General features: G+C 57.7%; 47 protein-coding genes and 1 pseudogene (1 of these 48 cut by a window edge). 18 read left to right on the forward strand and 30 right to left on the reverse strand.

Translation table 11 applies throughout. The features are described 5' to 3' along the window. The 3 genes from NMA52_RS02090 to NMA52_RS02100 all read left to right on the forward strand — a co-directional run. On the forward strand, nt 1-3,554 hold a 3,554-nt coding region (locus tag NMA52_RS02090; protein WP_254825975.1), incomplete at its 5' end, for a MopE-related protein. Nucleotides 3,555-3,737: 183 nt separating this feature from the next. Then, nucleotides 3,738-4,721: a YHYH protein gene (locus tag NMA52_RS02095; RefSeq protein ID WP_254825976.1), complete on the forward strand. Its 984-nt coding sequence runs from the start codon at nt 3,738-3,740 to the stop codon at nt 4,719-4,721. A 17-nt stretch (nt 4,722-4,738) separates the two neighbouring features. Further along, entirely contained in the window at nt 4,739-5,353 is a 615-nt protein-coding gene (locus NMA52_RS02100) for a hypothetical protein (protein WP_254825977.1), read from the forward strand. 350 nt (nt 5,354-5,703) lie between these two features. On the opposite strand, the gene NMA52_RS02105 is transcribed toward NMA52_RS02100, so the two are convergent. Next, entirely contained in the window at nt 5,704-6,360 is a 657-nt protein-coding gene (locus NMA52_RS02105) for a DUF1080 domain-containing protein (RefSeq protein ID WP_254825978.1), read from the reverse strand. Between the two features lie 291 nt (nt 6,361-6,651). Between NMA52_RS02105 and NMA52_RS02110 the strand changes: the two are divergent. The 7 genes and pseudogenes from NMA52_RS02110 to NMA52_RS02140 all read left to right on the forward strand — a co-directional run. Continuing rightward, nucleotides 6,652-7,076: pseudogene (locus NMA52_RS02110) on the forward strand (efflux RND transporter permease subunit); the annotation flags it as partial. Then, nucleotides 7,073-7,513 carry a hypothetical protein gene (locus tag NMA52_RS02115; protein ID WP_254825980.1) on the forward strand — a complete coding sequence of 147 codons (441 nt, stop codon included), beginning with the start codon at nt 7,073-7,075 and terminating at the stop codon, nt 7,511-7,513. The pseudogene NMA52_RS02110 and the gene NMA52_RS02115, both read left to right, overlap by 4 nt. Then, nucleotides 7,506-8,180, forward strand: a complete 675-nt coding sequence (locus NMA52_RS02120; RefSeq protein ID WP_254825981.1) for a TolC family protein — start codon at nt 7,506-7,508, stop codon at nt 8,178-8,180. Before NMA52_RS02115 ends, NMA52_RS02120 begins: the two co-directional genes overlap by 8 nt. Nucleotides 8,181-8,428: 248 nt before the next feature. Next, nucleotides 8,429-9,103 (forward strand): response regulator transcription factor, encoded by a 675-nt coding sequence (locus NMA52_RS02125; RefSeq protein WP_254825982.1) that lies wholly within the window; start codon nt 8,429-8,431, stop codon nt 9,101-9,103. Nucleotides 9,104-9,109: 6 nt separating this feature from the next. Further along, a complete protein-coding gene (locus NMA52_RS02130) occupies nt 9,110-10,372 on the forward strand; it encodes a HAMP domain-containing sensor histidine kinase (RefSeq protein ID WP_254825983.1) in 1,263 nt (420 codons plus the stop codon). A 64-nt stretch (nt 10,373-10,436) separates the two neighbouring features. Further along, complete coding sequence (locus tag NMA52_RS02135) at nt 10,437-11,243, forward strand: phosphatase PAP2 family protein (RefSeq protein WP_254825984.1); 807 nt, start codon at nt 10,437-10,439, stop codon at nt 11,241-11,243. Between the two features lie 10 nt (nt 11,244-11,253). Then, complete coding sequence (locus NMA52_RS02140) at nt 11,254-12,066, forward strand: phosphatase PAP2 family protein (RefSeq protein WP_254825985.1); 813 nt, start codon at nt 11,254-11,256, stop codon at nt 12,064-12,066. Nucleotides 12,067-12,353: 287 nt separating this feature from the next. Here NMA52_RS02140 and NMA52_RS02145 read toward each other — a convergent pair whose 3' ends face one another. The 8 genes from NMA52_RS02145 to NMA52_RS02180 all read right to left on the reverse strand — a co-directional run bounded on the left by NMA52_RS02145 (nt 12,354) and on the right by NMA52_RS02180 (nt 23,170). After that, complete coding sequence (locus NMA52_RS02145) at nt 12,354-12,818, reverse strand: PepSY-like domain-containing protein (RefSeq protein WP_254825986.1); 465 nt, start codon at nt 12,816-12,818, stop codon at nt 12,354-12,356. 139 nt (nt 12,819-12,957) lie between these two features. Further along, nucleotides 12,958-13,521 carry a phosphatase PAP2 family protein gene (locus NMA52_RS02150; RefSeq protein WP_254825987.1) on the reverse strand — a complete coding sequence of 188 codons (564 nt, stop codon included), beginning with the start codon at nt 13,519-13,521 and terminating at the stop codon, nt 12,958-12,960. A 138-nt stretch (nt 13,522-13,659) separates the two neighbouring features. Continuing rightward, nucleotides 13,660-14,238, reverse strand: a complete 579-nt coding sequence (locus tag NMA52_RS02155) for an HD domain-containing protein (RefSeq protein ID WP_254825988.1) — start codon at nt 14,236-14,238, stop codon at nt 13,660-13,662. 352 nt (nt 14,239-14,590) lie between these two features. Next, nucleotides 14,591-15,373: an START domain-containing protein gene (locus NMA52_RS02160; protein WP_254825989.1), complete on the reverse strand. Its 783-nt coding sequence runs from the start codon at nt 15,371-15,373 to the stop codon at nt 14,591-14,593. A gap of 61 nt (nt 15,374-15,434) precedes the next feature. Beyond that, nucleotides 15,435-18,443 (reverse strand): efflux RND transporter permease subunit, encoded by a 3,009-nt coding sequence (locus tag NMA52_RS02165; RefSeq protein ID WP_254825990.1) that lies wholly within the window; start codon nt 18,441-18,443, stop codon nt 15,435-15,437. Between the two features lie 3 nt (nt 18,444-18,446). Then, nucleotides 18,447-19,376 (reverse strand): efflux RND transporter periplasmic adaptor subunit, encoded by a 930-nt coding sequence (locus NMA52_RS02170; RefSeq protein ID WP_254825991.1) that lies wholly within the window; start codon nt 19,374-19,376, stop codon nt 18,447-18,449. 9 nt (nt 19,377-19,385) lie between these two features. After that, entirely contained in the window at nt 19,386-20,612 is a 1,227-nt protein-coding gene (locus NMA52_RS02175) for a TolC family protein (protein WP_254825992.1), read from the reverse strand. A gap of 152 nt (nt 20,613-20,764) precedes the next feature. Next, nucleotides 20,765-23,170, reverse strand: coding sequence for an outer membrane beta-barrel family protein (locus NMA52_RS02180; protein ID WP_254825993.1), 2,406 nt, complete (start codon nt 23,168-23,170; stop codon nt 20,765-20,767). Between the two features lie 184 nt (nt 23,171-23,354). Here NMA52_RS02180 and NMA52_RS02185 point away from each other — a divergent pair, with 184 nt between their 5' ends. Continuing rightward, on the forward strand, nt 23,355-24,977 hold the full coding sequence (locus NMA52_RS02185) for a glycosyltransferase family 39 protein (protein ID WP_254825994.1): 1,623 nt from the start codon (nt 23,355-23,357) through the stop codon (nt 24,975-24,977). A 63-nt stretch (nt 24,978-25,040) separates the two neighbouring features. Beyond that, nucleotides 25,041-25,454 (forward strand): response regulator transcription factor, encoded by a 414-nt coding sequence (locus NMA52_RS02190; RefSeq protein WP_254825995.1) that lies wholly within the window; start codon nt 25,041-25,043, stop codon nt 25,452-25,454. Nucleotides 25,455-26,463: 1,009 nt separating this feature from the next. Here NMA52_RS02190 and NMA52_RS02195 read toward each other — a convergent pair. From NMA52_RS02195 to NMA52_RS02215, 5 genes are all read right to left on the reverse strand, one after another. Then, nucleotides 26,464-27,576 (reverse strand): T9SS type A sorting domain-containing protein, encoded by a 1,113-nt coding sequence (locus NMA52_RS02195; RefSeq protein ID WP_254825996.1) that lies wholly within the window; start codon nt 27,574-27,576, stop codon nt 26,464-26,466. 30 nt (nt 27,577-27,606) lie between these two features. Beyond that, nucleotides 27,607-28,587: a viperin family antiviral radical SAM protein gene (locus tag NMA52_RS02200; protein ID WP_254825997.1), complete on the reverse strand. Its 981-nt coding sequence runs from the start codon at nt 28,585-28,587 to the stop codon at nt 27,607-27,609. 74 nt (nt 28,588-28,661) lie between these two features. Further along, entirely contained in the window at nt 28,662-30,428 is a 1,767-nt protein-coding gene (locus NMA52_RS02205; protein WP_254825998.1) for a restriction endonuclease, read from the reverse strand. A gap of 118 nt (nt 30,429-30,546) precedes the next feature. Further along, nucleotides 30,547-31,971 carry a reverse transcriptase domain-containing protein gene (locus NMA52_RS02210; protein ID WP_254825999.1) on the reverse strand — a complete coding sequence of 475 codons (1,425 nt, stop codon included), beginning with the start codon at nt 31,969-31,971 and terminating at the stop codon, nt 30,547-30,549. A gap of 582 nt (nt 31,972-32,553) precedes the next feature. Next, complete coding sequence (locus tag NMA52_RS02215) at nt 32,554-33,825, reverse strand: DNA methyltransferase (protein WP_256534078.1); 1,272 nt, start codon at nt 33,823-33,825, stop codon at nt 32,554-32,556. A gap of 116 nt (nt 33,826-33,941) precedes the next feature. On the opposite strand from NMA52_RS02215, the gene NMA52_RS02220 reads away from it, so the two are divergent. Beyond that, nucleotides 33,942-34,670 (forward strand): IS1 family transposase, encoded by a 729-nt coding sequence (locus NMA52_RS02220; RefSeq protein WP_254826001.1) that lies wholly within the window; start codon nt 33,942-33,944, stop codon nt 34,668-34,670. Here NMA52_RS02220 and NMA52_RS02225 read toward each other — a convergent pair. From NMA52_RS02225 to NMA52_RS02265, 9 genes are all read right to left on the reverse strand, one after another. Continuing rightward, nucleotides 34,661-35,647, reverse strand: coding sequence for a DNA methyltransferase (locus NMA52_RS02225; protein WP_254826002.1), 987 nt, complete (start codon nt 35,645-35,647; stop codon nt 34,661-34,663). The genes NMA52_RS02220 and NMA52_RS02225 overlap by 10 nt on opposite strands. 58 nt (nt 35,648-35,705) lie before the next feature. After that, nucleotides 35,706-36,752 (reverse strand): macro domain-containing protein, encoded by a 1,047-nt coding sequence (locus tag NMA52_RS02230; protein WP_254826003.1) that lies wholly within the window; start codon nt 36,750-36,752, stop codon nt 35,706-35,708. After that, complete coding sequence (locus NMA52_RS02235; protein WP_254826004.1) at nt 36,752-37,378, reverse strand: DUF4433 domain-containing protein; 627 nt, start codon at nt 37,376-37,378, stop codon at nt 36,752-36,754. Before NMA52_RS02235 ends, NMA52_RS02230 begins: the two co-directional genes overlap by 1 nt. A 4-nt stretch (nt 37,379-37,382) precedes the next feature. Beyond that, nucleotides 37,383-39,917 carry a DEAD/DEAH box helicase family protein gene (locus tag NMA52_RS02240; protein ID WP_254826005.1) on the reverse strand — a complete coding sequence of 845 codons (2,535 nt, stop codon included), beginning with the start codon at nt 39,915-39,917 and terminating at the stop codon, nt 37,383-37,385. A 405-nt stretch (nt 39,918-40,322) separates the two neighbouring features. Beyond that, nucleotides 40,323-41,417, reverse strand: coding sequence for a hypothetical protein (locus tag NMA52_RS02245; protein ID WP_254826006.1), 1,095 nt, complete (start codon nt 41,415-41,417; stop codon nt 40,323-40,325). Between the two features lie 709 nt (nt 41,418-42,126). Beyond that, a complete protein-coding gene (locus NMA52_RS02250; protein ID WP_254826007.1) occupies nt 42,127-43,290 on the reverse strand; it encodes a methylmalonyl-CoA mutase family protein in 1,164 nt (387 codons plus the stop codon). Between the two features lie 36 nt (nt 43,291-43,326). Then, nucleotides 43,327-44,619, reverse strand: coding sequence for a hypothetical protein (locus NMA52_RS02255; RefSeq protein ID WP_254826008.1), 1,293 nt, complete (start codon nt 44,617-44,619; stop codon nt 43,327-43,329). Then, the gene (locus NMA52_RS02260; protein ID WP_254826009.1) at nt 44,616-45,152 is read right to left on the reverse strand and encodes an RNA polymerase sigma factor; all 537 of its coding nucleotides are present in this window, start codon (nt 45,150-45,152) and stop codon (nt 44,616-44,618) included. Before NMA52_RS02260 ends, NMA52_RS02255 begins: the two co-directional genes overlap by 4 nt. Nucleotides 45,153-45,240: 88 nt before the next feature. Beyond that, nucleotides 45,241-46,635, reverse strand: coding sequence for a sulfatase-like hydrolase/transferase (locus tag NMA52_RS02265; protein ID WP_254826010.1), 1,395 nt, complete (start codon nt 46,633-46,635; stop codon nt 45,241-45,243). A gap of 62 nt (nt 46,636-46,697) precedes the next feature. Here NMA52_RS02265 and NMA52_RS02270 point away from each other — a divergent pair, with 62 nt between their 5' ends. Further along, nucleotides 46,698-48,440 carry a glycoside hydrolase family 9 protein gene (locus NMA52_RS02270; RefSeq protein WP_254826011.1) on the forward strand — a complete coding sequence of 581 codons (1,743 nt, stop codon included), beginning with the start codon at nt 46,698-46,700 and terminating at the stop codon, nt 48,438-48,440. 4 nt (nt 48,441-48,444) lie between these two features. On the opposite strand, the gene NMA52_RS02275 is transcribed toward NMA52_RS02270, so the two are convergent. Then, complete coding sequence (locus NMA52_RS02275) at nt 48,445-49,656, reverse strand: bifunctional alpha/beta hydrolase/OsmC family protein (protein WP_254826012.1); 1,212 nt, start codon at nt 49,654-49,656, stop codon at nt 48,445-48,447. Nucleotides 49,657-49,752: 96 nt separating this feature from the next. Between NMA52_RS02275 and NMA52_RS02280 the strand changes: the two genes are divergently transcribed. Further along, complete coding sequence (locus NMA52_RS02280) at nt 49,753-50,010, forward strand: hypothetical protein (protein ID WP_254826013.1); 258 nt, start codon at nt 49,753-49,755, stop codon at nt 50,008-50,010. Nucleotides 50,011-50,040: 30 nt separating this feature from the next. Here NMA52_RS02280 and NMA52_RS02285 read toward each other — a convergent pair whose 3' ends face one another. The 4 genes from NMA52_RS02285 to NMA52_RS02300 are packed head-to-tail and all read right to left on the reverse strand — an operon-like array spanning nt 50,041 to nt 53,775. Continuing rightward, a complete protein-coding gene (locus NMA52_RS02285) occupies nt 50,041-51,714 on the reverse strand; it encodes an FAD-dependent oxidoreductase (protein ID WP_254826014.1) in 1,674 nt (557 codons plus the stop codon). 37 nt (nt 51,715-51,751) lie between these two features. Further along, nucleotides 51,752-53,176: an ATP-binding protein gene (locus NMA52_RS02290; protein WP_254826015.1), complete on the reverse strand. Its 1,425-nt coding sequence runs from the start codon at nt 53,174-53,176 to the stop codon at nt 51,752-51,754. 39 nt (nt 53,177-53,215) lie between these two features. Beyond that, on the reverse strand, nt 53,216-53,569 hold the full coding sequence (locus tag NMA52_RS02295; RefSeq protein WP_254826016.1) for a type II toxin-antitoxin system PemK/MazF family toxin: 354 nt from the start codon (nt 53,567-53,569) through the stop codon (nt 53,216-53,218). Beyond that, the gene (locus NMA52_RS02300; RefSeq protein WP_254826017.1) at nt 53,566-53,775 is read right to left on the reverse strand and encodes a hypothetical protein; all 210 of its coding nucleotides are present in this window, start codon (nt 53,773-53,775) and stop codon (nt 53,566-53,568) included. Before NMA52_RS02300 ends, NMA52_RS02295 begins: the two co-directional genes overlap by 4 nt. Nucleotides 53,776-53,983: 208 nt before the next feature. Here NMA52_RS02300 and NMA52_RS02305 point away from each other — a divergent pair, with 208 nt between their 5' ends. The 3 genes from NMA52_RS02305 (at nt 53,984) to NMA52_RS02315 (ending at nt 56,531) form a co-directional block, all read left to right on the forward strand. Then, a complete protein-coding gene (locus NMA52_RS02305) occupies nt 53,984-54,334 on the forward strand; it encodes a hypothetical protein (protein ID WP_254826018.1) in 351 nt (116 codons plus the stop codon). Nucleotides 54,335-54,381: 47 nt separating this feature from the next. After that, nucleotides 54,382-54,990: a hypothetical protein gene (locus tag NMA52_RS02310; RefSeq protein WP_254826019.1), complete on the forward strand. Its 609-nt coding sequence runs from the start codon at nt 54,382-54,384 to the stop codon at nt 54,988-54,990. Between the two features lie 68 nt (nt 54,991-55,058). Continuing rightward, entirely contained in the window at nt 55,059-56,531 is a 1,473-nt protein-coding gene (locus tag NMA52_RS02315) for a helix-turn-helix domain-containing protein (protein ID WP_254826020.1), read from the forward strand. A gap of 2 nt (nt 56,532-56,533) precedes the next feature. Here the strand turns inward: NMA52_RS02315 and NMA52_RS02320 are convergent, their stop codons facing one another. Together NMA52_RS02320 and NMA52_RS02325 are read right to left on the reverse strand one after the other, a co-directional pair. Further along, nucleotides 56,534-57,496 carry a glycosyltransferase gene (locus tag NMA52_RS02320; RefSeq protein ID WP_254826021.1) on the reverse strand — a complete coding sequence of 321 codons (963 nt, stop codon included), beginning with the start codon at nt 57,494-57,496 and terminating at the stop codon, nt 56,534-56,536. A 29-nt stretch (nt 57,497-57,525) separates the two neighbouring features. Then, nucleotides 57,526-57,671, reverse strand: partial view of a TonB-dependent receptor domain-containing protein gene (locus NMA52_RS02325; RefSeq protein WP_254826022.1) — the final stretch only. 2,074 nt of this gene lie beyond the right edge of the window; only the last 146 of its 2,220 coding nucleotides appear in the window; the start codon falls outside the window, past its right edge; it ends in the stop codon at nt 57,526-57,528.

The following is a 57,671-nucleotide window of genomic DNA, read 5'->3' on the forward strand; positions in this document are numbered from 1 at the left end:
CCGATACCGATGGCGATACCTACGGCGATGCGGCTGCCACGATCACGGCCTGTACGGCTCCGGCCGGCTACGTAGACCAAGCCGGTGACTGTAACGACGCAGATCCTACCGTCTATCCCGGTGCCCCGGAACTCTGCGACGGAATTGACAACGACTGTAACGGCAGAGTGGACGATGGCGACGTCAACAGTACCTTCTACGCCGACACCGACGGCGACGGACTCGGAGACCCGAATAACACGACCCAGGACTGCTTCCTGCCTACGGGCTACGTCCTCAACGCCCTGGACTGTGACGATACCGATGCGAATATCGGCCAGGCCACTACGTTCTATGCCGATACCGACGGCGATACCTACGGCGATGCGGCTGCCACGATCACGGCCTGTACGGCTCCGGCCGGCTACGTAGACCAAGCCGGTGACTGTAACGACGCAGATCCTACCGTCTATCCCGGTGCTCCCGAACTCTGCGACGGAATTGACAACAACTGTGATGGTCAGGCCGACGAAGGGCTGAACTGCGGCAGTACCGCCACGGCCTTCTGGCTCGAAGCGGAGTGCGCGACCGTAGGCGCTGGCTGGTCGAGCATCGACTATGCAGGTGCCTCCAACGGCAGCTACGTGGTCTTTCCCGGAGGAGGAGATGCCGTAAATACCCCTCCGGCAGATCTGCCCGCTAACCGGATACGGTTTACGGTCACTAACGCGGAGGCCGGATCGTATAACCTGTTTGCCCGCATCGGTGCACCCTCGGGCAACAACGATTCCTACTGGGTACGGGTAAACGGCGGCAATTGGTACAAATGGTTCAGCGGCATGACCCGCACCACCGGTACCGGATTTGCCTGGAACGCCTATCCCGGTGGCAATCCGACCCTCGTGTCCGGTGTCAATACCATCGACTTTGCTTACCGCGAAGGCGGTACGCTGCTCGATAAGCTCTACCTCGCGAAAGCGGGTACCCTACCAACGGGTACGGGCAGTCCGGCTACCAATTGTGCAACCCCACCGGTCAACCAACCGCCCGTTGCTCAGGCCGGCGCTACGCCGACCTCGGGTACTTCGCCGCTCAACGTTCAGTTCAGCAGCACCGGATCCTTTGACCCCGATGGCACGATCGACACCTACTCCTGGACCTGGCCCGGGGGTTCCGCCAGCGGTGATAGTCCGACGGCTACCTTCGCCACCGGCACCTACGCCGTTACGCTGACGGTTACCGACAACCAGGGCGCCCAGGCTACGGACGTAGTGACCATCAACGCCACCGCGCCACCGGTTGCCGACAAGACCAGCTTCTGGCTGGAGGCGGAGTGCGCCGCCGTGGGCACTACCTGGTCTACCGTTACGAGCACCGCCGCCGCCAACGGGGAGTACGTCGTACTCACCAGCGGCGAAAGCAAGGCGGCCCCCCCGGCCGACGTCCCTGCTAACCGCGTACGCTTCACCGTGGCGGGAGCCAAGGCCGGCAGCTACCACCTCTTCGCCCGCATCGACGCGCCGACGGCCAACAACGATTCGTACTGGGTACGGGTCAACGGCGGAACCTGGTACCGCTGGTGGTCGGGCATGACCCTGGGCGCGGGCTTCCAGTGGAACCAGTACCCCGGCGGAATGCCGGCCCTGTCCGCGGGAACCAACACCATCGACTTCGCCTACCGGGAAGTCGGCACGCGCCTCGATAAGCTGCACCTGAACCTGACCGGCCTCCTGCCCTCCGGCGTAGGGGGACAGTCCACGAACTGTGACACTCCACCGGTCAACCAACCGCCCGTTGCTCGGGCCGGCGCTACGCCGACCTCGGGTACTTCGCCGCTCAACGTTCAGTTCAGCAGCACCGGATCCTTTGACCCCGACGGCACAATCGACACCTACGCCTGGGCCTGGCCCGGCGGCACCGCCAACGGTGATAGTCCGACGGCCACCTTCGCCACCGGCACCTATGCCGTTACGCTGACGGTGACCGACAACCAGGGCGCCCAGGCTACGGACGTAGTGACCATCAACGCCACCGCGCCACCGGTTGCCGACAAGACCAGCTTCTGGCTGGAGGCGGAGTGCGCCGCCGTGGGTAGTACCTGGTCTACCGTTACGAGCACCGCCGCCGCCAACGGGGAGTACGTCGTACTCACCAGCGGCGAAAGCAAGGCGGCCCCCCCGGCCGACGTGCCCGCTAACCGCGTACGCTTCACCGTAGCGGGAGCCAAGGCCGGCAGCTACCACCTCTTCGCCCGCATCGACGCGCCGACGGTCAACAACGATTCGTACTGGGTACGGGTCAACGGCGGATCCTGGTACCGCTGGTGGTCGGGCATGACCCTGGGCGCGGGCTTCCAGTGGAACCAGTACCCCGGCGGAATGCTGGCCCTGTCCGCGGGGACCAATACCATCGACTTCGCCTACCGGGAAGTCGGCACGCGCCTCGATAAGCTGCACCTGAACCTGACCGGCCTCCTGCCCACCGGCGTAGGGGAGCAGGCCACGAACTGTGATACCGCACCGCCGGACAGCGACGGAGACGGAATTGCCGATAGCGTGGACAACTGTCCGAACGTACCGAACCCCGACCAGAACCTCTTCCGGTTCTACGCCGACTTTGACGGCGACGGCTACGGCGATCCCAACGACTTCGAGGACGCCTGTACCCAACCCTTCGGCTACGTAACGAACCAGCTCGACAATTGCCCGTCCATCAATACCGACAACCTGAACGACAGCGACGGAGACGGTATCGGTGACGCATGTGACACGCCCGACGTTACCGACTTCTGGATGGAAGCCGAGTGCGCGACCGTAGGCAGTGGCTGGTCCGTCGTCACGAACACCGCCGCCTCCAACGGCGCCCACGTGAACTTTACCGGAGACCGCCGTACCGCCGCCCCGCCCGTGAACGAACCCGCCCAGGAAGTACGCTTCGACGTATCCCTGACGCAGGCCGGTACCTACCACCTCTACTTACGTCTGAGTGCACCCGACGAAAGTCGCAACTCCCTGTGGGTTCGCGTCGACCAGGGACCCTGGATGAAGATGTGGAAGACGATCGGCGGTGCCTCGCTCCTAACGAATGGCCTGGAATGGCGTAAGGCAAACGACGACGGAGTCGACCGCAGCTTCCCGCTCACCGCGGGCAACCATACGGTCACGGTCGCTAACCGCGAGCCGGGTACGCTACTCGACAAGGTACTGCTGACGACCACGGCCACGGTCCCGAGCGGCGTAGGTCTTGCTGCCAGCAACTGTGGACCGGCTGCGATCAACCTCCAGGCCGCCCCCACCTTCGCCAAGGAATCGACCGTGACGGTCGCTCCCGAACTGAGCCTGTATCCCAACCCCGTCGCCGATCGCCTCAACGTCCTTCTACAGAGTGACTTCCGGGGTACCGTCGACGTACTGCTAACCGACGCTACGGGACGTACCATTCGTACCCTGAATATCGACAAGCAGAGCGACGAGATGCAGCACTCGCTGCAGGCCGCCGGGCTTCCGGCCGGTGTCTACCGTCTGCGGGTGATCGAGGGCGACCGCCAGATCACTAAACCGTTCATGAAGTTGTAATTGCTTCGTCACCTTCCCCCCGGGGATCCCAAGGGGCCACGTCCGTACGACGTGGCCCCTTTTTTCGTGGGATACGAAGGGCGCGGACGCGGGAGCCGTGTATTGCAAAAAAAACCGAGCATCCGCGAAGGATAGAGCGGGCACCGGGGTCTAAGCGGTAAAATCCTTCACCCCATTCCCATAATGCCCCTACACCATCCTCTATTCACCACCCTCGGTGCGGTACTGCTACTCGCTACCCTCGGCGCCTGTGCCGAAGACGAAGACACCGCGCTGCCCATCGACGGCGACACGGTCGTTGTCGACGTCGATCCGACCAATTTCCTGGACGCCAGCCTCGCCGAATCCGTGACCATCGTGCCGTGTACGCTATCCGACGGCAGCTCCGCGGACTGCTACCAGATCGTCGCGGCCTCCGACCCCTCGGATCACCAGATGGGCCCCTGGTGCCCCGACCACATCTCCGACGGCGCCGAAGCCGGCGGCATCTGGCTCGAGGACGGCGAGGTCTATGACGTAGACGGCGCCTTCATCGAAAACCTGGCCGATTTCTACGACGACGATACCTGGCGTATGTACGATGATAACGGCGACATCTACGTCACCGAGACCGAGAATGACTGCGCCAATGCCGCCAACCCCAACGTCGGCGAGGAATACCGGAATTTCTGTGTGGAGTGCCTGCCCTCCTACATTACCGAGCTGACGCAGACCTACCTCATCCCGGTCACTCCGGTCCGGTTGTCCACGACCACTTCCTTCGGCGGTGGCGGTGGACCCGGCGGCGGCGGTCTATCCGTTCGCGGACTCGCCTTCAACGGCATTCGCTTTGACGCACCGGCTCCCACCGACGCTATTCTGAGCGCCTACACGCTGGCTCCCTTCGACGACGCCGGTGGCCACATCAACCTCAACGCGGGCTACCACTACCACGCCGCCACCGGCCAGACGACGGAGATCCCGCAAACCGACGGCCACGCCCCCATGATCGGATACGCCCTGGACGGCCACGGTCTCTACGCCCGCCTGGACGACAGCGGTGCCGAACCCACCGATCTGGACGCCTGCCGCGGTCACTACGACGATACCCGGGGCTACCACTACCACGTCGATGGTGCCGGGACCAATAACTTCATCAATTGCCTGGCCGGAGCCTACGCCCGGTAAACCCAAACTTCGAAACCATGAAACCATTCATTTTTCTGCTGGCCCTCCTGCTGACCGGAAGCCTCTCCGCACACCAGTCGGAAATTTCCACGACCATGCTCGTGGAAAGGGAGGCCGGTAGCTGGCAACTGTACGTCAATACTTCCCTGACCGCTTTCGAGTATGAAGTCCGGGAGCACTTCGGGGAGCATGCCTTCGCCACCCCCGGGGAGTTCCGCGAGCTGGTGCTACAACACCTCAGAAATACGATCTCGGTCACCTTCAACGGTAACGAGCCCGCGGTCCTGGCGGAGGGCCGCGTAGAACTGGGCCACGAAACGGGCGTCGTCTTCACGGTAACCGATCTGCCGGATGATGCGCGGGAAGTGCGCGTCGTGAATACGGCCTTTGCGGACATTCACCGCAACAAGAGCGCCCTGGTAATTCTGAAGCAGGGTAGCGGGAAGCAACAATTCGAGCTTACGGCCGACAACGACCACACGGCGGCCCTGGCCTTCGACGGCTACCGACTTAGTAAGGTCGCGCCCACCGAAGCTTCGGTATCGCCGCTGGCCCCCCTCCTGCTCGTTCTTGGAGTTCTTGCCGCATTCTTTTGGCTCGGCGTGAAGCGCGTGCGCCCGCAGGCCGGGTAGTTTCCCGCCGCCACTTCCCGTTGCTTTTCACTTGGCTGCGACCGTTGGAAGGGTACAGGGGGGCGGCGAAGGCAAACGGTGGGGGATCGGGTAGTCGGGGCCTGACCGGTCCGCTCCTGCGTCCCCGCAAGAAGAATTTAGCGAAAACGCGTATGCCGCAGGGCTGTATTATCTGCTCCGCGAACGGCAGATCAGCGATCGGCAGTGGGGGAGTAAAATCTGTTACCGGCGAGATCGTGTACTTCGTACCGGGGATTCCGCGCGCTCTAGTCCAGTGAGTACCCGCAGGCTCTGATCGGTGTCCGGTATCTCCCGCCCGATAGCCCCATCAGCCGGGGACGCCCGGGAACCTACTCCGGCAGTGGCTTGACCATGATGTCCTTGTAGTAGACCTTGCTGTCCGGATCGTGTCCCTGCAGGGCGAAGGTGCCGCTGGAGAGGACTTTATCCCGGGCGTCGGTCGACCGTTCCGGATTGGCGGGTTCGGTGTACTCCACGACGGTCTTATCGTTCAGTTTTACCGTGACCTTCTTGCCCCGTACGATGATGTGCTGGGTGTACCATTCGTTATCCTTCATGTGCACTTCCCGCACGTCGTCGTAGGCGTAGACGCTGCCCGTGCGCCGCCAGTCCGACTGCGAGTTGTTGACTTGCACCTCGTACCCTTTGTTGGGCCAGCCTTCTTCCTGGTAGGCGGTGTGGATAAAGATGCCCGAGTTGCTGCCGGGGGTCGTCATGACCTGGGCTTTGAATTCGAAGTTCTTGAAGTCGTGGTCCATGACCGGCCCTACGTAGAATAGGTGGGCGCGGGGTCCGTCGGTGACGATTCTGCCGTCGTCTACCCGAAAGGTGGCGGGGTTTTCGCTGGCTTTCCACCCGGTCAGGGACGTGCCGTCGAAGAGCGGAATCCATCCATCATCTTCAGTAGCGGCGGCGGTCGTGGATTTTGGGGTATTGCAGGCCGTGGCGGCAAAAAGCAGGAGGCAGCAGAATACGAGGTGTCTCATCAGGCTAAACGTTTGGTGCGATGTGGAAGGGAGGTAAGTTACCTACGCCTGGAAGTGTATTCGGTGGCGGGGGCGTGGAAAATTACACAATTTTGGTGGCCTGTCCGTAGGGGGTTTTGCTTAGCCAAATTAAGGGGACCAATCGCGCTGCTTGACTCCCAACTGTGTTGTTTATTATCTCTCGTTTTCAAGGTCGGCGCGGAGCATCCCTACCTTTGCTAATTCCCACGTAAGAAGTCGTACCGTACTGATGTAGTGAGCGAAGTTAACCGGTGGTAGGCTTACCAATGGGAAGCTTCGATCATCCTGCTCAACCTCTCCCTGGCGCTGATCGGGCGGGCTTCAGTATTTGGGTCACCTCGGGGATCCTCAGCATCCCGGCGGTCATCGGCTTCAACACCCTCTTTGGCATTGCCACCCGCAACGGCATCCTGCTCGTTTCTCACTACCTCGCCCTGCGGAAGAAAGGCAGACCCCTCTACGAGACGGTCCTGGAGGGCTCGGTGGACCGCCTGTCGCCCATTCTGATGACGGCCCTGACCGCCGGACTGACGCTGATTCCCCTGGCCATTGCGGGTGACCTGCCGGGGAATGAGATCCAAAGTCCCATGGCAAAGGTGATCCTGGGCGGGCTGCTCACCTCCACCCTGCTGAATATCCTGGTCGTACCGGTCGTCTACTACCTCATTAACGCCGGTAAGAAAACCGTCCGATGAAGCTCCGGATCAGCACGCTCCTGGAGCCCTTTCAGGCCCTCCATAACCGGACGTTCGCCCGGCTCTACGCGACACAGACCGTGAGCCTGCTCGGGGACGCGTTCACCTGGGTAGGTCTGGCCCTACCGGCCTACGCGACCGATCCGGACCGCTCGCCGGTCACTCTGGCCATGGCCCTGACCCTGCGGGTGCTGGCCTGCATCATCTTTACCTCCTTCACCGGGGTACTGGCTAACCGCGTACCGTGTAAGCGCATTCTCTACCTGACCCACCTTACCCGCACGGGCATCGTGGCGTGTTTGCCCTTAGTCACCGCGGAGTGGCAGATTTATCTACGGGTATTGCTGCTCAACGCATTCTTCACGCCGACCTACCGGGCCATCATCCCGCAGGGCGGCCTGCCCCTGGCCCAATCAATGACACCAACTAATGAATAAACTGATTATCCTAACGGGGTGGCTGGTGTGCCTGGCGCTGCCGGCCACCGCCCAATCCTCCCTTCAAACGGTACTGCAATCCGTAGAATCCAACAACCCCCGTCTGGCTACCGAGCGACAGTTCTGGGAGGTCCAGGCGCCGCGCGAGGCGATCGAACGGGTGTTTGAGGCCGCGGATCCCGAGCGAAAAACCTACGAACAGCAACGGCTGATTGCGGAAAAGCAACTGGAGGTCGCGCGGCTCTACCGCCTGCCCAGCTTTGAGGTGGGGTACCGCTACCAGGGCATCCTCGGCCAGCGGTTCAATGGGCTCCACGCCGGGGTCACCCTCCCGCTCTGGGAACAGAAGTACCGCACGGAAACGCGGCAGGCGCAGGTTCTGCTCGCGGATTTGGAGCTCGCCCGCTATGCTAACGCCCGCTACTATGAATTATGGGAGTTGTATGACCGCCGCGCCCTGCTCGGTCAGTCGCTGGACGAGTACCGCCGGGCCATCCAGTTGGTGGACAACGGCAGGCTGCTCGACAAGGCCCTCCGCCTCGGAGAGATCACTACTATGGAATACTTTCTGGAAACGAGCCTGTACCAAAATGCTTGCTTGCACTTTCTGCAATTGGAGTACGAGTACCATGAAGCAACCGCTGAACTGACGAAATACTTCCTTTAGGTTACCACAGGTAACTGACAGGACCTACGAATATCGCTTCTCTGCCAAGACTCGGAACCGTAGGTGTTTTCGGCGGCAAAACCTGCCGCATCATAGATTGCACTCTGTGTAGAAGTGTAAAAGTGATCGTGGGGGATAGGGGACTGAGGTTGAGTCAACCGTATTCCCCCCTTTGCGAAGACCATATCCAGATTACCTCCAGAATTAGTTTTCACCTTTGCCATCTACCACTAGGCCAAGGCACCACCATGAAAATCCTCCTCATCGAAGACGAGCCCGATCTCGCCAGTTCCATATCCAGCTACTTGAGTGCCGATGGGTATTTGGTCGAAACGGTACGAACACTGGCGGGAGCCTACGGTAAATCAGGAGTTTATGAATATGATTGCGTTCTGATCGATATCGGTCTTCCGGACGGGAGTGGCCTCGACCTCGTTGCCAGTCTCAAAAGAGAGCACCACAGAGCGGGTATCATCATCATTTCAGCTAAAGACAGCATTAATGACCGCATTAACGGTCTTGACTTGGGAGCAGATGACTACCTGCCAAAACCCTTCCACCTCGCCGAACTCAACGCCCGAATTCGGGCACTACAGCGGCGTAAGTCCTTCGATGGGCAGCGCATCATTGAGTTTGGAAAAATACTCGTAAACCCGGTGGAGCAAAGCGTGACGGTCGCCGGCAGCCTCGTGCGCCTTACCCGTTCGGAGTATAATCTGCTGCTTTACTTTTTAGCCAATCCCAATCGTGTGATCACTAAAGAGAGCGTCGCCGAACACCTCAGTGGTGACAACGCCGACCTGCTCGACCGCATCGACTTTATCTATAGCCACGTAAAGAACCTGCGCAAGAAATTAGTGGATGCCGGGGCGTCCGACTACATTCATAGCGTATACGGCGTCGGCTACAAATGGTCGCAATAGCTTAGCATGAAATTACTCCAACGAAGCAGCCGCTACTACCTGTTCTTCTCGCTATTGATTTTCGCGGTGATCGCCCTGGCACTGTTCTACGCCCTGCGCTACAGCCTTAACCACACCATCGATGAATTACTGGTAAATACACGCCAACCGCTGGCCCGCGAACTGTCGGCTCGTCCACTCAGTTCCCGGATGGAGATCATGGACGAGATCGTCGAACTGCAACCCATCTCCGTACTCACTAACCGGCAGACATTCCGGGATACCCTAATTGAAATCTACGACATTGAAGAAGCAGAGTTGGAGTTCGAACCCTACCGGAAGTACACCTACGATGCCCTGATCGACGACATACCCTACCGGATATCCATCAGCCTGAGTACGGTGGAGAATGAGGACATCATTCGCACCGTCCTGGTCGTCGTCATTGGTGGCTTACTCCTGTTCCTCCTGGCCATTAATTTGCTAAATCGTTACCTATCCATTCGGCTGTGGAAACCTTTCTACGGTACGGTAGCCGAGATCAAGGCGTTTTCCGCCCGCCAGTCCACCGCACCCGCGTTCCCGCCCTCCGAAACGGACGAGTTTGCCGACCTTAATCAGGAGCTTGAGCGGATGACCGATCAAATGCAACGGGAATACGATAGCCTGCGCCGCTTTACCGAGAACGCCAGCCATGAGATACAGACACCGCTGGCCATCATTCGTAATCATCTCGATATCCTTCTGCGGACACCCGATCGGCCGGAGCAGGATTACCGCAATCTGCAGCGTATTAGCGAAGCTGTATCGCGCCTCGGAAAGCTCAACCGAACGTTGCTATTACTGACCAAAATCGAGCATGACCAGTTTCCCGATGCGACTCACGTCGAGGTAAGCAATCTCCTGCGGGAAAAGCTAGAACAACTCACTTCCACGATAGCGGATAAAGGCATCACGGTAACCACCGATCTCGCACCCCTCACCATTTTCCTACCCCCCGCCCTGGCGGACGTACTACTGAATAATCTGCTGAGTAATGCCATTCGTCACAACCAAGTAGGCGGCATGGTCTTAATTACGTTAGGCGGGAAACAGTTAATAATCGAGAATACGGGGCCCACCAACCAACTAGCTGATCATAAGGTGTTCGATCGCTTTCGGAAGGATAGTACATTGGGAGATTCACTGGGGCTAGGCCTAGCCCTGGTAAAGGAAATCTGCGCCAGGTACGGCTACCGGATTCGGTACGAGCAACTCGAAAAATCGCACCGCGTCAGCCTGCAATTCTGACCTCCAATATTTCTCCAGTATCGGGCGGCAACTTTGTGTTCCACACAAATCTCCCCCCGCTTAAATGTTCGTATCCACTCCGGGTCGCGCCCGTCTATTTCCGCTGCTCGTTTTCCTGTGCATCGCGAGTATCGCGTCCGCCCAGCAGCGCGGCCCCTACTACCTGTCGCTCAAGCGTGACCTACTCTACGGAGGGGGCGCGGTGGGCAGCGTGGCTTTGGGGGAAGTTCTGCGTAGCCGTACTCCGGACATCGTGCTGGCCGACCTCAGGTTGGGTAGCATTCCGGGCTTCGATTTAGCGGCGACGCGCAACAGTTCCGAAAGTGCGCGCGTGGCGAGTGATGATGCGCTATACGCCTCGGCCGCCCTACCGTTGCTGCTGATGGCCGGACGTAGAAGTCGTAATGACGCCGGTAAATTATCTATTTTATTTGCCGAAACCATGGCCCTAAACATGGGACTGACCAGCATTGTCAAATCAAGCGCCAAGAGGCCCAGGCCCTATGTCTTTGATAAGAACCTGGATCCCGCAACGATAATAAGGAGTAACGATCGGGCTTCCTTTCTGTCCGGCCATACCAGCACCGCGGCGGCTGGTGGTTTCTTTTTCGCCCGTGCCTTTGCTGACTATTATCCCGACAGCAAACTCAAACCCTATGCCTGGGTACTCGGAGCTGGTCTGCCGGCCATGACCGGTTACCTGCGGATTCAGGCCGGGCAGCATTACCCCAGCGACGTCATTGCCGGCTATGCCCTGGGCGCGGTGATCGGGTACGCCGTACCAGCCCTGCACCGCAAACCAGCTGCACACAATAAGCTCACCCTGGCCCCCGCCGGAGCGGGTATCTACCTAAGCTACCGGTTTGATTAGTTTTAATCGCATGCCTACCGGTTCACGGTGGCCGTACCTTACGACCCTCGTAATCTTACTGCTCTTTCTATCGGGCCACTCCCTGCTGGCTCAGGATAGCCTGCGGGTACCCTACCGCCTATCTTGGGAAACCAACCTCACGGTGAGTGGTATGGCCGCCGGCTCGGTATTATTTGCCAATGAGTTACGCAATCGCGTTCCGGAAGTATTGCTGTCGGAGTTAAGACTCGGTCGTATTCCCCCCTTCGACCAGTTCGCGGTGGATTACAATTCGGAAAGTGCCCGTAAGGCCAGCAACCGTACGCGCGACGCGTCGACCTACCTTCCCCTCGCGCTCTTGTTGGGCAAGGGCCCCCGTCGGGACATCATTAAACTGGCACTGCTATACGGACAGACCGTAGCCCTACGCCGGGGCCTGACCAACATCGTCAAATATACCGTCCGCCGCCCCCGCCCTTACCTCCACGATCCGTCCCTGGCCCCGACCACGGTAGTGCGAAGCTATGATCGGGAGGCCTTCCTTTCCGGGCACACCAGCGGGTCGGCCGCCACCGCCTTTTTCTTCGGTCGGGTGTTCGCTGATTATTACCCCGACAGTAAGCTCAAGCCCTACATCTGGACGCTGTCGGCCAGTCTTCCGGCACTGACCGGTTACTTCCGTATTCGGGCCGGACAGCACTACCCCAGCGACGTGATTGCGGGCTACGTACTGGGGGCGGTCATCGGATACACGGTGCCGATACTCCACCGCATTCCAATCGGGCGAAACAACATGGTACTATCGCCTACGGGAACCGGCTTCTATCTGTCTTACCGCTTCTGAGGTATATGCGGGCGGGGACGCGGGTGCAATGTAAATGCAGTGAATTGCTATGATCAGGACACATCCACCATTCTCAGTCGGTCGCGATCATTGCCACCTGCTGATCGGAACGGGCGAAAAGCCCGACGGTATTGGTAATCAGTAATAGTGCCTTGCTTTACGGCGCTGCGCCGTTAGGCTCACTCAAAACCTTGCACCCGCGTCCCCGCCCCCAGTCGTACATGCTTTCATAAATGAAAAGGCCGGCCTCCGTATGGAAGCCGGCCCGGAAATAATCCCTCACTAGATCAATCCTCGTCTTTTTCATCTAGAGCGACGCGCTCTACAAAAGTGCCATCCTCCAGGAACAGCGCATCGAAGGCCATTTCGTCCTCTCCCTCGAGCTCCGTTTCATACACGGTACGGCCATCGGAATAAGTGATGCGGGCTGCCTCTTCGATCTCGTAGCCGGCAAAGTCTCGCTTAAGCGTTGCGAGGACGGTGGCCGGTAGCTGGCTTTTCTTAATTTCCTGCTCCGTTTCCAGCAACTCTCCACTCGTGGAATAGGTATCGCTGTATTCCTTTCCGTTCAGTTTGTACTCGGCTTCGTAGCCGTTAGCTTCCGTTTCCCACGCGACTTTTTTTGCCGTGGGGTGAAGGCTGGCAAAGCGTTGCTCTACTGCGGCCGGTACGCTGTCCTGGGCAACTGCTTGCCGGGGAGTACACGCGAGGAAGGCAAAGAGCGAAAGGCTCAAAATCAGTAGCTTATGCATAGTATTCGGTATTTAATGATTGTTAAATATCCCCGACGGGGTAGGGGAGTGCCCGCACGTACTGCTTGTATATCCGGGCTGTGGGGTAAAAGTCGGGGGGCAACTTGTAGACATACTGGAGACAGCCCGCCCTTGCGCGTCAGATGGGAATATCATTGCGTTTGCCAGATTTGTTGTACCAGACCAGTAAACCGATAAGTAGGCTGAGGCCAAGGAAAAACCCGGCCAGTACGTCCGTACCCCAGTGGACACCGAGGTATACCCGGGAAAAGGGGACGGTAAACACCAGTAGTAAGCTGAATGCGCCGATCCCGATACGCACCGGGGTAGGCCAGCTCCGCATCCGGTACATCAGGTAGGCTAAAAAGCCGAAGAAGACGGTATAAAAAGTAACGTGTCCACTGGGAAAGCTCTGGAATTGTGCCTCGTACACTACCCGCACCAGGTCCGCCGAGGGGCGCTGGCGGTTCATAATCAATTTCGCTGCGGCAATGACCGGCAGACTTCCCACGGTCGCCAGCATAAATAGGGCCTCGCGGCGGCGGCGCGTCAGCCAGAACCCCAGCGTGGCTACCGCGATACTGATGATGGCCCCTACGTTGCTGCCGAACCAGCTGATGCCTTTCATGAGTGCGTCGAGAACGGGCGATTGGTGCTCCTGTACTTCTTCGGAAAACTCTACGTCCATTAGCGAGGTGGGCAAAAGATAGACAAGCAACGTAAGTAGGAGATAACCGGCAAGCAGCGCCAACACGGTATGCAGCGCAAGCCGGTCGTCACGGTGTACATAGGTGGAGACTCGCGTCAATAGGGTACTGAGCATCAAAATTTACGTTTGTTTCTAAAAGCAGTATTTCTCCTTGCGCTGCTGTAGCGCGGTCTTCCCGTAGGGAGTGAAGTAGCGATGGTCACGCAGGAAATTTTCGTTTTCCGCATTCCATTCGTCATCGGAATACACTCTGCCCAGGGATCGCTTCCACTCCTCGCGCAGCAGGTCGCGGGATTGGGGATAAGTGGCGTGAGACAAATGGATCAGCTCGGCATCGCAGAGGATCTCCTGTAGCTTACCCCGCGGTCTTTGGGGCACATGGGTTGCGAGGATGCAACTGGTGACAATAGTGGTTTTGTCCTCAGGGTAATGTTCGCTGCGCAGAAAATCACGTGCCAACTGAGCGCTAACGGCTTCGTGACCGGCGTAGGTGCGTATGTGACCGAGGTCATGAAACCAGGCGGCCAGCATGAGGACTTCGGCTTCCTCACCGGATATCGCTTCTGCCCGGCCGATCAAAATTACCCCCTGCACGACGTCGATGGTATGGTGCAGATTATGGTAGAGCCGGTCGGCGGGTAGCTCGGTGATGAGCAGGCGAGCCACGTAGCGGCCGGCACGCTTAGTGATTTTAGTCGGTCGGTAGGGCATGACTTGCTATTGTGCCGGCTGTGACGTGATCCTTCCGGCAACTCCGTAACTTCCGAAGCGAATGAGTCGATCTATTCTGGCTACCACTGATGTCCAGGCTTTTCGCGGCAAGGTCGGGTGGGTAAACCGCTGCTCGATAAGCTCTACTTCCCGAGCCAGCTTGTTCCAGGCCGCCGGGGGTAATGCCGCGACACCCCGGTCGGCGATCGGCCGGAGAATGGGGGAGAGGTTTTGATTACGGGTAGGCATCGACGCGTTCTTCAGGATGAAATAAAGTGTAGAGTCGCGTCATGCAAGGGGGGGCTATCGGCTGGATCAACGCCCTAAAGGTCCGGTGGCTTATTGGAGGAAATTAGGAGCCCTCGGTAAGCAGAGCTTCCAGTTGTTGCATCGAGTGTAAGGGGCCGGTGGTAATACCCAGGTTAATCAACCAGGAGGGAATACTGCCCCCGATATCGGAACTCACCCGATAGTCGATGGTGGTCTCATCCGGCCCCGAAGTTGAGATTCGCCAGTAGGAGTGAAAATCCACCATCCGTACGTGATCGGCTACTTTAGGATAATTCCCGTTTGTCGCTGCGGACTCGGAAAGTATGTCCCCCGTACCCGGGTCGATCCAGCTTGTTGAATGGATCACGATGTCCCGGTCCACTACCGGCCAGGGCAGGTCAATGGAGGTGTAGTACACCATCTCGTCTTCGCTGAGCCGCTTCACCAGGGTAGCCTCATCGCATTTATAGACCCACTCTACGTAGCGGCTCACCTGGCCCAGCAAGGCCATGACTCGATCACGCGATACGGGGAAAGTGGCAAGTAGCCGCACTTCGTCCGTGGACCGGTCGGGTCGGGAGCGGCGGAACACGGTGATTCCGCCTTCTTCCCTGACCGGTGCCCAAACCTGATCTTCGGTGACTATACCGGACTGGGCATACGTGCGAGCACCACCCAGCGTTAGCAGGATCATAAATAACCAACTGATTCGGTGGTAGAGGTACAACAACAAGTTGCGGCACCGACCCCAGCGGGAAGGATGATTGTAACTCCGCTCGATGGTGCTCACCTCCTCGTCTAGCTGCTGCCACTGTTCGGGGGTGAGAAAGCAGGACCGCTCGTATTTCCAATCTTCGTGTTGCATATCCCAAAACTCCGGCCACTCTTTGTAGAAAGGCTGGAGAGACGGGTATCAGGGCCGTTTTCTATTCTTTCTCGATCAATTTTAGCAGTGACGGAAGTACGATCAGCAGTAGCGGCAGCGCCACCCCCAATCCACCAATCACCGCGATGGCCAGCGGCTGGTGCATCTGCGCACCGGTGCCCAGCGCCAGGGCCAGCGGTAGCAGCGCCATGATGGCGCCGATCGCCGTCATCAGCTTGGGCCGCATACGGGTGGAGATGGCGTAGACGATGGCCTCGTCGCGACCCTCCGTCAGGCGATTTTCGGCATACTGGAAGTAGGTGAAAATGGAGTTCTCCCCGATGATACCGATCACCATGATAATACCGACGTAGCTCCCCACATTCAGAGAGGTGCCGGTGAAGTAGAGGGCGGCCAGACTCCCCGCAGCTCCCAGTACGGCCAGAAGAACGATGAGCAGGGCCACGCCGAAGCGTTTGAACAGGAACAGGATCACGGTAAAGACCAACAAACTAGCCAGCACCAGGATTTGCAGCAATTCACTGAAGGCTTGCTTCTGCTGGGCGTACTCCCCGTTGTACTCGATGGTATAACCGGGAGGTAGTGAAATGTCGCGCGCCACCCCCGCCCGGATGTCCGCAAGGGTGCTGCCCAGGTCGCGCCCACTGAGGCGTGCCGATACCACACCCATGCTCTTCAGGTTTTCGCGGTTAATTTCCGCCGTGCCGGCCTCTACGGTTACCGATCCGAAGCGCTCTAGCGGAAGTAGCCGCCCCCGTGGCGTAAAGATGGTTGCCCCGCGTAGATCACTGACCGTGGTGCGGCTGCTGTTGGGGTAGATCATGCGAATGGGCGTGACCTGGTTCAGTTCCGGGATACCGCCCTCCAGCGTCCCCTCCAGCTGGGTCTGTAGTTGGAACTGAAAGTCGGCCGCGGAAAGTCCGTATCCTTCCAGCAGAGCAATGTCGGGGTCGATGGTCACCGATGGTCCGGCGATCAGGATGCCGTCGAACACGTCGGCCGTGCCGCGCACTCCCTCGACTACCGCAGCTACCCGGCGCGACAGCTCGTCCAGTACCCGTTGCTCGCTACCGAACACCTTGATCTCGATGGGCTGTACGCTGGTCATCAGGTCGCCTAGCATATCGGTGATGACCTGCCCGAAGTCCACGGTCAGTGCGGGCAGAATTGCCTCTACCCGTTGCCGAATCTGGCTGCTTACCGCATCAGTGGATAATTTGCGGCTTTTGGATAGCTGGATCAGGTAATCCCCCCGGTTCGGCTCGGTAATAAAAAAGCCCATTTGGGTACCCGTGCGCCGCGAGTAAGAAACGACGGTTGGAATACTGTCCAGTATTCGATCCACCTGCCGTAGCATGAGGTCGGTCGCCTCCAGGGAAGTGCCGGGCGGAGAGTTGTAATCCAGTACGATGGAGCCTTCATCCAGCTCCGGCAGAAATCCCGAGGGCAGACGCGGGGCGACTAGGTAGATCACTACGCCCAACAAGACCACCGCGAGGATACTGAAGAAGGGGTAGCGGATCACCGTTTTAACCCAGTGCTTCTCCCCAACGGTCTTGATTTCTTCCTCCGCTTTGCCCCTTCGCCGGGCATTCAGCAGAAGGTAGACAACCGGCAGACCGACCCAGGTAATGACGAAGGAGCAGACCAGGGTAATGATCATCGTCTCGGTCAGGATGCGAAAGTAGGCTCCCGCGATACCCGTCATCAGTACGAAGGGAATGAAGATCACGATCGTACTCAGCGACGAGCCGACCATGGCCGGGAACAGGTAGTCGATGGTTTTACTCACGAGTTCGGAGGCGGGTTTGTCCGGTTCTTCCTCGTGAGACCGGTGCAGCTGCTCCACGATAATGATGGCATCGTCGATGACCAACCCGATGGCCGCCGCGATGGCCCCCAGCGTCATGATGTTGAAGTCGTAACCCAGTAAGTACAGGGCCGCGACGGTCAGGCTCAGGCTTAGGGGAATAGTTATCAGCAGTACGAGACTACTCCGGAGAGACCGTAAGAAAACGATCGCTACGAGAATGGCCAGCCCCAGCCCGATCCAGAGTACGTCCTCAATGCCCCGCACCGAATCCCGCACGAAATCGGCCTGCTGGTAGTAAGGCCGTAGCACTACCCCGCGGGGAAGCAGGGCGTTGAGTGCCGCCACCTTCGTTTCCAGGGAATCGGCCACCTGGATGAGGTTGGCCGTGACCTGCTTAGTAACGGCCACCAGGGGCACATCCTGCCCGTTGGCTTTGATCTTTACGTACTCCTTCTGGGAAGTAATCACTACGTCGGCGATATCCTCCACCCGTACCGTACGCATGGCGGAGGCGAAGATCACCGTCCGCTGGAGGTCGTACAGGTCGTTGATCACCGCATCGGTGAGGGTCAGGTAGAGCCGGTCGTAATCCTGCAGATAGCCGTTGGAGCTGACAAAGTTGGCCTGGGTAAGCACGCTGTCCACGACCTGCGGCGTGATGCCGAGCGCGCTCATCCGCTGGGGGCGCAGGATGAGGTGGTACTCCTTTGTCTTACCCCCCGAAACGGACACTTCCGATACCCCCGGCACCTGCGACAGGAAGGGCTTTACGGTGTACAGCGCAATGTCCTTGAGCTCGATCTGGCTCAGATTTCCCTCCAGCGAATAGCCCGCGATGGGTAGGATCGACGGGTTCATCTTTTCGATGGTCAGCCGTACGCCCGGGGGCAGGTCAAGCGTGATCTGGTTGATGAGGCTCTCCACCCGCTGCAGCCCCAGATCGATGTCCGTGGTCCAGTCGAAAAAGGCCGAGATTTCCGCACTGCCGCGGCTGGTGGTACTACGCACGTTCCGTATCCCCGGGGCCCGCTTTACGGCTTCCTCCAGGGGGCGGGTAACGGTGAGCATCATCTTATCGACCGGCTGCTGTCCGTTTTCGGCAATGATCTTGACCTTGGGGAAGGTGACGTCGGGAAACAGGTCCGACTTCATCTTCCCGTAGCTGTACACGCCGGCCAGCAGGACGATGGCGAGCAGGGCGGTGATGGGGATACGGTACTTGACGTAGTCGATCATGGGCTAGAGCTTGGATACTACGCTGACGAGGGAGGAATCCTCCAGGCCGTACGCCCCCTGGAGTACGATGCGGTCCCCTACGTTGAGGGAGCTTCCCCTCAGTTCCACCAGGGAATCGCCGCGCATACCCGGATGCACGTCGTGGCGTACCGCCAGTGAGTCGTTAACAAGTTGCATGACCCAGAAACTAGTTTGCACCTCATTGGTCTGGATGGCCGAGGCCGGTACGGTCAGGGCATCGCGACTCACGCGGCCGGGTACGAAAACCATCAGGTTGAGGTTCTCCGGCAGGTAGGTGGCGGTGTTAAGGGCAACCAGGTAGGGCGTGGTTTGGGAACCAATGTCTTCCGAGGGCAGCAGCTGGCCGACCGTACCCGCCAGTAACCGACCATCCGGTAGGCGAATTTGCACCCGCTTGCCCGTTCGCACCAGGTCGCCGCGCTCGAAGGGAACGTACAGTTTTATGGCCAGCGCACTCGGGCGGGTGAGCTCGGCCAGGATATCGCCTTCCACTACGAAGTCGCCGTCCAGGTAGAACAGTTGGGTGACGATACCGGTATTGCGGCTCACCACCGGCACCATTCCCGTGATGTTGATGGAAGAGTCGCTCAGAATTTCCTCTCCGAGCACGGCCGCCTCGCGGGTCTGCAGTACGAATACTTCCTGTCCTGCCCCCACGGAGGTGCCCACGCCCACCCGGGTCTTATCCACGTAGCCCGTTACCGTAGCACGGATGCTCTCGCGGTTGGTGAATACCGTGACGGCATTCATTAGAAAAGAATCACGCAGAGTAGTACGCACCGGAGTGCCGACGACAACCTGGGTAGCGATGCGGGCGGCGGGCGGCGCTACCGGTGGAAGGGCAGCGTCTTTTTTGCAGCCCATGATCAAGTAGCCTACGAGCAGCATACCTATGATCAGTCGGTTGGTCATGACGGGCGTTTAGTGGTTCCAGTAGTTGAGCTCATTGACCGTTTGCAGCCGCTGCACGGTTAGCTGGTTGCGCTGCTGCTGTAGGTCGGCGTAGGTGCGGATGACGTTGAGATACTCGATCACCCCCAGTTGGCCCATGGCAAATTCCCTGCGGTAGGTCACCAACACACGCTCGTAATCGCTGAGCTGCCGGTCGACCAGGGCCAGATTATCCGCGAACCGGGCCAGGATGGCGACGCCATTCCTGCGGTAATTAGCAAGCTGCTGCCGCGTGTATGCCGCGTACCGGGCGGCAGACTGTCGGCGGATCTCGTTCTCCTGGCTATTGATGTTTCGTTGTCCCCCGTCGAGCAGCAGCCACGACAGATGTACCCCGGCACTTACCCCGACTTTTCGCTGGATGTTGTTGAGGGTAACGGCGTTGAGCCCCGCATTCGCGAAGGCCGACACCTGCGGCAGGTAGCGGGTTTCGAACAGCGCCTGGTCGTTGGTGGCCCGCAGGCTGTCCAGTCGGTATGCTTCGGTAAAGGCGGAGGTGGTCGGGATCAGTACCGTATCCAACTGTGGTACCAAGAGGGTGACCGTACCGGTATCACTGATGCCTACGGCAGCGTTCAGCGTCTGTAGGGCCTGGCGGTACTGGAGCTCCAGGTCGGCGATGAGGTAGCGCTGCCTGCCGACTTCCAGATTGAGCAGTTCTAAATCCGTTACGCGCATCACGCCGCGGTCGGCCAGTTTCCTTACGAGCTCCCGCTGCTCGGTGAGCCGGCCAAGCAGCTCCCGCAGGTAGCGAGCCTGCTCCTGCAGCAGCACGGCGTTTAGATAGTCGGCGGTGACCTGCCGCTCCAAGTCGAGCCCGGTGAGGCGGAGTTGATTACTCGCTACTGTCGTTGCTAGTGCCTGCTGGGCGATCTCCGGGGCGCTTATCCGGTTGGTAAACAGTCGGTAGTCAGCCCCAATCAAAGCTGCGTAGAGACCACCATTCGTGACCCCCGCATCATAGCCGATGGCCGAGGCGGCGGGGGCGTCCGCAACCGACAAAACCCTACGATTATTAAACAGGTAGGGCGCGAAGAGCACGTCGCCGGTCAGGGAGACCTTGGGTTTCGCGTAGTCGAGCCTGATGCGGTCGATCTCGAGTTCCGCGATGCGCTGCTGATTGCGGTAGTCGGTCAGTTGGGGACTGTTAAGCCGGGCCTTGTCGAGGTAGTCCTGTAGGGTGGCTTGTGCACTCACCCTTCCCGTGTATATTGCTACAAGGGTCGCCACTATTCCAATCCAGTAAGTGGGGAGATACATGGTGACGAGTGTAGGTAGAAAGGGCGGGGACGCAGGTGCAAGCTGCCGCAAAGAGAGCAGTAGTTATTGGAGACAATTTGGAGCTACGCCTACCACTTGTAGGTAAATCCCAGCCGCACCACCTGACTCTCGTAGTAGTTGCGGTACTCGGCCGTAAAGCCCTCCCCATCGATCTCCTGCCGCAGACCGAACCCGTTGAAGATGTCGGTGGCCGCGAGTACGTATTCCCCTTTACCCGAGAATACCGTCCGGCTGACCGCGAAGTCCACCGACGACCGCGCCAGCTCCCGCCCCTGGGGGATGTTACGGGCCGCCAGGTAAATAGCCGTCAGTTGCCCCTTCCAGCCCTTCGTAAAGGTGAACTGGTTGTTGAACTTCACGTCCCAGCTGTTATCGTTACTCGCCGCGAGAGTGAATGGACGTACGGTGGGAAAGAGTAGGGTGCCGGTGTACTCCTGAATGCCGATGCGGTAGAAGTTAGCTCCCAGGCTATACTTCCACCACTGCTTCACCTCCTGGCTGTACAGTAGCTCGACTCCCCGGTTGGTGGCCCGCCCGGTATTCTGGTAGATTCGATTGATGATGTCGTAATCGGGGTTGCTGGTATCGATGCTGAAGATGCGCTGAAAGGCATCGTCGCTGCGGCGGGTGTAGACCGCGGCGTACATCGAGCCGTCGTCCCAGAGGCGGCGGTAGGCCAGTTCTACGGTCTGCGAAAACTGCGGCCGCAGGTACGGGTTGCCGACCTTCAGGAGCTCGGGGTCGTCGTATTTGGCGAAGGCGCGCAGCTCCTGCTCCCCGGGCCGGTCGACGCGTCGGTTGAAGAACAGCGAGAGCTTGTTGGTTTCATCCAGCTTGTAGGTCAGCCGCACGTTAGGGTAGACCCGGAAGTAGTCGTAGGCATCGTCTTCTTCGTAGTACACGTTTTCGGGGCTCAACGCGTAGGTCACCGCCGTCTGCTCGGCCCGCAGCCCGGCCTCGGCCTCGAAGTGGGCGCTCTCGTAGACATAGTTCAGGTAGCCGGCGTAGAGGTCTTCCGTCCAGCGGGAGGCGTCACCCAGTCCGGGGTAGATGATGCTGCGTTCGCCCTGCCCGATCTCGTAGCTGACGGGTAACCTCCGAAAGCGTAATTGCCCACCTGCCTCGATCCGCCCCGCGGCCAGTGGGCGCACGTAGTCGACGTTGAAGGCCGATACATTCTCGATGGCAATCAGGTGGCTGGTATCCTGGGCCTGCCGGAAGCGGGTGCTGTCGTTGAGAAAGTACTGCTCGTCTTCCTTACCGCGCGTAAACTGCGTCGCCAGCGTCAACCGGTGCCCCGGCTGGTCGAAGTCGTGCTGGAAGTCTACCCGGCCGTTGACGAGGCTGGTCGACTCATCCTCCTTCCAGTTCCAGTAACGGTAGCGCTCGCCGGTGTTCAGATTGATGAAGGGGATTTGGGCTGTATCGATGTGGTGCTCGTAGTCATAAATGCCGGAGATGCTCAGTGTATTTTGCTCGTCAAAGAGGTAGTCCAGCCCGCCGCGGGTGACGTAGTGGATCTGCTTCCGGTTCTCCGGCACCTGGCTGATGGTGCGCCGTCCGTCGTCGTAAATTCTGGTAGTGAACTCATTGTTAGGCAGTTTCTGCTGGGCCAGTACCGAACCCTGCACCCACGATCGGAGCTTGCCGCTGCGGTAGTTGAGGGCCGCGTTTGGCTGCAGGTGGGAGTTGAGCCGGTAGCGGCCCAGCTCGGTAGGCAGGTCGTCGCGGCGGGTGGTGAGTTCCCCCAGGGCGTAGCTGAGGCCCACTTCTCCGTTGAAACCCGTTGACTTTTCTTCCTTGTAAATGATATTGATGATGCCGGCCATGCCCGCCGCGTCGTACTTCGCCGAGGGGTTGTTGATGATTTCGATGCGCTCGATATTGGCCGCCGGAATGCTGCCGAGTCCGCGCTGGTTGCCGTAGCCGGTCATGGCGGATTGCTTGCCGTCGACCAGCACGGCCACCCGGTCACTGCCACGAAGTTGCACGTTACCATCCTGGGTTAGCGTAACGCCGGGCAGGGCCTTCATGGCGTCGAGTACCGAGCCGCCGGCCTGGGCCTGCCGCTCGCCGAGGTCGAAGGTTTTCTTATCCAGGGCGCTACTAAGTGTAGCACGCTCGCCGGTTACGGTGACTGCTTCCAGAGTCTGCGCGTCGGGTACGAGCGAGAGCTTTCCGCTGTCGTACACGTTGTTATTTTCCCCTATATAAAGGTTTTTATTTACCGGCCGGTAGCCGAGGTAGGAAACCATTACGGTTAGCGTGCCGCGTCGGTCGGTGTTCAGAACGAACCGGCCTCCGTCGTCGGTCAGTACGCCGCCGAGCAGGCTGCTGTCGGGGGCCACCAAACTCACCGTAGCGTAGGCAACCGGGCGTTGGTTCCCGCCATCGATCACCAGACCGGCGATAGTCACCTGACCGCTCATATGACCGACGAGTGCTAGTAAAAGAGACAAGAGGAAATTACGCATGCTCTGAATTTGGCGCAAATGTCAGCACCAATACTGTAGTGTTTTTGGATTCTATGGATGGCTACCGGGGCTGCCGGCGCAGGTAACATTCCCTCAGCCGTTACAAGGTACCCGGAAAAAGCAACATCCTAAAAGTCTCTAAGATCATTCGGGAGATTTGGCGCGAATCGCTTAATCATACCGCTTGTCCGCCATTACCGAACGCCGTTTTTTCTTTGCGGTCGTTATTCTATTTACTCTGCTGCTCTTCTACCGACTTGGCTCCTGGGGGGTGCTGGAAACGAGCGAAGCGCGCTACGCCGAAATGAGCTGGGAGATGTACCGAACCGGTGATCTGATCCACCCCAGTTTCATGGGGTTGCGGCACTACCATAAACCACCCCTTACCTACGCCATCACCGCCGGGGCTTACTGGCTATTCGGACCTTCTCCTTTCGCCGCGCGCTTCTTTCTACAAATAGCCTTACTCCTACAGATCGCGCTCGTGTACGGTATCGGCCGACTGATCTATGCCCGCCCACGACAGGCGCGGCTGGCTGCACTGGTCTACCTGTCGTTCCCAATCCTGTTGATCGCTTCGCGCACCCTTACGACTGACCTCTACCTGGTGACCTTCCTCCTGCTCGGCGTCTGGTGCTGGTTGCGCGGTGAACGGCGCGACAAGTCACTCTGGTGGACGCTTACCGCCTACCTGGCCTGGAGTCTGGCCTGCCTCACGAAGGGGGCCGGTGTCGTGATCCTGCCGGCAGTCCTTCTCCCAACCTATTACTTACTCTTTCGACCCAAAAGCTGGCTTAAGTTGATCGGGCGTCACGTGCCGGGCATCCTGATCTTTGCCGTTGTCGGTCTGAGCTGGTACGTCAAGTTGACCCTGGAAGATCCGGCCTTTCTGTATTATTTCCTGGTGGAGCAGACCATCAACCGCTACGCCAGCGATCAGTGGCAACGCGCGCAACCGTGGGGTTTTTATCTGCTCACGGTATCGGCAACGGCACTGCCTTGGTTCTGGCTACTGCTGGTACGAATAAGAAAATTACCGTGGAAGAGGTGGCATGTTTTTCTGTTTGTATGGATAGTGGGCCCTTTGCTGTTTTATTCTTTTGCTCAGTCGAAATTGATTCTTTACGTGCTCCCGATATATTCGGGACTGGCACTTCTTTCGGTGCCGGTACTAGAGGGCCTGTCCGAGCGGGTGGACCGTCGACTCGGATTGGGACTGTCGATCCTCTTCGGGGTGCTGCTTATGGCCACACTTGTCATCGCCACGGGACCGGTAGGACCGCTGCACCTTTTGTGGGGCGCGATCGCAGGAGCAGTACTTGCGGGATCGGCGCTGTGGTCGTCGGGTGGAGACGTAGGAATGCCTGCGGGTTATCGCATACTGCTGCCGGCGCTGCTGTTCAACCTGTTACTGCTACCGATTTCCGCTGAATTCTTAAGTCAAAACGAATTATTGGTCAACAGCACTTCCCCCGTTACGGAGTTCCTCAGGTCCGGCGGAATCAGCGATCGACCGGTGTATCTATTGCACCGCCGATTACCAAGCGTAACCTTCGATCTGAGGAAGCCCGCCACTCTATTGTACGCTGAAAAAATCGGCCGCGATACCACCCGGCAAGATAACAGGAACTGGAGAAATTACTACCATGACGTATCCGAGCCGAATACCCGCAGGCAACTGCGCCTCCGTTGGGCCGCGGAACAATCGGTTGGTATCGGCTACCAGTCGCAGGACTCGCTCGATCTGGATCTGTTACGACCGTTCCAACACCAGGAGAATATAGGACGCTATACGATTTATTATTAGGCATGACCCCACTATAGGATAAGTCTCCCGGACTATCGCCAATTTGGTTGAGAGTTTCACGCTATGAACATCCTGCTCATCGGAGGCCAACCCGATCTGTCTTCCTCCATCGCTGACTACCTAGCTGCCGACGGCCACGTCTTTGAAATGGTGGGTACGCTGCGGGGGGGCTACCATAAGGCCGGAGTCTTTGGGTACGGATGCATCCTCGTCGACATCGGCTTACCCAATGGAAGTGGATTAAAGATGATAAAAAAACTGAAGCCTAAACACAAACGAGCCGGTATTTTCATTTCCGCGCGAAACAACCTGAGCGATCGGATTGATGGCCTGGATCCCGGAGTGTATGGCTACCTGACTAAATCCTTCCACTTGGCGAAACTGAATGCTCGTCTACGCACGGTTCACCCGTGGAAGATCTTTGGTGGTGGAACCCTGATCGAATTTGGGGACATCATTGTGGACCCGGTAGAATAATCGGTTACCGCAGGCAGCAGGAGGCAAGGTGTCTCAGTAGGCTAAACGTGTGGTGCGATGTGGAAGGGAGGTTAGTTACCTACGCCCGGAAATGTATTCGGTGGCGGGGGCGTGGAAAATTACACAATTTTGGTGGCCCGTCCCCCGATACCTTTCGACGGTCACCGATGTGCCCGATCGCGCTACCCAGCCCTGAGGATGAGGCTTTCTAAGCCGACCCTGCGTCGCCGGTATCTTGTCCCTCGACACTTTTTAAGGGCCATCGATGTGCCTGATCGCGCTACCCAGCCCTAAGGTTGAGGCTTTTTAAGTCGACCCTGCGTCGCCGGTATCTTGTCCCTCGACACTTTTTAAGGGCCATCGATGTGCCTGATCGCGCTACCCAGCCCTAAGGTTGAGGCTTTCTAAGCCGACCCTGCGTCGCAGGTACCTTGTCCCTTGATACTTTTCAAGGGCCACCGATATGCCTGATCGCGCTACCCAGCCCTAAGGTTGAGGCTTTTTAAGCCGACCCTGCGTCGCCGGACAATTTCGTATACGCCAAAGCGGACGGACGGATAGACACCAGCTCGGTCCATGCATTCGCTACCCAGTACCGTAAGCCTGTCAAATCATTCACATACGAACTACAAAACGAGGGTAAACGCTGCGACGATTGCTGGTTCGTAGTGGATGTGGCGTCCCACGAGCTTTACGGTCCCTTTTCCGCGGAGACTCGGGAGGGGTTGGAGGATTGAGGGGGGGGCGGTAAGTGGTTTAAGGGGGGGGGTGTTTTTTGGAGGGTCGGACTTAAGTTATAGAACAGCTAGTGGACAGCCGTTAAATTCGTCCACCTGGCCATCGGTTAACCGTGGGAACTGATAGGTCATATTCTGTGGATTGGCGATTTGAGATATGGCTACTTGCCTTTATTTGGTTGCTAAGGGACAATGTTGTCATACACGCTCCACGTCATACCTTCTTATATCCCTAAAAACTTTATATGCTATCCTTGTGCCAACGTAAAGAGCTAGCGATGTATTAGAATGGGTTTGCTTGCTGACACATTCCCTTTCGTCACTGAAATCAAGTAGTAGGTTCCGGACATCAATCCAGAAACGTCAAATGTAAAAGTGTGGTCCTCGAGGTCGACGACTTTTTTACCCAAGTCTAACACTGCCTGTCCCAAACTATTGACAAGCTTTAATTCTACCTCATGACGGTATTGAACCGTTATTCTCACGGTCAAGTTCTCATTTGTAGGATTAGGATACACATAGATGGGCAATGAGGATTTTGTTATTCCCCTATCGGATACGCTGGTGGTAAACCCCGGCATCCGTTCCCAAAAAATGAGTGATTCCACCTCGTAGGTCTTGACGGCTGGATTGTAGTCACCTTCTGCTCCCATAAGCCACAAAAAACTGTCTTTGCTGTAGAAGGCAAGGCTATGTGTATACTCTCTACTAGCGTTGGAAATACGCCCATTGACAAAATTTGTGTCAATTTCAGAGTGCACTAACATGGCAACGTCTTCGTACATCCCGTACCAAGTGTTTACCGTTACATCGCCTATGTATTCCCAGCTATGGTACAATACTGATGAGTCCCGACCGTCCACGGCAGAATACATTGTATCTATAGATTCCCCAACTCGTATTCCGTTGGGGGCGTATGGAAACCTACCGGCGTCGGGAGTTATGTAACCGGAAGTGTCAGTAAGATAGAGTAGACCTCCTGCGTAGTAGTAGCCGTTGTCCCGTTTGTCTACTATTGCTATAGAAGAGTCTACCTCACTTTCGACGGTGGACCCAGATAACATTTTCAACCCGTAAACTTCGGCGGCTACATCAATAGTTATTAGTTCACGCTGAGTCTCAGCCAACTCTACGATTTGAACACCAATTAATAGGCTGTCCGGAATATCACTTAAAGGATAGTCCCCGAATTCCCGGATATTTTTAGCTGACCCGAGGGTTGAAAAATCGTATAGTCTGTTGCCTCCTACGACTAAGGTGGTATCTAGATCAATAGCCTTGAGTACCGCAATAGTGCCAATATCTGCTGGTAGATTCAGAATTTCTGATTGGCTGTATGACTGGCAGAGGCTCAATGACAGAAGAAGCGTGAATAACGATCTCATATTTCCTAATTTTAGTTAAATATAAGCTCATTATTGTACAATGCTACAAAAATATTTGCAACATGGCAGGATGGCTCGAACGTCAGTTTGATTGTATAGCGGAATCATGCGCGACATTTGCAGCGCGTAAATATTATAAATGCCCTTGTTTCCCCAGTCATACACCCCGCCGCGGTCCAGGAACTTTATGGTGCTGTAGCCCATCTCCTGGTATGCCGCCTCGACACCTGCCTCAAGGATTGGGCGACTTTCTCTCAGTATCCCTTCCGCATTGGTGTAAAAGGCGCCTGCGGGATTGACCATGCAGTACGACCCCTTCATGGCATCATTATCTTCTACTATTAGGGAGGGTTGGCGACTGTGCCGTACGAGAAAGCCTTTGTATTCGGCGGTTGTGATCTCAAATTCCGAACGATAATCATCGTTCTCGCCCCGGATCGGCAGGGCCTGAAACACCTTCCAGCGCTCGGGGTGTACTGCGTCGAGAAAGGAGTTCATGTCTTCCGTATAATTATATCGGCTGACGACGGTGTTGATCTTGATCCGGAATTTCTGTGCCTTGGCCTCCAATAGCCGCTGCTCATATTCCGCACGGGACAAAACGCGGCCGCCGTGGGTGGCGCGCCCGATCCGGAGATTGGTGTCAATGGACAAACTATCCACGCTGATGGTGAGCCAATCCAGCAGGTCGACGTACGACGCATAGAACGTTGAGTTCAGCTTGCTGCCGTTCGTCACCAGCATAGTGGTGAGCCCATGGGCCTTGGCGCGCCCCACTACCGCCTTCAGGTGAGGATACAGCGTTGGCTCCCCGCCGGCGAAGGTGATCTTTTGAAAGCCGAAGTCGGCCAGGGCGTCCACGATGCGCAGTGCACTGTGTAGATCGGGACCGCCCCTCAGTAACTTTTGGTTATCTACGTCATTGAAGCGCGCGAAGCAGTATTTGCAGCCCATATTGCAGGGCTTGATGAGGTGAAAGTTAACGCTGGGAATGGGGGTGATGCTGGCCATCGGGTTCGTGGTTTAATTGGCCCGCGGGGGAGTGCGGGGGGGAACCCAAAACAGGCGATTTCACCCTCTATCCATCAGGTCATTAGTTGTTTACCCAGCGAATATGACTCAACCGCTTTGCAGAAATCGGAAAGGGGCATTTCTGACTGCTGCATCAGGTGCAAAGTCCAATGCAGTTCGTAGTAGTTTACTTTTTGGATTCCGTCCATAAGGGTTCCTAAATTTTCAAAAGAGGTGGAGACGGTCCAGGACTTACTAGCTTTCTTTAACCGATAAACTTTGTTTGGCTTAAATAAAAACTCTTCTGCCATTTCAAGTTGCCGAACTGCTTTACCGTCCGTACGGGAGCGTTCAAAGCTAGCGTCCTTCAGAGTGGACCTCACATAGGATCGCTTGCATTGTATAATTAGGTCCATCTTGCCATCTGAGACGATCAGGTCTACGTCTCCATCCTTTGGACCAAAATCCCCGCTGTTCGGATACTTGACTTGGTAACCCCTTTGCTCAAAATGGCTTCCCAAAACTTTTTCTAGTTCGAGAGCAGTAGTCGTTCTGTGTATGCTTTCCGTGCAGTTCCCCGTGCATTTACGCTTGCATTTTCCGTGGCCACAACATTGATAGCTTTCCAGGGCCAGTTGCACGGTGCTAAAGACCCAGGCATTGGTAGCCATAAGGAACTTACAACAGAAAATTATGTCGCCAACTCGAAGAAACGGCATCTTGTCAACGTCACACCGCCAACCAAAACGGTCAAAGGTCTTCGGGGGTCTTGGCTTGTGGGGTGAAGTGAAGACCAGCTTATTCAGTACGTATTCGCTAAGGTTGCTGTTTGGCGCACCGCCATCGAAGTACTCGCGGAACTTAACAAGAGTGAAAGTTTTGATACCTTGATTATCAAAACCTTCGCATTCGCTGGAAAGCGCAATTAGGCGCTCGGCTAGCGCCAGCGTGTCAATGTTTTTATTGTTATGAATAATTGTTTCGCAGCAGGTGTCCGCGATAAGCCGTTGTGCTCCCTGCACGGCATCATTTGATACAGACTCATATAAATTCTCGATGAGCAGTGGGCGTATACAGTCTTCGTGCCAGCGGTCTACAAGGGCCTTATTGTAGTATTCAAAAGTTAACCCATCGGCCGTAGGACCAAAATTCTCATCGTAGGAGTAGATGGTTACGATGCCCTCATAATACGCTAAGTACTCATCTATAGCAACAAAAAGGCCTAAACATTCCATGCTTGTTTCGACCTCAAACCATTGTTGAGGATGGCAATTTAGTAAGCCTCGGTAGCGCTTAAAATATAGTGAAACCAAAAGGTTATAAGTGGAAGCGGACTGTTGACGAAGCTTTTCAAAGCCGGCGCCGTCCTCGACAAATTTAATACCATAATTAATCGTTGACGCAAAATCGCCAAGCAGCTGTTCCGCACTAACTGCCTGATCTACAACTTCAAAGGTTGCCTCAACACGTGACCACAGCAAATTTTCATGCCGCTTGATCTCCTTCCACCCCTGTTGGTGGTGCTTTGCCAAACCCTCTAGCGGCAGTTGCTTTAGCGCGGTTGCCCACTCCTCCTGTAAAAAAGCTTGACTACGCCGCACCACTCGCACCATTCGAGAAACGGGCCACTCGCGTGTGTCCTGACTTACGGTATCAAGGATGCCCGCTCTAACTGAAGCGCAAATAGGTTTTCGGTCAGTAAATATTTCCCACAGCAACTGCTCCTTATCCTCCTCCTGAGGTAAAGAATCTGAGAGTGTGGAAAAAGATTGGGCACTAAATGTAGTAGCCCGAAGCAAGCTATTAAGCTGCTTCTTGATTGATTTAGACAAAGTTGCCATCGTACACGGGATTGATTGGTCGCCAGTAAAGCGAGGGCGTGTGCGGTAGCAAGACAAACTTACGGCAAATTATTTAACAGACAAAATATGTGGCTATTGTGTCACATTGTTCACTGTCTCAGTCGCGCTTAAGCGGGCAGTTGCACAACTGCAACTTCGGCCCCGTCCTCCGAGCACTTCCCGTAGGCTCGGAGAGCAATGCCTTATCAAACTGCTTATCTAACCACGGAGTCTGTTTGCGCATCACACCCTTTATTCCCTTGGGTAAGTACTTCTTATCGCCTTCAAATACCTTTGAGGCTCGCCGTAAGTAGGCATAATAATTGCGCTTACCCGTGTGACCAAAGATGGCATGTATCTTGTGACGGGACGGGGTGATACCACGTTTCTTACAGGTGTTCACGTAGCTATAAATAAACCTGCTGGTTCGCTCATAAAACTTGTTGATCCCGTTTCGGCGAACGGATACCTGGTTTCCTTGACAAGTAATACCTAAGTAGCTAATAACTGGATGGCTCTGGGAATCTGAAAAGTAATCGAAGTATTCTGTCTTGTCACCGTTAATTGGCAGTTGCATCACTTCCAATTCCGCTTCCACTGATGCCTGTAACCGAGTACGGGTTGCTAGATCTGGGCAACCAAGGAAAATGTCGTCCGCGTACCTGAGGTATACCGACTCCGAGTCCTTTGCCAGTTTTGCCATTTTTCGGTCGAACTCCATCATCGTTATGTTTGCCAGCACTCCACTGCAGGCCAATCCCTGCGGAATACCCTTTTTGGTGTCGTTCCGTTTCAGCAAGTCGGCCTGCTTGAGGGTTTTCCAGTTGCTGGGATGCCGAGTCATAAGCATGCCGGTAGCTGATTTCAATTTGACCTTGTCCAGATCTTCACGCTCAACGTACGTATAGTTTGTGATCTTCCTGAATAGTTGGAAATCTACCTCCGATAGCACACCTTCCTGCCCCACTATCGTAATAAGGTTGTCCTTCAATAATTGCCACGGCAGTTGATCGAAGAAGCTCTTAATGTCCAGGGCAACCGCGCTGTACTGGTCCCTGCCCTGAAAGTAGTCGAAGGCGAATCTTGCCCAGTCCACGTTTGATGAGCCGGTACCTGATATGTAGGCTGCTACGACACCGGATAAACCGCTCGCTTCAACCCAGTGCTTATGGTGTCCACCGAGGTAATGATTCCAACAGGCGTAAACGAGGCGGTCGCGATGGGAGCAGCTTTTGATCGGCCGCTTTTTGATGCCCACCCGGCGAAAACAATTGCAGTCGGGATGCAGGATCTCCTTAGCGTACTTGGGTTGCCGCGTCTCAAAGGCCAAGAGAGGTGTGAAGTCGAAACCCGATAGCTCCTTCTCGAAGGCGGACACGATTTCTTCTTGTGCGTTTTTCTCCCTGGGATCATAATAAGACCCGATGTGGTGATAGTTGGGGAATTGCTCGGCAACAAATGTTTCCTGCAACTCAGGTTCTTGCAGGGCCGCTAATTCTGCGTCTAAAGAGGCGAAGTAGCGCGCGGCATCCGTACCGGTCATAATCCGTGAATGTGTAATGGGGGGTAGAACATGGGATTTTGGCCAAATCCGCGTTAGTTCCTACCCCCCAGTATGAGGTTGATGTTGGTCCACCATGCGTAAATACGATGACTGGATACCGGCCAATAGTTACAAATAATGAAAGTAACTGTTATAAACTTAAGAGAAGAAGGCCAGGCCCGTAGGCGTTGGACCTTATCGATCAGATACCTGCTGATTGTAGTAAGCTGCTTAGCGCAACTTACCAGTCTCAGCTTAGCACCCACCTCAGCGTTGCCACCACGAGTGGTGACGCAGAGATGCTGCAGGATGTATGCGTCACCACTCGAGGTAGCAGCGCAATGCAGCAAATTCGGTGGAACTATTCTCCGGAAAGAAAGTGGTCGATGTTCTTTACTAGAAAGCCACAACAATAAACTTGTCTCCCTACCGTCGCGGAATCCACGTCTGAGTTCCTAGTAGGCGAATAAAAAACAAAAGGGGCTAGTCAATAGTTGGCAGTCGCATGCAAAAAACCACAATTCGTTTTCCACAAGTGTGGAAAACTGGGTCTTGCATAACTATTTGGTGACCGCAATCCGACTACTTCACCTCCATTTCCAGCAACTGACTGGTATCCACGCCAAGAATATCGACCACCTTCACCATGATTCGGTATTTACCTGGCTTGTCGTAGGTGCGCGGCGCGGAAGTAAATTCTAGGGTGCGGTCGTGTTTCGTGCGGAAGCTCTGCCATTCATTCTCGAAGATGTAACTGCCCGTACACTGCGGCTCAAAGCCACCGTTGCCGTCGGGTACGTTGATGATCTCCTTCTTGCTATCGTAGTTGAAGTCGACGCTCCAGTAGTCGATCCAGTCGTGCCAGTTTTCGGTGAGTAGCTGGCGGCTCAGTACGCCATTCTTGTCTTTGCTCAGCTTAATGATCTGCCCGTTTTCCATTACGACCTGGCTACCCTTGTTACGCAGCCCATCCTCCACGCGGTCGAGGTCGTCCTGAGTGTAATTGGTTACGAAGTCGCGAAGCGTTATTCTTACGGCCTTTGTAGCTGCGGGCGGAGACGCGGGTGCAGGATCTTCCAGTGAAGCCGTAACCTTCAGGTAGGAGACGTCGTAGAATTTTACCTGCCCCTTTTTCACTGCACGGGCATCAAAGACTTCCTTGGGAATATACCGCAGGCGGAGGCGGACTCCCCGATCACCACTCTCCTGGATCTTGCGTGGATTAAGGCCCATTTCGAATTCAAAACCCAGTACATCTACCTGGGTGTACCCAAGTTTAAGACATTCCGCTACCACATCATCTACCCGGCGTTCGGTGACGGGCACATCGAGTGGCCCTACGTGCACCCAGCGTTCGCCGCGGCGGGCGTGGAGATGACGGTGGCCCTCCACGCGCTGAGCCTGGTAAGCTTCCAGAATCAGGCCCAGGTAGGCGGCCTCCTTGCCGGCTGACTGCTCCTCGTTGAGCTCTTCCAAAAAGAACTGCCGCTCGTACTTGCCGAGGTTCAGCAACTCGAAGGCGCGGAAGTCCTGCCCCTTTTCCTTCAGTTCCCGTTGCACTCCGATCAGTCGCTTACGAGTTGTATGGATGGCAAAACGACCCAGGTCTGTGGTAATCCACTTGCGGTTGAGCTTTTCGGCCACGGCGGCGGTGGTGCCGGAGCCGCAAAAGAAGTCGGCAACCAGATCGCCTTCATTACTGCTGGTTTCAATGATACGATGGAGAAGGGCTTCGGGTTTCTGAGTAGGATAGCCAAGTCTTTCACTGGACGTGGGGCTAATGCGATTTAGATCATCCCACAAATCAGTTACTGGTGTACCTTTTGCGTCTTTTAAATATTTTTTTTTACTCAATGATTTACCAGTTGAAGATAAAACTATGGCAGTGTATCAGAAGTAATGGTCTGATGAGTGGAAAAGCGGCAGCCTGAGCGAGGTCACTATCTTAAAGGTGACTAAACGCAAAAAGAATGCTCACCTGCCCAGACTGCACGAGTGGAAAGATAATCATGTATGGCCACACTCACCACGGAAAGCAGCGCTACCAGTGCAAAGACTGTCAGCGGCAGTTCGTCGCCCATAACGATCACTGGATTGACGAACGGACCCGGACGTACATCGAAAGGCTGCTGCGCGAGCGGATCAGTTTACGCGCCATCTGCCGGGCGATGCAGGTGAGCATGACTTGGCTGATGGACTTCGCCGCCTCCATTTGGGAGCGGACGCCGGCCGACCTCGGAGTTGATTGGGAGTTGCTCGACAACCTGACGGAGGAAGAGCTACAAAGCGTTGAATTGCAAGTAGATGAGATGTGGTCATTTGTTGATCGCAAGCCGCACAAACAGTGGATCTGGGTAATCTACTGCCCGGCAATCAAGCAGGTTCTAGCCTTCCATGTTGGCGGAAGAGGCAAAGTGGACGCCCAGCTGCTTTTCGACAAGCTACCGCAAAGGTTGCAAGACAATTGCTGGTTCGCTACGGACTACTGGGAGGCCTACTACCAAACCATCCCCAGGCGACAGCACCGAGCAAGTAAGGCGCTGACCTACCACATTGAAGGCTACTTTACCGGGGTGCGGGCCAGGGTGAGTCGGCTAGTACGACGGAGCGTGTCGTTCTCCAAAAAGCTCGCTAACCATGTGGCCGCCATCGGTTACTTACTTTGGCAGCGCAATCTGACCGCCCACCATTACTTCTGATACACCGCCAAAACTATTAGGCCTTCATCATAAAGCTTTTGCATTTTTTCCTTGCTGTATCGCCAATAACCTCTAACGCCTAAAAATTCATAGAAAGGATTGCCTTTAGATGCTCCTCCAGGCCCATCAACAGGGGTATGTCTATATATTCCGTTATCGTCTTTATATTTATAATCACGGTCAATTATCTTCTGCGAATAAGCACTGTACTGTGGATTCCAAATCGAGCCTTCAGATTTAGAAAATATGTATATGTAGTCAGTTATTCTACCAAAATGTTGTGCGCCTTGTCCAGAATCGCCATGGGCATGAGACCGTTTCCAGCTGATTGTATTATGATAATTGGAATGTCCAAATATGTCCTCTAAAATTACTTGAACATAGCTAGCCACTTGCCAGCCCACATGCACATAAATACTCCCATCCTCAGCCATCAAATTATGGATGAGTTTCAGCCGCTCATACATCATACTTAGGTATGAGGAGATTCCCCGCTGCCACGTATCGCGGTAAGCGATCTCTTCGAGTACGGATTGAGTTTTAGTGGCCGTTTCCCCGTTGATATCGATGGTGTGGCTGAAGTCGGCGCCGACGGCGAAAGGGGGGTCGATGTAGACTAGTTTTAGTCCGCTCTCCGCCTCGATTTGAGCTCGTAGTGGGCCGTGGGCCAGGCTGGAAAGAATCAACTTGTTGTCGCCCCAGATCAGCTTATTCTGCCAGCCACTCTTTTGGCGCCCCTTCGCGTCGAAAAGGCTGAAATTGTCTCCACCGGCCATTGCTTCCTTGCGGGGTTCATCGATGTGCTCGATGTGGTGGAAAGGGAGGACGACATTGGTGGTGGCTTCGTCGCGGCCGTTCCAGAAAAGAAAGACATCTTCTTCGTCGGCAGCCAGTTTATAGAGATCCTCCTTTGGTACGGGTTGGCCGGCTTTAATGAGATCGATAATGCGGCTCTGGTCGGCGGGGGAAAGATTCATAAGATATGGAAAAGCAAAGTGAAGTGAGCGGAGATGGGCCGGAGAACAGGTAGTATAGCTAGATTAGTGCTTGCGCGTAGCTGTCGAGCCTGCGGACTGCGTCCTGTACAAAGCGAGGCCTGAGCATTTTTGCTTTACGACTGGACCAAGCTTTTGCCTCCGCCAGGATATCCTCGGTGGTAAGCTGGGGCTGATCCTTACGGATGTAGGCTACCGTAGATAGTACCTCCAGGGCGTAGGCCGATTTATAGCCTTCCAGCAGTTCGTCCAGGCGGGTAAGGATTTCGCGATCCGCTTCATTTAGACGCTTTGCTACGTAATCGTCGAGTTCCTTTTTTTTAGCATAATCGAGTGGCAGCGGATCGAATGGTCTGGCTTCGTTTTGTTCCATGCCCCGCAGATAACTGCCGTTGAAGGTTCGTACGAAGTGATTCATTCCCGCGGCGTAGGGGCCGTAGTGCGACCGCTGAAACTTCAATTTCTCGAAGGGGCCACCCATCTTTTGCAGAAAGTAGGCCAGTTTGGTAGCTACGAAAAGGCTAATCGGCTCGCCGCCTTCCTCGTACTGATAGAGCGCTTGCAGCAGCATGGCGCGGGCCCGGGTCATTTTTACCTTACCTCCGACTGCTTTGCCGCGTAGCTGTTCGGCTATTTTTACATTGGGTTCGTACACCTCTATTAAAGTTGCAAGACCGTCTAATTTTTCCTCTATAATGGCACGCACCTTCGCCCAATCCAGGCCACCATTGCCACATCCTAGCGGGGGAATTGCTACCGATTCGATGGCCGAGGACTCAAGGTAGTCGCGCAAAGCATCGAGACCCGTCTCGATGTACGCATACTTTGATTTTCCCCGCCAGTGTTGCTTGGTGGGAAAATTGATGATGGTGCGGGGCCCGAAGGCATCGGCGTCCGCTACGGCAAGCACTTGTCCCGTCGTGAAGGTTCCTTCCTTACAGGCTTTCTGGTAGATTGAGTAATTCAGCGGATAGGCTTCCTTTAACTGCAGGGCAATGCCCTTGCCCATGACGCCGACCGTGTTGACCGTGTTAACCAAAGCCGCTGCGTGGCTGTCTAAGAGGTTGCCGGTGGTGAACTGGATCATCAGAAGTAGAATCTGGATTGCTGGATCGAGGAAGGAATAGAGAGCCCTGAATCTAACACAAATTGTTTAAGTTTTTGCAAAGCTACTTCATTGTAACAAACTAGGTGATCGATACAGGTGGGTGGCAGGTGGTGCTTGACGAGTAGTTCGGCTGATTTTTTGCGCATGCGGTCCGGGTCATCCTCCGTATTCCTGAAGTCGTGTGCTTTTATGGCCTCCCAGTCGAGCTTGGACATCTTGGCTCGGTCCGAGTAGAAAGTGGTGAGCGCGCTGGAGGCGTGTCCATCGGTGAAGCAGTACGTACAATTATGTCGCTCGATCGAATCAAGTTTGACGAGCAGATACACTACCTCCTCCTGTTTGGCCATTTCGCGCTTATTAATCGTATACAGCATCACCGATCGTTCGCCAAAGTAGAATGGTACGTAATCCGCCAGCGTGCCACCGGGTGCAACGGGCACTGCTTTCGTTGCCCGCCGATCGATGATGGCCTGGTCGGCGATAAAGCGGTAATGAGCGTCCGGTTTGACACTATTCATTGCGTAGATCCCGTCCCGGAGAATCAATGGAATATTATCCAGGTGGGTAATCCGGTAAACGCCGACTATATCCGGTACTTGCGGCATTGCTTTACCGGTTTTGCAGTGCACCTGCGGCCCCGCCCACCTGTTGTTCCGTAGCGAGGGTATCGGCTTTGTAGAGGTCTACTAGATCGGCAAAGCTACGGGCGTGGTCGCCGTGCGCTACCCAATCCTCCCAGGTGACGTAGAGGGGCTCGTAATGATATTTGTCCTGTAGTTCATTGACGTCCCTGACCCAGCGTACGAGGCGCGCGATCTTGAGTTGGTCGTTCTGGTCCTCCCGGCCCTTGGTCTCGACGACGTGAATGGTGCCGTCGGTAGTTTTGACAAAAAAATCGGGATAGAACTGGCTGATGCTGCCCTTCTTATTCTGGTACTCAATGTGGAAACGGACGCCGCCGTCGCCCTCCGTGTTTTTCGCGAAAGCGACCACGTCTTTGAACTGGTGTTCGCACTTGGCGGCGAAGGCGCGTTCCATGTCGTTGTCGCCCAAGATCAGGTTGAAGACCGATTTACTGGCTTTTACGTAGGGCTGCTCGGACTTTGGACTCGGCCGCGCCTCACGGAGGCTACGGTAGCCGATAAGCTCCGTGGTGTGCGTGTCGTGAATCGTCAAACGAGCGATCGCACGGTTAAACACATCGTAAAGGATCTTACGTACACCCGCTGAGCTTAGATTCTTAAGTACTTTTTCCTGATTGGGGTCGACCTCGCGCCCAAAGAGTCGGTAGATGACGAAGTCTTCAACCATGGGGTAAAGCACATCGAAGCCCTGAAAAAGGCGGTTGCTCCGCATGATGGCATCGGTGTAGAAGCTGAGCACGTTGCGCCAGTCGGGAGTGAATTCATTAACCTCGGTAAGGTGATCGAAATCGCCGTGAATGTTGTTGAATACAATCTCTTTCGTTTCACCGGGAAAATCCTGGCACTGGGCGATGGGGTGCTTTAGGTCCGTAATATCAATGCGGTCCAGGCGGTTGTAGTCCCGAATAATACGAGGTTTGAGCACGGGTAGGGGAATATCCAATGCGTTCAGTTCCTCCTCGCTTTTCTTCGTGTCGATTTCAACGATGAGTGGACTTTTGGGGCGGCCATTACTGGCTCCCATCGGTGCGTACTTAAATTCAACGCCTTGGTCGCGCAGTTCCTCAATGAAGTTGACGAATGCCGGGGTGCCGACTACCACCAGACTTTCCTCCACGTCTAAAGAAAACATCTTGCGCAGCCCCCGGCCGATGGCTTGCTCGGGCAGAATATTGGATTTGGCACTGAAGGGGCGCAGACCTACAATGGTCGTAACGTTACGTACATCCCAGCCCTCCCGCAACATCAGTACGGAGGTAATTGCTCTGTAGGGGGAGTGAGGGGAGTCTACGTCATCGGCGGCTTTACGGAGGCGGTTGAGTTCTTCCTTTGCCTTTTTGCTGCTAGCAGTTTCCTTGATCTCTCCTTTGTTATTGGTGTGGATGCTAAGGACGCGATTGCGCAGGAGCGGAAAGTTCTGCTCCAGGTAAGCGGCCGCCGCATCGGCTTCCTTGGTAGTCATCGCCATAATGAAGAGTAGGGGAGTGGCGGTGTCCTTCAGTGCATCGTACTGACGCTCCCATTCAAGGTATCCGAGATTTAGGTGCTCGCGGTACCGCTCAACAAAATCGGCCGATTCTACTTCCGCAATTTTAAGGCGGCTTTCCTTATCGGGCAGAACGGGTGTCTTGACCACGTTTTGTCGAATGGCTTCGACGAGGGGATAATCCGATACGGTCTGAACGAAAATACTCCCGTTATTCTGTTTTGGGGTGGCGGTAACGTCGCACTGCAGTGCTAGTCCGTGCCCGGTTTTTTGCTTTAAGTTATTGTTGATGTCCTCAATGGCCTGAAACCAGGCTAGTTTTTTGTCGTGGATATGGTGAGCCTCGTCGTTAAGCACCACCAGATCCTGGATCGCGTCGCTACGGAGCACTTTGCCTAGATCGAGGCCCCGTCCCGTATCCGCATCACTGCGTGCTTTACCACCGAGGAAGTAGTCTTCCATACTTAGCTTGCGCTCTTCGGGCATGAAGATGCGGTGCACGTTGGTCAGGAAAATATTGCCGTGGCGACTGATCGGTTTAAGTTCGTCCTGTAGGTGAAGGGACGGCTGGAAATCTTGTTGCCAATTGTGGTCTCGCCACCCGTTTTCGGGGAGAAACGGGTCTTCGTAGAAGTACTTCAGGCCTTCAAAGTCTTTACGGAGCCGGTTAAGGACGATGATGTTTGGAGCAATGAGGAGAAAGTTCCTGGACAACTTGCTGTCCGCTTCGTAGAGCTCATTAAAATAACTCCAGCAGAGAATGAGCCCTAATACTTTAGTCTTACCCGTGCCCGTGGCCATTTTAGTGACGTAGCGTGTCCATCGTTCGGGAAACATACCCGCACTAACGCGTTCCGAGGGGTCGAGCCGGAGCATATCGTATCGATCGTGCACACCAGCTACCTCGTACAGATAAATTACCGATTCAATGGCTTCACGCTGGGCGAAATAGAAACGAAAATAGTTCTCTCCATCAGGTAATGGATGCTCGATTTCGAACCAGTGCTCGAGCAAGGCGCGAGTGGTTGGTGAAACACCCTGGTATCCACCCGAGCGCCAGTTGAAGACTCGTGTCCGTACCTCGTGCACGAGAGGAGGTAGAAGCTTCTCGTGCGCATCAGCGAAGGCATCTAGCTGGGATTGGGAGGGGGCCCACCGTTGGTCGGGGGGGCGGATTTTGAAGGGGGCGTTGTTAGGCACGAGCGTATAGAATATGGCAGTAAAATACTATACCCAGCCTAAACAAAAGGCTGTGACGAAACTTTAGTGCTCAATTTGATGAGCTTGTCCTAGCCTGAACCATAAACTTCACAAATTTTGTGAATCAAATCACCTTATTCAGCCCCAACCTACACTCCGTGGGCTGAAGTAGTAGTTTCTACGGCTTGTACACGATACTTTACGGATATCAACATAATTTCAAACCAGGCCTTCTTCCAGGCGAGCTTTCCAGCGTGGGAAGCCATCTACGAATTCCGAACTGACGCTGTCATGGTTAATCACTCTAAAACAGTACTCAAAAGTGTTCATGCGGCGATAGTTGCTTCGGCCAAGGGAATTTAAATGCTCGATTTCGGTGGTTAAATAGTTAAGATGTTCGGCAAGCGTTCCACTTTCTTTAGGCATACTCCAGATGTAGGTTGCATGGCTATTTAAGAGTTCCAGGACAAAATGGTGCATGAATTCTCCCCGTATAAAGAAGAGAAAGCCGAAGCATGGACAGACAACGAATTGAAGTTTTTGCCCACGTTCATGTACATTGGACAGATGAGTAAGATGGGCAGCATTGCGTACTGCTTTCTTATCCAGGATTTCTCGAAGTAAATCGATGCCAGGCGGGGGGAGGAGCGTCCGTTCGGGTGCATCTTCCGCGTAGTTAGCCATCAAATCTTCCGGTGTGAACAAACGCTTGTCGGTTTTATCGGCTCGGATAAAACCATGTACTAAATTGGTTCGCAACACTTGAATCATCCCCTCATCAATCTTGTCAATCTGGGGAGATTGAACATCGCAAAGCTCTGGGTCACCGTCGGCCCTAAATTTTAGCAAGGCGGTTACCTCCACGGTTTTACGACGCAAACGGCGCGCGAAGAAATCCCGGATTGGGTGAAATTCTTTTAGAAGATGTTGGTTGACAATGGTGAAAGATAAAGGGTGACCGACACCATATTCTTCGAATGATCCTTTGACACCACCATCTTTGATGGTGAGGTCTGCAATTGGAATTTGGACTTGTACCGTTTTCGTTTGAGGCCCTTTGTTTATAGTTCTTTTCGGTAGGTCTACAGAGTCCTGTGCTGGTGCATGCGGAATTTTATGGAATACAAACGGCTCTGTGGATAAATCAACTTTGGTCGGAAGTATTTGGGGACTCAGCGGCAGATTTCCCGATTGATAGTAGCACATTTGAGCACAAAACTTAGTGCGATCTAGTGTTTTGAAAACAACTGTCTTGATCTCAGCTTTGGCTAACCGATAAGGGGCATATTCATCTGCGGTCGCTTCATAGTTCAAGATGGAAATGTACAATGTTGCAGTTTCACGTTCGTAATTTAACATGTCAACTCTCCAGTAAACCTGTCCCCGTGGTCGAAATTTGAAATTCCCCTCTCCTAAATTGGTTGATCTCCAAGGGATCGCTATTTGATCATTAAAGTGTAAACAATCGTTAGTAGGCTTTAGGACAATGCTGGTCACAGGTTATGGAAGTTGGTATCTAAATATTGAGCGCAATGCTACACAAATGTGTTACATGTAAAGCGTTTACGGGGTGTGGTCTTGTGCGTTTACATGTCTTTAACGAATATTCTGTGAATCGAATATTAATCGCATCTTGCTAAGGTGAGTTTTTGCATCTAGTAGCGCAAAGTGTACTGAAAAATGACCGAGCGATGTAAACCGAACTTCAACGTTGTCCAGCATTAAGTGCGCCGCTAGTCACCGCCAACTACGGAGATAAATCCTTCTGTTGAGCCGGAATATGCCAATTTGCTTTCGTAAAATGGAGTCTTTACCATATATATGTAATTTCTCAGCACAGTGACAATAGTAATTGATTCACTGGAAAGAAATCGGATAGACGGAATAATTCCGTATTATGTGACCAGAGGTTCATATTCAGTCATCCCTGATCTCTTCTGCACCTTTGGTCCCAAATGATGGTCTTGAGTGATTAACCCGGAAGGTAAATCGCTCATAACACATGGAGCAGCACTATCGGAGCCTACACCTCCACCGCCACCGCAAATCCCCCCTGGGCCTCGATCGTCCGGAACCGGTCCCAGGCGGCGTTCACCAGCTCTTCGGTAAGCTTCTCGAGGTAGTGACTGCCGGCGGCCGGGTCGGCGTAGGCGTCCAGGCCGGATTCGAGGCGCAGCAGGTGCTGAATGTTCAGGGCCATCCGGTGACCGAAGGGGGTGGCGGGCCGGTCGCCGCCCTCGGCGGGGGAGAGGAAGAGCTGGTCGGCGCCCCCGGTCACGGCGGCCAGGGCTTGGGTGGTCAGGCGCAGAAGGTTGGCGTCGCGGTCGTCGGACAGGGTCGCGTGGTCGGTGTGGGCGGCGATGAAGGCCGGCGGGGCGTCCTCGATGCCGAAGCCGCGCAGTACGTTGGCCCACAGGATGCGCAGCGCCCGCAACTTGGCGATGTCGACGTAGTAGGAGGTACCCACCGTGAAGGCGAACTGCAGGTGCTTGTTCACCGTCGCCGGTTCGGCGCCCCGCTCCCGGGCCTGCTGGAGGTATTCGGCGCCCTTCGCGATGGCGAGGGCCAGTTCGGTGTCCGCCAGCGACGGACCGTTGTTGAAGCCCGCCGCGTTGACCTGCAGGACCCGGAAGCCCGGCATCCAGCGGTGGACGAAGTCCAGCAACCGCAGCAGGGGCGGGAAGGGCGGTTCGCTCCAATCGAGCAGGGGGTCGAAGTCGACCGAGCCCCGGATGTCCGCCAGGTCGTAGCCCGCCTTACGCAGGTACTTGACCAGGTCGCGGAACAGCTCGGCGGGGTCCTGCCCCGGGTAACGCAGCGCGCAGTGCAGGGAGATGTAGTCGAGGCGCACGTCGGCCAGGAGTTCGGGAATGTCGTCGGTGCCGGGCTGGCGGTAGAGGCGGTACAGCAGGGCTTCGGCGCCCCGGTCCAGGGCGGTCAGGGCCGAGCGGTTGACCTCGCGGTTGGTGCCCGCGTTGACGTAAGCGCCGATCTCCCAGCCGGCGGACCGCTGAAGTGGGGGACGGGGCTCCACCTCCCGCGCGGTGTAGAGGGGCGACAGGCGGATACGTTCGTTGACCTCCTGATCGAGCTCGCTGACGTCCCGGCCCTTCAGTTCCTTAGTAACCTGGCTGAGCCAGTCGGCCTTGTCGGACGGGGGGAAGCTGGTGGGGGTATCGGTGAGCATCGCGGACAATTTTGCGGAGCTAAATGTACGCGATCGCTAGCGAAACCGCCGCCTGAGGCCCAGTTGTAATCCGGCCACCCAGTAGCGCTCCGTCAGGGCGGCGTCCGGCCGCGTGAAGGAGGTCGGGTAGTGCTTGAAGTAAGGCTCCAGCAACAACTGCGTGGACCCGCCCACGGTATAGGCGGTGGTCAGGGAGGCCGTCCAGCCCAGGCCGACGTTGCTCCGGTAATCTCCGAACGCGTCCAGATCCAGCGGGTCGACCGAGGCGGGGTCGATAAATTTGCCGCGGGCACCCGTACATAGGTTGATCAGGGGGCCGGCATTGATGCTCAGGTGCAGCCGGCGCACGGGGAGGCGGTAACTCGCCAGCACCGGGATTTCCAGCATGCGGAGGCGGTTGTTGCTGTGCACCAGTTCCTGCTTACCGGCCACCATCCGCTCGTACTCGAACTGGTTGCGCAGTTCGGCGTAGGTCAGTCCGGTCACGAGGTGCAGCCGGCTCCGCAGTCGGTAGCGCAGGCGGGCGCTGAACTGAAAGCTGACCTCCGGGTACTCACTTACTTCCCGGGCACTCCGCAGGGCCTGCGCGCCCTCGTCCCGCAGTCCGAAAGACTGATTCGCGTAAGCAGCCCCCAGCAAGACTTCCGCGGTAAAACGACGGCGACCACTCCGGACAAAGGGGTCCCCATCCACCGTCAGGATCGGGCCGGGTTGCGGGATACGGGCATAGACCGCAATCGGACCGGTCGGCAGTAGCTCCAGGTTGCTGACCCGCACGGTCAAACGATCCGACCGTCGCGTAGGTAAGATTTCCGTGGATGTCCGGGCGGCTCCGTCCCGCGGGGGTGTCGCATCCTCGGTCGTGGCAGGAGCGGCGATCGTTTGGTGAAGTGCTGGATCGACCGTCCCGGATATAACGTCCGGCGGCGTAGCCCCTGATTCATCCGCGGCCGGGGGAGGCACGGCGGACGCCGGTAAGGTGGCGGCTACCGGCGGGGTGGCGGGGGTGTTCGTGGTTTGCTCCTGCGACCCCGCCTCGCTCTGAACGGCGTACCAGCCCAGCCCTCCCGTAAAGAGGAGCAACAGCAGGACGGCGAGATAGGCGTAGGTGCGCGGGGCCACGGTCCGGCGGGCGGCCACGATGCGGGACCACATCCCCGGCGGCAAGGGCGCGCTGCGGTGGGCAAGTTTGTCGGCAAAGAGGCGGTCCAGTTCCTCCCCGGCGGGCACGGCGGTCTTGTTTGCGGCGATGCGTTGCCACATGTCCTGGGGAACGTCGGGCCGGCGGTCGCCGAGGCCCTCCCGGAAGAGGTCGTCCAGTGGGCTCATATGGCGATGCGTTGACGGAGTTCGATCTGCTGCTGCAGCACCTTGCGGGCCTTGAGCAGCTGGGAGCGGGAGCTGGCCTCCTGGATGCCGAGTTTTTCGCCGATCTCCTTGTGGCTGTACCCTTCGATGGCGTAGAGGTTGAAGACGATGCGGTAGCCGTCGGGCAGGGCGCGGATCAGGTCCAGCAGTTCCTGTTCGCCCAGTTCGGCGTAGGCGGCGGGGGCACCGGCCCGTTCCGGGGTATTCTCCAGGCCGGTTTGTTCCAGGCTGAAGCGTTTGCGCTGGTAGGTTTTCAGGGCTACGTTGACGCAGAGGCGGCGGGCCCAGCCGGCGAAGGATCCCCGGAAACCGTACTTGGGCAGCTTGTGGAAAAGGCGTACGAAGGTGTCCTGCAGCACGTCCTCGGCTTCGGCCTGGGTACGGCAGTAGCGCTGGCACACGCCCATGAGCAGGGGGGCATAGCGATCAAAGAGCGCCCGCTGGCACCGTTCGTCTCCCCGCAGGGAGCCTTCGATCATTTCCTTTTCCTTCATGCTCAGCATTACGCGCGGCGGGAGTTTAAAGGTAAGATACGCGCGGCGGACGAAGCGTGGTACGGGCGGCGGCGCGCGGGTCCGGCATTTATTCGGAAGAGCGAAGGTCCCCGGCACGCATCCGGTCGGCAAATGCCGTCAATTCCTTCACCACGGTGGGGTGTTGTGCGGCTACGTCGGTGGTTTCTCCCGGATCCTCCCGCAGATCGAAGAGCGACCGGCCGATGCTGTCGCGGCGGTAGGGCACGGGCATGCCGCCGGTAGCGGCAGGCTGACCTTCTTGGGAGGAATAGGGGTGGGGGAAGTGCAGTTTGTACCGACCGTCGGCACTCACGACGGCCTCCAGACTGTCGAGCCAGTAGATGGCGTAGGGGGTGGGGGAGTCTCCCGCGGTGATGCCCAAAAAGTCGCTGAGTCGCTCGTGGCCGCTCAGTTCCCGGCCGGGGAGGGGCGCGCCGGTCAATTTCGCCAGGCTGGGCAGCAGGTCGATGGCCATCAGGTTCGCTCCGCTCACCCGGCCCGCCGGCGTATGCCCCGGCCAGTAGGTGATCAGCGGCACCCGCACGCCGCCCTCGAAGCTGGTGGCCTTGCCCTCGCGGAAGGGGGTGCGGCCGGCGTGATCTCCGTAGCTCAGCCAGGGACCGTTGTCGCTGGAAAAAATGATGAGCGTATTGTCGCCCATGCCCCGCGCCTCCAGGGCCCGCCGAACTTCCCCGACCCCCGCGTCGATTTCGGCCATGACATCGGCGTACAGGCCCTTTCCGGTGGCAGGCAGGTAGTCAGGGTCTTCGGCCAGGGGCACGTGCGGCAGGGAGTGGGCCAGGTAGAGGAACAGGGGGCCGGTGGTGGCATCGTGATTTTCGATGACGCGCACGGCCGCTTCGTTGTACAGGCGGTTGAGGCTGGTGAAGTCGGAGAGGCTGTCCCGGAGCGTGGCGCCTTCGAGCAGGGGTACGCGGCGGGGGAAGTATTTCTGCGCCCAGGCCTCGGGGTGGCTGGCCCACATGTCATGACTGTACGGGATGCCGAGGTAGCTTTCGAAGCCCTGATCGGTGGGCAGGTAGGGGGAGAAGTGACCGAGGTGCCACTTGCCCACCATGGCCGTGCGGTAACCCCGCCCCCGCAGAACCTCTGCGATGGTCGTTTCCTCGGGTGCCAGACCGCGCTTAGCCGTATGGTCCAGCGCGCCCCGCAGGCCCAGTCGGCCCGGGTACACGCCCGTCAGCAGGGCGGCCCGGCTAGCGGTACAGACGGCCTGGGCTACCCGGAAGTTCGTGAACCGTACCCCCGCTTCGGCCAGTTCGTCCAGGTGGGGCGTCGTCACGTGGGTACCTCCGTAGGCCCCCATGTCGGCATAACCCATATCGTCGGTGAAGATCAGAACAATGTTGGGCGTGGCGGTGGATTCGGTGGTCGTGGGCGCGGACGGTCGGCCCGAACAGGCCACGGCCAGGAGGCAAAGGGGAAGGAGGCGGTGCAGCATTGCGAAAATATACGGACCTTCCCCATACCGTAATTGTTCCGTTTAGCTTCCCGACCGATCCCATGCGTTACCTGCTGCTGTTCCCCTTCCTGTTTTTACTGCTGCACTGCGGAGGCGACGCGCCCGCGGGTCCGCCCAGTTTTGCCGACCGGGCCACCGCCCGCATTCAGCTCAATCAGGTGGGTTACTACCCCGATCAGCCGATCCGCTTCACCTACGCAGACACCAGTTACGTCGGTGACCCCCTGCAATTCCGACCGGCAACCGTTTTCTACGTCACCGATCTTTCCGGGGACAGCACGGTCCACGAAGGCACCCTCGGCGATACCCTCGACTGGCGTGAGCTGGCGGGGGTCGTGGCTCAGTCGACCCGCATCGATCCCCTGCCGGCGGGGGAGTACCGCATCTTTATCCCCGAAGTCGGCTACTCCCACCCCTTCCGCGTGGCCGAGAACGTGCTGCGGGAGGTCTTCGTGGGCTCCGTCCGCGGACTGTACTACCAACGCGCCGGACAGGCTCTGCCCGAGACCTACGCCGGGGAGTACGCCCGGGAAGCCGGTCACCCCGATACCGCGGTGCAGTTTCACCCGTCGAGCGGGCGGGAGGCCGGTAAGACGAGCAGTCCCGGCGGCTGGTACGATGCCGGAGACTTCAATAAGTACGTCGTCAACGGTGCCTTTCCGGTCGGCCAGTTGCTGGCCCTCTACGAAGACGTCGGCGACCCGGCCGCCGACGGCACCCTCAATATCCCCGAAAGCGGTAACGGCCGCAGCGATTACCTCGACGAGATCAAGTACGAACTCGACTGGCTACTCACGATGCAGGACGCGGACGGCGGCGTATTCCACAAGCTGACGACCCTGAAGTTCGCCGGTATGGTGATGCCCCGGGGAGCAACGAAACCGCGCTTTATCGTAGGCAAGAGTACGGCGGCCACCTTCGACTTTGCCGCCGCCGCCGCCCAGGCCGCCCGGGTGTACCGGGAGTACGACGCCGACTACGCCGACCGACTGCTCAGCGCCGCTCGCCACGCCTGGTCGTGGGGCATCGCCCACCCCGCCGAATTCTTCCGCAATCCCCCCGACGTGAGCACCGGCGAGTACGGCGACGATAATGCCGACGACGAACGGGCCTGGGCAGCGGCCGAGCTCTTCGCCACCACGGGCGAACAGGAATTCTACAACGACCTCCAGGAAAATCCGCCCCGCGTACGCTTCGGCCCCGGGGTGGGGTGGACCGCTTACATGGGTAACCTCGCCGCCTTCACCCTGCTGCGTCACCCCGATCGCGTACCGCGGGAATTTCACGACCGGCTGCGCGGACAGGTCATCACGCTGGCCGACAGCCTGCAGCTCGCCGTCGACGGCAACGCCTACCGGCAACCGATCACCGGTTTCGGGTGGGGGAGCAACTCCGATGTCGCGAATGCAGCTATGTTCCTGGCGGCGGCTCACCGGCAGACCCGGAACGCCGCCTACCTCAATGCCATGCGGGACTGCATGAACTACCTCCTGGGGCACAACCCCAACGCCGTTTGCTACCTCACGGGCTTCGGTACGCGGTCCCCGATGTTCATCCACCACCGCCAGAGCGCGGCGGACGGCATCGACGCCCCGGTCCCCGGTCTGCTCTCCGGCGGCCCCAACGAGCGGCAGCAGGATAAGGCCGACACCCGCTACCGCCCCGGCGTGGCCCCCATGCAGAGCTGGGCCGACCAGACCCCCAGCTACGCCAGCAACGAGATCTGCCTCAACTGGAACGCTCCCCTCACCTACGTGGCCGGCTACCTGGAAGCTCACCAGTAGCGGCTTATTCCTTCAGCACGGTCGTTACCTCTACCGTTTCGTGGAGGGTACGGTGTACTGGACAACGATCGGCGATCTGGAGTAGCCGTTCCTTCTGGTCGTCCGTCAGATCCCCCTTCAGCATAATGACCCGCTCGAAGTGATCGATCTTGGCGGGGCGGTCACTGGAGGCCTCCATATCGGTGGCGTAGTCTTTCTTGTGGTTAAGGTGGACCTGTACCTCCTCGACGACCCATTTCTTGCGGCGGGCGTACATCTGGATGGTCATGGCCGTGCAGGCCCCGAGTCCGGCGCTCACGAGTTCGTAGGGGCCCGGTCCGAAGTCGTTGCCCCCCACCGACACGGGCTCGTCCGCGGTGAGGTGGTGGGGGCCGGCCATGACTTCGGTGGTGAAGCCCTCGGCCCCCAGCCGTACGGCAACCTTATGGTCGCTGCTTAGGGGACTACGCTCCGGCACGGGGAGGTAGCGTCCGCACCAACCGGCGATGACCCGTCCGGCGTAGTGGCTATCGGCCGCATCGGTGAGTAAGTGATCCGCCCCGTCAAGGCTGACGAAGCTCTTCGGGTGGCGGGCGGCGGTGTAGAGTTTCGCGGCTTCGTCGATGTTGACCGTACGGTCCTGGGGGGAGTGCATGATGAGCAGGGCGGCCCCGAGGGTCCCGATGTTTTCCTCGATCCGCTGGTTGTCCAGATCCTCGACGAACTGCCGGGCGATCCGGAAGGGCCGTCCGCCGATGTCGACCGTGGCGCTCCCCTCCCGCTCGATCTGCTCGATCTGCTCCGCGAAGTGTCGGGATACGTGGTCCGGCGCGAAGGGGGCGCCGATGGTGACCACCGCCCGCGTGGATTGGATCCGGGTCGCGGCGCAGAGCACGGCCGCTCCTCCCAGGCTATGGCCGACCAGCAGGGCGGGTGACGCGTGGTGCTCCGCGAGCCAGTCGGCCGCTGCCAGCAGATCGGAGACGTTGGTGGTGAAATTGGTGTCGACGAAGTCCCCCTCGCTCTCGCCGATTCCGGTAAAGTCGAGCCGCAGGACGGCAATGCCCACCAGATTCAGTTCGCGGCTGATGTTGCGGATGGCGGTGAGGGTGTTGCCGCAAGTAAAACAGTGGGCAAACAGGGCGTACGCGTGGGGGTGGCGGTTCACGGGAAGCTCCAGACGACCGGACAACAGTTGACCAGATTGGTTCGGAAAGACGACTTTTTCAGTGTTCAAACGGGCAGTATTTAAAACAAATTGTTTGTAAAAATGGACTTTGTTGTTTATTTTTGTTGGGCCGCTTACGGGAAGATGACGCCTCAAACTCAAAGCATGCCTACCCATAATACCAAAACCCCGGCCGGTTCCCAAACGACCCCGGACCGCAAGCCGACCAAGCTTCCCGACCCCGCCGACCGCGATCGCCTGCGCGACATCATTGTCGTGATCGTCACCTATCCCCTCACTCCCACGGAGAAGGCCAATAAACTCGCGGAGAAGAAACCCTGGCTGGAATTTATCTCCCTGTTTCTGAAGGTCCTGCTGGCGATCTACGCGATCTACGAGGCGGTGAGTAAGGGGGACGGATGAGGGCGTATGGGCTAGTTGATCTTTTGCCCCTTAGTTCTCCGCCAAGTACTCGTGTACGAACTTGATCGCCATCGCCCCTTCGCCCACGGCGGAGGCCACGCGGTTCATGGCCCCGCTGCGCACGTCGCCGGCCGCAAAGATGCCCGGCTGACAGGTTTCCAGCAGGTAGGGATTGCGTTCAAGCGGCCAGGCCCTGCTACGTTCGGCGGTGGCGAGAAGATCGCGGCCGGTGACGATAAATCCTTTTTCGTCCGTCATGATCTGCCCGCGCTGCAGCCATTCCGTGCGGGGGCGCGATCCGATGAAGATGAACAAGGCGTCGGCGTCGACTTCGTAGGTGCTGTCGTCCGCCAGGTTCTTGAGCACGAGTCGTTCGACGTGGTCGTCGTTGCCGCACACCTTTACCACTTCCCGCTGCCCCTCGACGTGGATGTTGTCGATGGCCCCGATCTGCTCGATGAGGTAGCTCGACATACTGGAGGTCAGGTCGTCCTTACGGATGAGAATGGTCACCTGACTCGCGTACTTCGACAGGTACACCGCCCCCTGCCCGGCGCTGTTGCCGCCGCCGACCACGAAGACGTTGCGGTTTTCGCACGACCGCGCTTCCGTGATCGCCGCGCCGTAGTACACTCCCGCGCCGCTGAACCGGTCCGCCCCCTCGACCTCGAGCATCCGGTACTGCACGCCGGTGGTCAGGATGACGGAGCGGGTCTTGACCTGGCTGTCGTCGTCGAGCGTCAGGATCTTATAGTCGCCCTGGATCTCGATGTCGGTCACCTCCCGGGGACTTACCACCTCTACGCCGAAGCGCAGGGTCTGGGCCATGGCGCGGCGGGTGAGTTCCGAACCCGATAGTCCGCTGGGGAAGCCGAGGTAGTTCTCGATGCGGCTGCTGCTGCCGGCCTGCCCCCCGGGTGCCCGCTTTTCGATGACCAGGGTACGCAGTCCCTCCGACCCGCCGTACACCGCCGCCGCCATGCCCGAGGGGCCGGAACCGATGATGACCACGTCGTAGAGATCCTTACTGGCCGTGGCGCTCATGCCCAGGGTTTCGGCCAGCTCGTCGAGTTCGGGGTCGCTCAGTGCGGTACCGTCTTCGAGCACTACGAGAGGAAGTTCCTTCACCTGACAGTGGTGCAGTTCGATCAGCTCCTTTCCTTTGGTGCCGCGGGCATCGATCCACTGGTAGGGGAGGAGGTTGCCGGCGAGCCAGTCCTTGACGTTATGCGACTTCGGGGAGTACTGGTAACCCACCACCCGGATCCCGTGGAAGGCCGGCCGGTAGCCCAGCTTCCAGTCTTCGAGCAGTTCGTCGAGGACGGGGAAAAGCTTTTCTTCCGGGGGATCCCAGGGTTTGAGCAGGTAATAATCGAGCTGCACGTCGTTGATGGCCTTGATGGCGGCCTCCGTATCGCTGTAGGCGGTCAGGAGCACCCGCTTGGCCTTCGGGAACCGGGGCTTGGCCTTTTCCAGAAATTCCACGCCGAGCATTTCGGGCATCCGCTGGTCGGAGAGGAAAAGAGCGATCACCTCCCCCTTTTTCTTCAGGTCCGCCACGGCTTCCAGGGCCTCCGCGGCACTGGTGGTACTGACGACGCGGTAGTCGTCCTTATACCGGTTGCGCAGATCGCGCTTCAGGGACCGGAGAACTTGCTCGTCGTCGTCGACGGATAGGATGATGGGTTTGCGGTCTCTGGCCATAGTGTCGTGGATAAATACAATGATGTAATATGCAAGCTCAGGCCGCGGTCGTCCCTACCGGGAAGCACACGCGGAAAACCGTCCGGCCCGGTTCACTCTGAACATCGACCGAACCGTGGTGGTGCTCGACGACGCGGCGTACGATGTCCAGCCCCATGCCCGTTCCCTCCCCGATGGCCTTCGTGGTAAAGAAGGGCTCGAAGACCCGGCCCCGGATCTTTTCGGGGATGCCCGGACCGTTGTCCTCCACCTCTACGCACACGCAGTCGCGCTCCCGGAACGACCGGATGATCAGCTGGCCACCCCGCTCCGGCAGGGCATCGACGGCATTGGAAATAAGATTCGTCCACACCTGGTTCAACTCGCCGCCCATCGCCTTGATTTTGGGCACGTCCTGGTCGAGCTCCTGAATGATGGAAACGTTCTTCTTTTTGCACTGGTGGTTGAGCATCGTGACCGTGGAGCGTATGCCCTCGTGCACGTCCACCGGCTCCAGGCTCGGCTCCTGGTCCATGTGGCTGTAGGTCTTGATCGAGCGGATCAGCTCGGCGATCCGGTTGCTGGCGGTCTGGATCTCACTCACCAGGCTGTGGGTGGTCAGGTTCGTCTCCATCCATTCCAGGATCGGTTCGAGCGCCCCGTCGGGCAGGGTGTCGGCCACCCGTTCCAGTTCGTCGGTGGTGAACCCCCAGTCGGTAAGGGTATCCACGATCCGCTCGAGTTCCCCTACCCCCCGGTCCTCCAGCCAGTCGGTGAGTTCGTCGCTACGTTCCTCTCGCTCCATCAGACCGAGTGCCGCGCCTTCCCGGTCGCCGTCCATTTTGGCGAACAGAATTTCGCTTACCCGGTCCACGGACTCGGGCTCGATGCGCAGCGTGATCACCCGCTTGAACCGCTCCGGCGTCTGTACCAGGTGCTTGTGCAACTCCTGACTGCTGCGGACCATGGCGGAGGCCGGATTATTGAGTTCGTGGGCCAGTCCGGCGCTCATTTTTCCGAGAGCCATGAGCTTTTCGTCCATCAGCCGCATCTGCTGAAAATCGCGGACGCGGTTGGTCATGACCGACACCAGTGCCTGCGTAAGGGGATAGCTGGTATTGACCATTTCCACGAAACAGTCCCGGTGCAGCTCCAGCGCGTACACGTCCGCCGTGCAGATGCCGTCGGCCATCACCTCCGTCATCCGGCTGAAGGGGAGGACGCCCATAACGTAGGGTGCCTTCCAGATTCCCAGTTCCCGCTGCCGCCCCTCGCTTTCGCGCCGGATGACGTACTCCCCCCGCAGCATCACCTGCATGTGGTCGACGGCGTCCCCGGCCCGGAACATCTTTTCGTCCTTCGGGTACATCACGTAGGTGGAGCGATCGATGAGCCACTGCAGGGCCTCATCGTCCACGTCCTTGAAGATGTCGAAGGCCCGCAGCTGGTCGAGCAGGTCGGAGGTTTTGGTCAGTTCCTTCACGGGTGGGGGGGGATTATGCTGCTACAACAGGGGCACTCCCTATTTGGGTCGGTCACCGAGCCCGAATACCACGGAGATGCCCCGTTCAGCCAGCGCCATCTGGGGCGGCGTGGCTTCCCCGAGCTTGGAGATCATGCGTTTGGTGCTGATGCTGCGGGTCTGGAACATGTCGGCCGAGCTTTCCTTGTCGAGGCCGCTGACCTCGTCGCTGGGGAGTCGCAGCATCCAGGGGACGAGGTGGTAGTGGGCCTTCCAGTTGGTGATCGGAGCAATGACGCGTAGTGGCAGCCGACCGACACCGTCTTCGTTGAGGATAAGGGCCGGCCGTTTTTTCGAAATTTCGGCGCCGATGGTGGGGTCCAAATTGATCAGCCAGATTTCGCCGCGCTTCATTCCTCTTCGGTTTCGTGTTCCAGGTGGTAGAAGACGATCAGGTCTTCGTCGTCGTGGTAATCCAGGGTCATGACTTCGCTGGCGATGCCCATCAGGGTGGTCCGGCTGACCACGCCCTCCGCGTGCAGTTCGTTGAGGAGGCGGCCGAGCAGCTGAAGCTTTCGCTCCCGGTCCATACCGGCCAGCGGGTCGCGTGAGTCGTTCATGCTTCGCCTAACGGGGATTCGGGCGGAAAGTGCGCGGCGGCGGGTGCGCGGGAGCGGGCGGTTGCCAACGGACCGATAATTCCCGGATTCGTCGACAATCCGCCTTGGGTCATCGGTAATTCTTGCGGGCGTGCAACGCCGCCGGCACTTTAGCGTCATTACCACGTAACTGATTAGGTTACAATCATTAACCCACAATTATTCAGCCATGAGATCCTTGCTCTTTTTGTTCCTGCTCTGCTCCTGCGTCCCCGCCATTGCCGCTACGACCTTTGACGCCGAGCCTCTGATCACCCGGAGCGTCGTCGAAGACGGTATGCTATCCCTCACCCTGGCCAACCTCGAACAGGAGCGGACCCGGATCGAGATCCGCGACGCCAAGAACGACCGGGTGCTCTTCGGAACCACCGTGAAGAACCACAACGGCTACCGCACCAACTTCAACCTGGAAGAACTCGAAGCGGGCCGCTACGTGGTCACCGTGAAGAAGGGAGAAACCGTACGCCGGCAGATCATCCGCAAAACGGAAGCCGGCATCATGTGCAGCGACTGGAACTAATTCCGGTGGCCGGCAACCCACGGGGAGGCTTCAGGCGTTAGAGTCGCATGCGATTTCTGACGGCCTGCTGCCTCCTTTTGTTTCTGTGGTCGTGCAGCGATGACACGCCCCCCGTACCCAAGCCCCGCTCCTATCCCCGCGTCGACTACCCCCAGCGGGCGTACACCCCCCTCGGAGCCGACTACTGCTCCTTCACCTTCGAGCGGCCCGCCTCCACCCGCGTGGTCCGCGAAACGAGCTACTTCGACGAGGCGCCCGCCGATTCCTGCTGGTTCAACCTCCGGCTGGCCCCCGCCCTCAACGGTACGATCCATTTCTCCTATTACCCCGTTTCGTCCTACGCCCAGTGGGAAGAACTGCGCGACGAGGCCTTCGAACTCGTCGGCGTGCACAACCAGCGGGCGAGCGACATCGAGGAGATCGTAATCCACCGCGATTCGGCCCGGGTCCACGGCGTAGCCTTCGACATCGCCGGACCGGCGGCCAGCCCCTTCCAGTTTTTTCTGACCGATACGACCCGCCATTTTCTCCGGGGCGCCCTGTACTTCGAGACCCAGGTGAACCCCGACTCCCTGGCCCCGGTCATCGATTACGTAAAGGAGGATATCTACCGCATCGTGGAAACGCTGCGCTGGGAAGGGGCGAACAAGGGATAGGCCGAAATTTTCACCGGTCCCGGGCTCGCCGCGAATTTTCGCCCCACGTAACGTAAATTGCCCCGACGATGAGGGCAAAGACCGCCAACGAGCGCATTATTTTCGGTTTAAAGGTGAAGCAGCTCCGGCAGCAGCGGGGCTTCAGTTTCGACCAGCTTTCCAAGCAGACCGGCATCTCGCTGTCCTACCTCAACGAGATCGAAAAGGGGAAAAAATTTCCGAAGGCCGATAAGGTGGATAATCTGGCCGCCGCCCTCGGTACCACCACCCGGGAACTCACCGACCCCCAGCTGGGCCGCGAGTTGGCTCCGGTCGCGCAACTCCTGCAGTCTAATTTCCTCAATGAGCTGCCCCTGGAGCTTTTCGGCATCGAGCTGAGCAAGGTAGCCGAGATCATCGCCGCGGCTCCGGTGCGCGTCGGTGCGTTCATCAGTACCCTGCTGGAGATCAGCCGCAGCTACGCCCTGCGGGAGGAAAATTTCTACTTCGCCGCCCTGCGCTCCTACCTGGAGCTGAACGACAATTACTTTCCCGAACTCGAGCGAGCCGTGGAGGCTTTCGCCGAGCAGTACGACCTGCCCGCCATCCGCCCCCTGCCCCCCCGGCTGCTGGGAGAGTTGCTGGAAGATCGCTTCGGCTACGAGATCGTGCCCGGCGGCCTGGACGACAGTCCCGCCCTGGCCGACCTGCGCTCCGTCTACCTGCCCGCCTCCGGCCGCCTCCTCCTCAACGGGAAACTGACCAACGTACAGCGCGGCTTCCAGTTCGGCAAGGAACTGGCCTTCAACCACCTGCGGCTGAAGGAGCGCTCCAATACGAGCAGCCTGCTGCGGGGACGGGTCTTCGAAGAGGTACTCAACCACAGTAAGGCGACCTACTTCAGCGTCGCGCTCCACCTGCCCCTCCGGCCCTTCACCGAGGAGGTAGGCCGATTCTTCCGCTTGCCGCGGTGGGACCCGGATGCCTTCCTGGCGCTGATGCAGCGGTTCAACGCCACGCCGGAGATGTTCTACCACCGGCTCACCAACGTGATTCCCCAGTTCTTCGGCCTGCCGGAACTGTTCTTCCTCCGCTTCGCCCACAATACGGGTACCGAAGACTTCGTCATCGACAAGGAGCTGCACCTCAGTCGCCGCCACCACCCCCACGAGAATGGGCTGTTCGAGCACTACTGTCGACGGTGGGTCAGTATCAACCTGCTCAAAGCGCTCGACGGAAGTCCCGACAATCACCTGCGCATCGATGCCCAGCGCAGCCTGTACTACGGCACCGACGACGAGTACCTCTGTATTACGCTGGCCCGTAGTCACTACCCCCGCCCGGGCATGAACGTCAGCGTCACCCTCGGGCTACTGGTCACCGACGAGCTCCGGCGACAGGTCGCCTTCCTCGACGATCCGGCCATTCCCCACGTCGTGGTCAATACGACTTGCGAACGCTGTCCGATCGAGGATTGCCGCGTCCGCGCCGCCGCCCCCACCGTGGTGCAGCACCGCGACCGCTACCGGGCCATGCGGGAGGCCCTGCGCGCCCTCGAGTGATCCTAATGCCCCGGTAGGCGGCCGAGCGCTTCCGCCAGATCGAGTTGTTCCTGATCCATGACCGCCACGGCCCATCCCTGCAGTTGGGCGCGTTGGGCGAGGTAGGCCTGCTCGGTCTGTCCCGGAGTGGGAATAAGGACGGCCGGTTTGCCCAGTGCCCGTAAGTCCATCAGGCTGGAGTAGCCGGGGCGCGCCACTACGCAGCGGGCGGCGGTGAGCAAGCGGGAGAGGGTGGGAGTGTCGGCGAAGTCGAGCTGGGCCGGGGTAGGGGAGGTCCGCTCCTGCGGCAACCCCCGTACGACCCGGTAGCTACGGCCGAGCCCGCTCAACTGGGGCAGGATGATCTCTTCCAGTCGCGTCCGCATCGGTTCGGGGCCGGACAGCAGCACCAGGACGTCGAAGGGTTCCGTGCCCGGGGTGGCGGACAGGCGGCTCAACGGGCCGATGAAGCGGACGGAATCGTAACCGGCGGGGTCCGACAGTTTACCGCTCAGCCGGTCGTGGCCGGCGTGGTCGGGCACCCAGAATTCGTCGAAGTGGCGCAGTTGCCAGCGGTACAGCGCGCTGGCCGGCGCGAAGCCGGTGATGGGGTGCAGCTGATGGGTGACGAAGATGGACGGCACTTCGTGATGGTAGCAGCCGAAACGGCTGTCGGACACGATACGGTCTACCTCCAGGGTGGCGACCAGTTCGGCGACGGCCCGGTGCTCGGCCCGGATGGTCCGCTGCCAGCGCCAGGCCTGTCGGGCCACGTTCCACACCATCGAAGCAGTAGGGTAGGTGACGGCGTAGGGGGGCAGCGCGTGAATGGTCGCGGCCGGGAGCTCCCGGCGCAGCATGGCGGCGGCCGGCCCACTGCACGCCCAGCTGATCCGGTCACCGCCGTCGGTGAGTCGGCGGGCCAGTGCCAGGCTCCGGCTGGCGTGGCCGAGTCCCCAGTCGAGTGGCGTGATCAGGGTATGCACGGGCCCAAGATAAGAGTCGTTCCCGTCCCCTAAAATCCGTAACGGACGGCCCCCTTCAAAAAGAAGGGCGTGCCGGGGGTAAAGTGGATCTCTTCGACCGGCACGGCTTCATTCCGGAGGCGGGAGGTGGTGGCGAACTGGGTCTCCTTCCACTCGCGGTCCAGCAGATTCTCCA

It is taken from the genome of Lewinella sp. JB7, assembly GCF_024297185.1.
Taxonomy (GTDB): domain Bacteria; phylum Bacteroidota; class Bacteroidia; order Chitinophagales; family Saprospiraceae; genus Neolewinella.

Bases quoted from the DNA above. Each gene is read 5' to 3' on its own strand.
- NMA52_RS02120 (WP_254825981.1), top strand. From the start codon at position 7,506: ATGAATAAACTGATTATCCTAACGGGGTGGCTGGTGTGCCTGGCGCTG.
- NMA52_RS02115 (WP_254825980.1), top strand. From the start codon at position 7,073: ATGAAGCTCCGGATCAGCACGCTCCTGGAGCCCTTTCAGGCCCTCCAT.
- NMA52_RS02095 (WP_254825976.1), top strand. From the start codon at position 3,738: ATGCCCCTACACCATCCTCTATTCACCACCCTCGGTGCGGTACTGCTA.
- NMA52_RS02295 (WP_254826016.1), bottom strand. From the start codon at position 53,569: ATGAAGCGCGGCGAAATCTGGCTGATCAATTTGGACCCCACCATCGGC.
- NMA52_RS02160 (WP_254825989.1), bottom strand. From the start codon at position 15,373: ATGCAACACGAAGATTGGAAATACGAGCGGTCCTGCTTTCTCACCCCC.
- NMA52_RS02220 (WP_254826001.1), top strand. From the start codon at position 33,942: ATGCTCACCTGCCCAGACTGCACGAGTGGAAAGATAATCATGTATGGC.
- NMA52_RS02200 (WP_254825997.1), bottom strand. From the start codon at position 28,587: ATGGCCAGCATCACCCCCATTCCCAGCGTTAACTTTCACCTCATCAAG.
- NMA52_RS02260 (WP_254826009.1), bottom strand. From the start codon at position 45,152: ATGAAGGAAAAGGAAATGATCGAAGGCTCCCTGCGGGGAGACGAACGG.
- NMA52_RS02285 (WP_254826014.1), bottom strand. From the start codon at position 51,714: ATGGCCAGAGACCGCAAACCCATCATCCTATCCGTCGACGACGACGAG.
- NMA52_RS02105 (WP_254825978.1), bottom strand. From the start codon at position 6,360: ATGAGACACCTCGTATTCTGCTGCCTCCTGCTTTTTGCCGCCACGGCC.
- NMA52_RS02135 (WP_254825984.1), top strand. From the start codon at position 10,437: ATGTTCGTATCCACTCCGGGTCGCGCCCGTCTATTTCCGCTGCTCGTT.
- NMA52_RS02300 (WP_254826017.1), bottom strand. From the start codon at position 53,775: ATGAACGACTCACGCGACCCGCTGGCCGGTATGGACCGGGAGCGAAAG.
- NMA52_RS02305 (WP_254826018.1), top strand. From the start codon at position 53,984: ATGAGATCCTTGCTCTTTTTGTTCCTGCTCTGCTCCTGCGTCCCCGCC.
- NMA52_RS02165 (WP_254825990.1), bottom strand. From the start codon at position 18,443: ATGATCGACTACGTCAAGTACCGTATCCCCATCACCGCCCTGCTCGCC.
- NMA52_RS02230 (WP_254826003.1), bottom strand. From the start codon at position 36,752: ATGATCCAGTTCACCACCGGCAACCTCTTAGACAGCCACGCAGCGGCT.
- NMA52_RS02180 (WP_254825993.1), bottom strand. From the start codon at position 23,170: ATGCGTAATTTCCTCTTGTCTCTTTTACTAGCACTCGTCGGTCATATG.
- NMA52_RS02210 (WP_254825999.1), bottom strand. From the start codon at position 31,971: ATGACCGGTACGGATGCCGCGCGCTACTTCGCCTCTTTAGACGCAGAA.
- NMA52_RS02255 (WP_254826008.1), bottom strand. From the start codon at position 44,619: ATGAGCCCACTGGACGACCTCTTCCGGGAGGGCCTCGGCGACCGCCGG.
- NMA52_RS02235 (WP_254826004.1), bottom strand. From the start codon at position 37,378: ATGCCGCAAGTACCGGATATAGTCGGCGTTTACCGGATTACCCACCTG.
- NMA52_RS02315 (WP_254826020.1), top strand. From the start codon at position 55,059: ATGAGGGCAAAGACCGCCAACGAGCGCATTATTTTCGGTTTAAAGGTG.
- NMA52_RS02310 (WP_254826019.1), top strand. From the start codon at position 54,382: ATGCGATTTCTGACGGCCTGCTGCCTCCTTTTGTTTCTGTGGTCGTGC.
- NMA52_RS02280 (WP_254826013.1), top strand. From the start codon at position 49,753: ATGCCTACCCATAATACCAAAACCCCGGCCGGTTCCCAAACGACCCCG.
- NMA52_RS02225 (WP_254826002.1), bottom strand. From the start codon at position 35,647: ATGAATCTTTCCCCCGCCGACCAGAGCCGCATTATCGATCTCATTAAA.
- NMA52_RS02140 (WP_254825985.1), top strand. From the start codon at position 11,254: ATGCCTACCGGTTCACGGTGGCCGTACCTTACGACCCTCGTAATCTTA.
- NMA52_RS02145 (WP_254825986.1), bottom strand. From the start codon at position 12,818: ATGCATAAGCTACTGATTTTGAGCCTTTCGCTCTTTGCCTTCCTCGCG.
- NMA52_RS02170 (WP_254825991.1), bottom strand. From the start codon at position 19,376: ATGACCAACCGACTGATCATAGGTATGCTGCTCGTAGGCTACTTGATC.
- NMA52_RS02155 (WP_254825988.1), bottom strand. From the start codon at position 14,238: ATGCCCTACCGACCGACTAAAATCACTAAGCGTGCCGGCCGCTACGTG.
- NMA52_RS02195 (WP_254825996.1), bottom strand. From the start codon at position 27,576: ATGAGATCGTTATTCACGCTTCTTCTGTCATTGAGCCTCTGCCAGTCA.
- NMA52_RS02270 (WP_254826011.1), top strand. From the start codon at position 46,698: ATGCGTTACCTGCTGCTGTTCCCCTTCCTGTTTTTACTGCTGCACTGC.
- NMA52_RS02205 (WP_254825998.1), bottom strand. From the start codon at position 30,428: ATGGCAACTTTGTCTAAATCAATCAAGAAGCAGCTTAATAGCTTGCTT.
- NMA52_RS02265 (WP_254826010.1), bottom strand. From the start codon at position 46,635: ATGCTGCACCGCCTCCTTCCCCTTTGCCTCCTGGCCGTGGCCTGTTCG.
- NMA52_RS02100 (WP_254825977.1), top strand. From the start codon at position 4,739: ATGAAACCATTCATTTTTCTGCTGGCCCTCCTGCTGACCGGAAGCCTC.
- NMA52_RS02130 (WP_254825983.1), top strand. From the start codon at position 9,110: ATGAAATTACTCCAACGAAGCAGCCGCTACTACCTGTTCTTCTCGCTA.
- NMA52_RS02250 (WP_254826007.1), bottom strand. From the start codon at position 43,290: ATGCTCACCGATACCCCCACCAGCTTCCCCCCGTCCGACAAGGCCGAC.
- NMA52_RS02125 (WP_254825982.1), top strand. From the start codon at position 8,429: ATGAAAATCCTCCTCATCGAAGACGAGCCCGATCTCGCCAGTTCCATA.
- NMA52_RS02190 (WP_254825995.1), top strand. From the start codon at position 25,041: ATGAACATCCTGCTCATCGGAGGCCAACCCGATCTGTCTTCCTCCATC.